Source organism: Mycetocola reblochoni REB411 (genome assembly GCF_900163835.1).
In the GTDB taxonomy this organism is placed as follows: domain Bacteria; phylum Actinomycetota; class Actinomycetes; order Actinomycetales; family Microbacteriaceae; genus Mycetocola_B; species Mycetocola_B reblochoni.
In genome coordinates this window covers 1-57671 of sequence record NZ_FUKR01000066.1, presented here as the reverse complement: position 1 = coordinate 57671, position 57671 = coordinate 1, and the positions used below count along the sequence as shown (strand labels likewise).

Sequence of the window (57671 nt, the reverse complement as noted above, 5' to 3'; positions counted from 1 at the left end):
TGATCGCCGCGCACTCGGCGTTGGAGAGCATGTCCGACACGGAGGACTTCTGCACGTTGAGGATCTTGCCTCTGATCGGCAGCAGGGCCTGGTAGGTGGAGTCCCTGGCCAGCTTCGCGGTGCCCAGGGCGGAGTCGCCCTCGACGATGAACAGCTCGCTCTGGGCGACGTCCGTCGAGCGGCAGTCGACGAGCTTCGCCGGAAGGCTGGAGCTCTCCAGCGCGTTCTTGCGGCGCTGCGTCTCCTTGTGGGTCCTCGCCGAGATGCGCGACTTCATCTCGGACACGACCTTCTCCAGCAACTGCGCTGTCTGTGCCTTGTCGTCGCGCTTGGTCGAGGCGAAGCGCTCCTTGAGGGCCGTCGAGACGACGTTCGCGACGATCGCCCTCACCGGCCCCGTGCCGAGGACCTCCTTCGTCTGCCCCTCGAACTGCGGCTCGGGGATGCGGACGGTCAGCACGGCGGTCAGGCCGGCGAGCACATCGTCCTTGTCGAGCTTGTCGGTTCCCGCCTTGAGCTTGCGCGCATTCTGCTCGACCTGCTGGCGGAGCGTGCGCAGCAGCGCCTGCTCGAAGCCGGCCTGGTGCGTGCCGCCCTTCGGCGTGGCGATGATGTTGACGAAGGAGCGGGTGACGGTCTCATAGCCCGTCCCCCAGCGCAGTGCCACGTCGACCTCGCAGCGACGCGTCAGCTCGGTGGGGACCATCGCGCCCGCGTCGTTGAGGACGGGGACGGTCTCGGTGTACTCGCCGCTGCCCTGCAGCCGCCAGGTGTCGGTGACGGCGCTGTCGGCCGCGAGGAAGTCCACGAACTCGGAGATGCCGCCCTCATAGCTGAACGACGTCGTGACGGGCTCCTCGCCCCGGGCGTCCGCGATCGTGATGGCGAGTCCGGGCACGAGGAAAGCCGTTTGCCGTGCACGCGTGACGAGGTCGTCGGCGCTGAAGCTCGCGCTGGCGGCGAAGATCTGCGTGTCCGCCCAGTAGCGGGTGCGCGTCCCGGTGACGCCGCGTTTCACCTTGCCGACGCGACGGAGGGCCCCCTGCGGGTCCGGGGTGAAGGGCGCGTCGGGTCCGATGCCCGCGCTGTCGTCGAAGACGCCGGGGGTGCCGCGATGGAACGACATCGCCCAGGTCACGCCCTGCCGGTCGACCTCGACGTCGAGTCGGGAGGAGAGCGCGTTCACGACGGAGGCGCCCACGCCGTGGAGGCCGCCAGACGCGGCGTAGGACCCGCCGCCGAACTTCCCTCCCGCGTGGAGCTTGGTGAAGACGACCTCGACGCCGCTGAGTCCCGTCTTCGGCTCGATGTCGACGGGGATGCCGCGGCCGTGGTCGCCGACCTCGACGCTCCCGTCCGCGTGCAGGGTCACGTCGATGCGGTCGCCGTGACCCGCGAGGGCCTCGTCGACGGAGTTGTCGATGATCTCCCAGAGGCAGTGCATGAGCCCGCGGGAGTCCGTGGTCCCGATGTACATGCCCGGCCGTTTGCGGACGGCGTCGAGCCCCTCGAGGACGGAGAGGTGCTGGGCGGAATAGTCAGAGCTCACGATCGACCAGTCTATTCGGGCCCCGGCCGTCGACCGGCTCGACACCCCCGGACCGCGGCGACCGCCCGGGGTGCCTTCGCGCTGAGCGAAACGCGCCGACCCGGGGAAGGATTTCACGGCCCGGCGTGCTTACATGGGTGTACCCGGGACGATTCGGGACCACAGTTAGGAGGGCCGTCACATGTCACAGCTCGTGAGTGAATCCGGCACGCAGACCGCTTCGTACCAGCTGACCGCCGCCGACCGGTGCGACAGCTGCGGCGCACAGGCCTACATCCGCGTGGAGCTGCCCACGGGTGAGCTGCTGTTCTGCGCCCACCACGGCAAGAAGTACGAGGAGAAGCTCGCGACGGTCGCCACCTCGTGGCACGACGAGAGCGAGAAGCTGCACTCGGGCGTGAGCGCTTAGCCGCGACCGACGCCGGAAGCGAGTCGAGGGGCAGGGACGTTTTCGTCCCTGCCCCTCGTCGTGCCGACGTGTCCGTCGGGTGACCGCGTCAGGACCAGGTGTCGGTGATCCCGGACTTGCTCAGCAGGATCGCGCGCGTCTGCCGGGTCACCTCGTCGAGGTCCCTGTGCGCGGCCGTCGTCTCGTAGATCAGACCGGCCCGCTCGGCGACCCGGCGGAGCAGGTCGTCCGTGACGGCGGGGTTCATCGGCAGCAGGGGGCCGTGGCAGTGGGTGCCGATCGCGTTGGCGACGACCGCCCCCTCGGTGCCGTCACCGTTGCCCGTGCCGTACCTGACCGAGCCGAAGGGGTCCTGTCCGGCGTCTCGCGTGACCACCGTGGTGTGGTTCTCGGTCCCGACGACGAGGCCGAGCGCCGTCTCGACGGCGAAGCCCTCCGTGATGATCCGCGGAGCCGAGGCGTCTGTGTCGGCGGCGAACACGCCGACTCCCGTGATGGTGTCATCGGTCGCGTAGCGGACCGACCGCGTCATCAGGGAGAAGCCGGCTCCGGCGGCCACCAGCACGGCGCCGTCCGCGACGCGCTCCCGCAGCCAGGATGCGATCCGGTCGAGGTCGGGCGCGATCTGGTGCACGGCGGAGGAGGTGCCGGAGCCGATCAGGATGATGTCGACGTCGTCGCCGGGAACGTCGTCCGCGACGCGGTAGCTCGACTCGATCACGTCGAGTCCCGCCAGCCGCGCCCGGTGGGCGAGCGCGGTCCGGTTGCCGACATCGCCGTTCAGCGAGAGCGTCTCGGGGTAGAGCTCGATGATGTGGATGCTCATGCGGAACCGGCCTCCAGGTCCTTGTAGCCGAGGTACTTCCTGGTGATCAGCATCTGGTCGTAGTCGAGGAAGAAGGTGTGCCGTCCACTGGCCGGACGGGGCCGGTCGAGCATCGCCTGCACGGCCTCGGTGACGTCGGGGATGATCGTCCCGAAGTCCTTGCCCTCGTAGGCGAGCCGCAGGGCGACGAAGGGACCCTTGGGTCCGGAGATCACGTCGACGTGGCCGATCTTCGAGAAGTCGGCCGCGTACAGCCAGGACGGGTCCTTGCTGGACTCGTCGTAGGCGAACAGCACCGAGTCGGGGGTGCGATCCAGGTAGTCAAGGTTGAGCTGCAGGCTGGCGAGATTCTTCAGCATGAGGATCTCGATCTCGACGTCGCCGACGGTGAGGATCTCCCCCCTGCCGTAGACGGTCTTCGTCGACTGCACGGCCTCGACCGCCGTCTCGATCGAGAACCGGTCGCCGAGTGCGTTGGCCGCGACGGAGAGTGCCGCGGCGATGTCGACCGCGTAGTGGATCCCACGCGACGGCATGACGATCCGGTGCTCGACCCCGCCGAAGGCGATCGTCGCGATGTTCCGGTCGACGCCGACCACCTCTGCCCTGGCCGCACGGCCGGTGACCTGCTCCTTGCCAGAGAAGTCCCGTGCCGACACCTGACCGTGCGGGGCGCTGGCCTGCACCTCGTCGGTGACGCCGAAGTACTCGACGTCCAGCCGGCCTTCCGCCTCGAGCTCGGTGCCGAGGTGGCCGAGGAAGTTGTCGTCGCGGTTGAGTGCGATGTACTCGGAGACCTCGCCGGCGATGTCGCGGAACATCTGCGCCACCTTGTCCGGCTCGCCGAAGCGGTAGATCTGGTCGACGAGGAGGTTGAGGATGACCGCGGACTGCGGACGCAGCTGGCGGCAGATCTCGACGCCGTACGCCTCGTCGACCTCGAGGATCGCGATGTCGGCGTCGAGCTTTCCCGTCAGCGACACGTCGGCCAGGACGGCGGAGGCGATCCCCTGGGGCATGTTCGCCCCCGACGGGTTGCTGAACACCCGCAGGCCGTGGGCGCGAACGATGCCGGTGATGATGTTCGTCGTCGTCGACTTGCCGTTGGAGCCCAGGATGACGATCGAACCGTACGGGAGCTTCTCGGTCACGTCGCCGACGAAGTCGCGGTTCATCTTCTGCGCGACGAGGCCGGGGAACGCGCTCCCTCCGCCGCGGAGGCGGGTCGCGAAGCGGGCTGCCCGCCCGGCGAGGACGGGGAGGACGAAGGCGGCACCCGGCTTAGTCAAGGTAGTCCCTCAGCGACTGCGAGCGCGACGGGTGGCGCAGCTTCGCCATCGTCTTCGACTCGATCTGGCGGATGCGCTCGCGGGTGACCCCGAAGGTGTCGCCGATCTGGTCGAGGGTCTTCGGCATTCCGTCGCCGAGGCCGAATCGCATGCGGATGACGCCCGCCTCGCGCTCCGACAGGGAATCGAGCAGGCTCTCGAGCTGCTTCTGCAGCATCGTGAAGCCGACCGCGTCCGCGGGGACGACGGCCTCAGTGTCCTCGATGAGGTCACCGAACTCGCTGTCGCCGTCCTCGCCGAGGGGCGTGTGCAGCGAGATCGGCTCCCTGCCGTATTTCTGCACCTCCACGACCTTCTCCGGCGTCATGTCGAGCTCGCGGCTGAGCTCTTCCGGCGTGGGCTCGCGGCCGAGGTCCTGCAGCATCTGCCGCTGGACGCGCGCGAGCTTGTTGATCACCTCGACCATGTGGACGGGGATGCGGATGGTGCGGGCCTGGTCGGCCATCGCACGCGTGATCGCCTGCCGGATCCACCAGGTTGCATAGGTGGAGAACTTGAAGCCCTTGGTGTAGTCGAACTTCTCGACCGCACGGATCAGACCGAGGTTGCCCTCCTGGATGAGGTCGAGGAACTGCATGCCTCGGCCGGTGTAGCGCTTGGCGAGGCTGACGACGAGACGCAGGTTGGCACCGAGCAGATGGCTCTTGGCCCGCTGGCCGTCGCGGGCGACCCACTGCAGCTCTCGCTTGAGCTTCTTGTCGATGTCGGGGGTGTTGGCGAGCTTGTCCTCCGCGAACAGGCCGGCCTCGATGCGCATCGCGAGCTCGACCTCTTCGGCCGCGTTCAGCAGGGCGACCTTTCCGATCTGCTTGAGGTAGTCCTTCACCGGGTCGGCGGTCGCGCCCGTGATGGTGGTGGAGTACACCGGCACCTCGTCGTCGTCGGACGATGAGATGACCATCGCGCCCTGCTTGAGCAGTGCGGCGTTCGCCGCGGCAACCGCGGGGGCCTCGCCGTGTTCGACGTCGTCGGCGCCGTCGAGCTCCTCCGTCACCTCTCGCTCGGCGTCCGTGGACGTCGCGCTCGTGGCGGAGGCGCGCTTCGCGGCGGCGGTCTTCGCCTTCGCGGCGGCGGTCTTCGCCTTCGCGGCGGTGGTCTTCGCCGCCGGCTTCTTGGCTGCGGTCCGCTTCGTCGGGGCGGGCTTCTCAGCGTCCTCGCCCTCCGACGACGCCTTTGCCGCGGCCGTCTTCGCCGCGGTCGTCTTCGCAGCGGCCGTCTTCGCCGTGCTCGCCGCCTTTGCCGTGGACGTGCTCGCGGCCTTTCGCGGTGCGGCCCGCTTGGCCGGTGCCTTCTTCGCGGGGGCGGCCTCGGCGCTCTCCGCAGCTGCTCCGGCGGTCACCTCCGGCTCGTCGGCTTTCGCCTTCGTCTTGGCGGCCATGCAAACCCCTCTCGTCACGGACATGTCATCGACGATCGCGCGATCGTTTTTTGACAGTGCTAAGACCCTTGTCAAGTCCGCACGACGATGCGTGGGACAGACCGGGTCTCTAAGAGACAAGTATTGCACGGATGCCGATGGGGGCCGACCACGGCCGAGCGCCCCGGCTCAGCGTCCGCGCCATCTCTCCATCAGTGCAACCCAGAGCGGGCCGACGTCTATTCCTTCCGACTCCCTCAGCGTCGCCCGCGAACGGCGACGGGTGAGCATGACCATCAGCAGGCCCGTCCCGATGACGGGGAACTGGACGAGGAAGGCCACCCGGAAGGCGTCGAGGCCGTAAACGCCGCTGCCACCGGATGCGAGGTCGAGCACGGCGCCCACGAGGAACATCATCACGAAGCTGGCGAGGAACCCGCCCACGTTGACCACGCCGTTCGCCGCGCCGAGGATGTGCGGAGGGTTCGCCGTTCGGGCGAAGTCGAAGCTGATCAGGGAGCCGGGTCCGCCGACGCCGAGGACGAGCAGAAGCACGATGACCAGCCAGTCCGGCGGGGTGCCGGGCCAGGCGAGCACGAGGGCCCAGGTGCCGAGGATGGCGCAGACGACGGCGATCACCAGGTTGGACCTGCGGTAGGGGAAGCGCGCGCTCAGCAGACCGAGGACCGGGCCGGCCACGACGCCGGTCAGCACAACGAAGAGCAGCATGGCCGCGGCACGGGACGGTTCCCAGCCCAGTCCGAAGACCATGAACGGGTATCCCCACAGCAGGCTGAACACCGTACCGCTCGACTGGGTCGAGAAGTGCGACCAGAACCCGAGCTGGGTCCCCGGCCGCGCGAAGCTCCCGCGCACCTCCGTGAGCGTGGCTCCCCAGCTGGGGGCCGCCGGCGGACGCGGGGCCGAACGGGGGCGGTCGTGCACGAGCACGATCGCGAGCACGAGGGCGATCCCCGCGAGCGAGGCGGCGCTCAGAAAGGCGGTGGTCCAGCCGCTCATGTGAAGGAGCCAGGCGAACGGAACGGCGGAGAGGATCTGGCCGATCTGGCCGAGGTTGCCGATCCACTGGGACAGCTGCGGGACGATCGGCCCGCTGAACCACGAGGTGGTCAGGCGCATGACGGAGACGAAGATCGTCGCGTCGCCCGCTCCGACCAGTACACGGCCGGTGACCGCGAGAGAGAAGTGTGGGCTCAACGCCAGGATCGTCTGCCCGACCGTGAGGAAGAGCATCCCGGCGATGATGAGCCGGCGCGGGCCGAAGCGGTCGATCAGCACCCCGACGGGGATCTGCATCCCGGCGTACACCACGAGCTGCATGACGGCGAGCGACGACATGGCCGCGGCGGTGACACCGAAACGGTCGAGGGCGTCGACCCCCGCGACACCGAGCGAGGAGCGCTGCAGCACCGCGACGACGTAGACGACGACGGCGACCCCGTAGACAACCCAGGAACGGCGCGAATTCACCCCCTCAGCCTAGTGGTGATCAGGCGAGGCCCCGCCCTCCCTGCTCGTCGCCGCGTCCGCTGAGGAAGCGTTCGAGCTCGGCGGCGATCTCGTCCGCGCTGGGGAGCTCGCCCGCGCCGTCGGTGAGCGGCGACCGGGCCGTGGCGTCGCCGAGCTCGCTGTCGTACCGCTCCTCGAGCGTCGCGATCAACCGCTGCAGCTCGTCGTTGCCGTCGATCTGCTCCTGGACCTTGGAGACGAACCGGCGTCCCGCGTCGCGCAGGGTGTCCGTCGGGAGGATGAGCCCCTCGGCCGCGCCGAGCCCGTCGATCGCGGTGACCAGTGCCTCGGGATACTCCGTCTCGGCGAGGTAGTGCGGGACGAGGACCGCGAACCCGCTGACCGGCCTGCCGGTGTCGCGGATCGCACCGTGAAGCCGGTGCAGGGGCGTCGCCTGAACGCGCATCGTCGTCCGCCAGGCGCTCAGCCGATCCACCAGCTCGCCACGCGTGCCGGTGACGACCACCCCCAGCGCCCTGGTGTGCGGCACCGGCATCGGCACCCCCTGCACCCAGCTCGCCCCCGAGACGCGGAAGCGCTCGACGAGGTCCATCACCGCGTCGGTGAACGCCTCCCAGGCCAGGTCGGGCTCGTAGCCGATGAGCGCGAGGAACGGCTGTCCCATCTCGTCGTCGGCGAGGGCGAGCTCCAGGCGCGGGGCCGTGTAGTCGCGGAAGTCGTCCTGGTCGAAGAGAACGGAGGGACGACGCGCGCGGTAGTCGAGGAAGGTGTCGTTGTCGAACGCCGCGACCGTTCGGGACTGCCGGTCCCCCCTGATGAACTCGATCAGCTGACCCGAGGTCGTCCCCGCATCCGCGAAGCCCGTCATCGCCATGACCAGCGGCAAGCCGGAGGGGACCTCGTCGGCGAGGGGGGTCAACGAGTAGATGTCAGCGTGAGGCATCCTTCAAGCCTAGGCGCGCACGCGCGCGAGCGCTGCCCCACGCCGCGCGCCGTGAGCGAACAGGCCGGGCCCGCCGCCTAGCATGGAGGCATGGCAACCAGCTCCCTCACCTTCACATCCGACGACGCCCTCCGCACCGACGAGGGCACCATCCTGCTCCTGGTCCGGTCCGGCGACGCCCCCGTCGTCATCGGCAGCGACGCGGTCGACCAGCCGACGCTGTCGGCCCTCGGCTTCACCGGCACGGCCGAGCAGCACGGCGTCATCGTCCTGGACGGCAGGAGGATCGAGCTGGTCGGCGTCGGCTCCGAGCTCACCGAGCGCAGCGTGCGCCGGGCGGTCGGCTCAGCCGTGCTCAAGGCCGAGGGCGAGAACAGCTACCGCATCGTCGTGCCCGCGGGCCTGCTCGCGGCCGCCGCGGAGGGCGCGGCCCTGGGCTCCTACCGCTTCCGCACCTACCGCGGGACGCTCAGCACCGCGACGACCGTGCCGCCGATCGTGCTGCACACCACGGATGACGACGCGGCAACCACAGTCGAGCGGGTCCTGGCGGTCGCCGACTCGGTCGCGCTGGTCAAGGACCTCGCCAACACCCCCGGGCGTGACCTGCCGCCGGCCGAGCTCGCCGCCCGCGCCATCGACGCCGTGGCCGAGCTACCCGTCGAGGTGACGGTCTGGGACGAGAAGGAGCTCGCCGACGGCGGCTTCGGCGGGATCACCGGCGTCGGCCAGGGGTCCTCGCGACCCCCGCGTCTGGTGAAGCTGAGCTACTCCCCCGCGGGCGCCCAGGCCCACCTCGCCCTCGTCGGCAAGGGCATCACCTTCGACACCGGCGGCCTCTCCCTCAAGCCCGCGACCTCGATGACGGGAATGAAGTACGACATGGCCGGCGCGGCGACGGTGCTCGGCACCCTCGTCGCCGCCGCCAGGCTGGGCGTGGCGACCCGCATCACCGCCTGGCTGTGCGTCGCCGAGAACATGCCCTCAGGGACCGCCATCCGGCCAGATGACGTGCTCACGATGAAGAACGGCACGACGGTCGAGGTCACCAATACCGACGCCGAGGGACGCCTCGTGCTCGCCGACGGTCTCGTCATGGCCTCGGAGGAGCACCCCGACGCGATCGTCGACGTGGCCACCCTCACCGGTGCAGCCCTGGTCGCGCTCGGCCGGCGGACCGCGGCCGTCATGGGCGACTCGGCGCTCGGCCAGCGCATTCTCGACCTCGCGGGCACCGCGGACGAGCCCATGTGGGCGATGCCCTTCCCCGAGGAGCTCCGCGAGGTGCTGAAGTCGAACGTCGCCGACCTCATCAACGCGAAGATCGGCGGCTACGGCGGGACCCTGACCGCGGGCCTGTTCCTCCGCGAGTTCGTCGGGACGGTCGACGGCGGCGACGAGCGGATTCCGTGGGCCCACCTGGACATCGCCGGCCCCGGCGACAACCCCGACGCGCCGCACGGCTTCACCGGCAAGGGCGCGACCGCGTTCTCGCTCAGGACCCTGCTCGGGCTCGCCGAGGAACTGGCCACTCCGTAGTAAGGTCGAGCGGGAAACCGTAACCCACTGTCGTGCCGCCCACCAGACGCCACGGCACCACGCACCAACCAGATGCACAAGGGAGATTCCGAGTGTCGGAGCAGAAGTTTGACGTCGTCGTCCTCGGTGGAGGCAGCGGCGGATATGCCGCAGCGTTGCGAGCCACCGAGCTGGGCTTCAGCGTCGCGCTGATCGAGAAGGACAAGCTGGGCGGCACCTGCCTGCATCGGGGCTGCATCCCGACGAAGGCGCTGCTTCACGCCGCCGAGGTCGCGGACGTGACGAAGGAGTCGGCGCAGTACGGCATCGTCGCCGAGTTCGGCGGGATCGACATCGCGGGCGTCACGGCCTACCGCGAGGGCATCGTCGCCAAGAAGTACAAGGGGCTCCAGGGCCTGATCAAGGCGCGCAAAATCACCGTGATCGAGGGCGAGGGGCGGCTGGCGTCCCCGACCAGCGTCCAGGTCGGGGACGACACAATCGTCGGCGACACGATCATCCTCGCCACCGGCTCGTACAGCCGGAGCCTGCCCGGTCTCGAGATCGGCGGACGGGTTATCACCAGCGAGCAGGCGCTCGGCCTGGACTACGTGCCGGAGCGGGTCGCCATCCTCGGCGGCGGCGTCATCGGCGTCGAGTTCGCGAGCGTGTGGCGCTCCTTCGGCGCCGAGGTCACCATCATCGAGGGGCTGCCCCACCTGGCCCCCAATGAAGACGAGGCCATCTCGAAGAACCTCGAGCGGCAGTTCCGCAAGCGCGGCATCGACTTCAGGATCGGCACCCGGTTCCAGAGCGTGGACCAGGACGACGAGGGCGTCGAGGTCACGCTCGAGAACGGCGACGTCATCAGCGCCGACGTTCTGCTCGTCGCGGTGGGGCGTGGCCCCTCGACCGCGGGCCTGGGCTTCGAGGACGCCGGTGTGACCGTGGATCGCGGCTTCGTCATCACGGACGAGCGTCTGCAGACCTCGGTGCCGGGCGTCTACGCGGTCGGCGACATCGTTCCCGGCCTGCAGCTCGCGCACAGGGGATTCCAGCAGGGCATCTTCGTCGCCGAGGAGATCGCGGGTCTCAACCCCGTCGTCATCCCGGACGTCAACATCCCCAAGGTCACCTACTCCCAGCCGGAGATCGCCTCGATCGGGCTCACGGAGGCCGCAGCGGCCGAGCAGTACGGCGCCGACAAGATCAGCGCCTACGAGTACAACCTGGCCGGCAACGGCAAGAGCGAGATCATCGGCACCTCGGGCATCGTCAAGGTGATCCGCGAGGTCGATGGCCCCGTCATCGGCGTGCACATGATCGGCGACCGCGTCGGCGAGCTCATCAACGAGGGTCAGCTCGCCGTCAACTGGGAGGCGTACCCCGAAGACCTCGCCCCCCTCATCCACGCCCACCCGACTCAGAACGAGGCTCTGGGTGAGGCATTCCTCTACCTGGCCGGGAAGCCGCTGCACACACTGTGATGGCCCCCGAACTGAACGAACCCACACAGTTTTCGAAGGAGACAACGTCATGAGCGAGTCCGTCAACCTCCCCGCTCTCGGTGAGAGCGTGACCGAGGGCACGGTGACCCGTTGGTTGAAGAACGTCGGCGACAGGGTCGAGGTGGACGAGCCGCTGCTCGAGGTCTCCACCGACAAGGTCGACACCGAGATCCCCTCCCCCATCGCGGGTGTTCTGGAGGAGATCCTGGTCGAGGAGGACGAGACCGTCGAGGTCGGCGCCCCTCTCGCTCGCGTCGGCGACGGCTCCGGCACCTCCGGGGGCGACGCCGAGCCCGCGCCCGCCACGCAGGACGAGGCGCCGAGTGCCCCGACCGACGAGGAGGAGGCCGCAGCGGAGCAGGTCGCCGAGACCGAGGACGACGCGCCGAAGGCCGAGTCCATGCCCGAGCCCGTTCCTGCAGCGGCACCGGCCCCCGCGGCTCCGGCCGCGGCGCCTGCGGCGCCCGCTGCTCCTGCGAGCCCCGCCGCTCCTGCGGCCCCTGCCGCGCCCGCCTCGTCCGATGACTCCCTCGTCGGCGGCAGCGGCTACGTGACGCCGCTCGTGCGTCGGCTGGCCGCGAAGGAGGGCGTGGACCTCTCGACCGTCACCGGCACCGGTGTCGGCGGACGCATCCGCAAGGAGGACGTCCTCCAGGCCGCGTCCGCGAAGGCTCCCGCCGCGGCTGGCTCCTCGGCTCCGGCGACCGCGTCGGCCGGCTTCGTTCCCGAGCCGGTGTCCGAGCTTCGCGGCACGTCCAAGAAGATGTCGCGGCTCCGCAAGGTCGTCGCCGAGCGCGCGGTCGAGTCGCTGCAGAACACGGCTCAGCTGACCTCCGTCGTCGAGGTCGACGTGACGAAGGTCGCGGCGCTGCGCGCGCAGGTCAAGGACGAGTTCCTCGCCAAGACCGGTAACAAGCTGTCGTTCCTGCCGTTCTTCGCGTTCGCCGCGACGGAGGCGCTGAAGGCGTACCCGATCATCAACGCCACGGTCGAGGACGACACCATCGTCTACCCGGAGTCGGAGAACATCTCCATCGCCGTGGATACGGAACGCGGCCTGCTCACGCCTGTGGTCCGCAACGCCGGTGATCTGGACGTCGCGGGACTGGCCGGTCAGATCGCCGACCTGGCCACGCGTACCAGGGACAACCAGCTGAAGCCCGACGAGCTCGCCGGCGGGACGTTCACCCTGACCAACACCGGCTCGCGGGGCGCCTTGTTCGACACGCCCGTCGTCTTCCTCCCGCAGAGCGCCATCCTCGGCACCGGCATCGTGTCGAAGAAGCCGGCGGTCGTGAAGACGCCGGAGGGCGAGGCGATCGCGATTCGTTCGACCGTGTTCCTCGCCCTGTCGTACGACCACCGGATCATCGATGGCGCGGACGCCGCCCGCTTCCTCGTCGCGGTGAAGAACCGCCTCGAGTCGGGAGACTTCCGCTCGGTTCTGGGCATCTGACGACGGCTGAGCGCTGCAGACGCGCGGTGCGTATCGGGAACGATACGCACCGCGCGTCTTTCTCCGTCCGGGTCGGCGAGGTCGCGTCACAGCACACCGGTGGCGACCGACACGACGACCGCCAGGCCACCGGCCGTCGCCGCGGCTGCGAAGAGCACACGCGGCCCTGACAGGACGCCCGTCCGCGAACGCGTTGTGCCCGCATCGTCTCTCTCCGCGCTGTCGACCCCTGTACCGTCGCTGCCCGCACGCCTCCGTGCTGCGCCAAGTCGCGCTCGGCCGACGCGCCGTTCCCCTGCACCGCCGGAGCGACGCCGTCTCGCCGTGCCTGCCCACGCCCTGGGGGCGTCGTCCGAGGTCATCGGCACACCAGGCCACGGGTGTTCGTCCGCTCGCGGCACCCGGCGAAACGTACCGTCGGGATGCTGCGCCCGTTCCGACGACCGCACAGACATCGCGAGAGGCTCGGCCGGCGGGGTGAGCACTGGCTCCGGCCTGCGCTGCGCCCCGATGTCGGCACGGACCCTCGAACGGTGTCCTCGCCCGCCGCGGGGCGGGACACCCCCTGGCTGCCGACCAACCGCGTGTGCGAGGGAGAGACGATCCCAGTGCGCCGCATCCCGGGCGAGGCGCTCGTCAGGAGGGAGCGCGACGGGAGTGGCCTCCGGGATCAGCCACTCATCGTGCGGCGCTCCCGTCCGTCCCCGGTGCTCCCCACCTGGACTCCGGACGGGGTCAGGTGAGGCGAGACCTTCGCGAAGGCGCTCATAGATCTGGTCCAGGGCGGCGACGTCGTCAGCAGCCGTCGCGGCACGAGGAGCCGGCACGGCGCTGGCCGCCCCGGCCGTTTCATCCCGCCAGCCCGTCAGCGCCCAGCCACCGTCGTGACGGTGCATGTGGCGGGCCCGCAGCCTGCCGTGGGCGAGGCCGGCCCCGTGAAGGGAGAGCAGCGCCCGGCAGAGCGCAGCCATCCCCTCGATGACGGCGCGGCGATCGCCGGTCTGGTACGCATCCTGGAGTGTCTGCCTGCACACCGGCATCACGATGGCGATCGCGCCGTCCGCCGTGCTGCCGAGATCGAGCACAGGGTACGCATCGTCACCGCACGCCGCCATCCGGGAGAGGAGCCGCATGCTCGCCTCCGGTGCGCCGACCCGGATCGCGACGTCGCCGTCCTCGCTGCTGGCGGCATAGACCGCTCCATCCGCGGTAGAGGCGAGCACGCGGAGCAGTCGGTAGTTCATGAGCCGTTCGGTGACGGAAGGACGTGTCATGACGTGGATGGTCGCACCTCGGACGCGCTCAGTCGCCGAGAGTCGCGATCCGGCTGGACATCGCCGTCGTCGCGGGCTGTGCAGGGCGAGGTTCCCGTCCTGCACAGCGGCCGGGACGGGCTCCCGCGCGAGACGCTCGCCCCGTGTCCCGAAGACGCTTCGCGTCACGGTATCCTTTTAGCCATGGCACGCAAGGACACCACGAAGACCCCCAAAGCCCAGAAAGAGCCGGGTCGTATCGCCCAGATGAGGCAGGTCTTCAGCATGACCCGCCGTCATGACCCCGCCGTGGTGTGGTGGATGGTGCTCGGCGCCGCGCTCTCGATCGGTGCCGCTGTCGGACTGTCGCTCTGGTTGTCACGCGGGAACGTCATCGGGACGATCCTGTGGATCGTGAGCGGTGTCCTGCTCGCCGTGCTCGTGTCGATGATCATCCTCGGCCGTCGGGCCGAACGCGCGGCCTACGGACAGATCGAGGGCCAGCCCGGAGCCGTCGGCGCCGTGTTCCGCGGCTCGCTCCCGCGCGGCTGGCGGGGAAGCGAGATGCCCGTCCACGTCAACCCGAAGACGCAGGACGCGCTCTACCGCGCGGTCGGCCGTGGCGGAGTCGTGCTCGTGGCCGAGGGCCCGCGCTCGCGGACGTCGCGGAGCGTGACCGAGGAGAAGCGCAAGCTGGCGCGCATCCTGCCGAACGTCCCCGTCGAGGTGATCAACGTCGGACCGGACGAGGACGCCGTCGAGCTGCACAGGCTCCCCAAGCGAATCAAGTCGATCAAGAAGCAGCTGACCAAGCCGGAGATGCTCGCCGTCGTCAACAGGCTCTCGTCGCTCGGCGGAACGCAGCTGCCGATCCCCAAGGGCGTGGACCCGAACAGGGTCAGGCCACAGCGCGGCCGCTGATCGGCGGATAACAGGTCGCGGCGTTCCCGCGGCGTCACGGTGCCGTGTCCACCCCTCGGGGCGGGCACGGCGCCGTCGTCTGATGCCGGCAGTGCTGCGCCGACACGCGGCGGTTGTTGCGCCGGCACCCACGCACCCGGCTCGGCGGGGTGGCCGGCGATCAACAGCCAGCGGCGGAGGCTACCGCGCACGGCGGTCGGCGGTCGGCGGTCGGCGGCGCACGGTGCCGGGTGAACCGGTCGGCGGCGCACAAGGCCGGAAGGCGCCGTCAGCGGCGCAGAAGGACCGTGCCGGCGATCTTGTCGTGGAAGCCGCGCTGGTCCGAGTCCCAGACGAGTGCCGGCAGCAGCAGGCACAGCAGAGCCGTCCGCACCAGCGGTCGCCAAAGCCCGACGTAGCCGCCGCGGAGCGGGGTGACGAACATGCCCATCAGGCGATGGCCGATCGTGCCGCCGATCGTCGGGATGAACACGAGGTTCATCGCCGCGAACACGAGAAGCGACGCCCACGGGCTCTCGTAGAAGAAGGCGTAGTAGACGATCCACGCCAGCACCGCGTCGATCCCGTAGGCGGCAAAGCGGCGCCCCACCCTCGCGACGCTCCCGGGGCCGTGCTCGGGCAGCCCGAGGCGTTCACCGGGGAAAGTGCTCGGGGGAAGCTGACCGAAGGTCTGCGGGGGCTGGGTCGAATTCGGCACCGCGCCAGTCTACCGACCCGCGGAGCTGTAACACGCGTGAAACAATGGTGTCACGGTCGGGTAATCCCGGCCCCCTACGCTCGAGTTCGGTAGCAACTCAGCGCCCACCCGTACCAACCCCGCATTGGAGCCCGTCACATGTTCAGTGATTCGTCAGAGGTGCTCGCGTTCATCAAGGAGACGGACGTCAAGTTCGTCGACATCCGCTTCACGGACCTCCCCGGTGTTCAGCAGCACTTCAACATCCCCGCCTCCACGGTCGACGAGGAGTTCTTCACCGTCGGCCAGCTCTTCGACGGTTCGTCGATCCGGGGCTTCGCGAACATCCACGAGTCGGACATGCAGCTGATCCCCGACGTCAGCACCGCCTACGTCGACCCCTTCCGCGCCGAGCGCACGCTGGTCATCATCTTCGATATCTACAACCCGCGCAACGGGGAGATCTACTCCAAGGACCCGCGCCAGGTCGCCAAGAAGGCCGAGAAGTACCTCGCCTCCACCGGCATCGCCGACACCGCCTTCTTCGCCCCCGAGGCGGAGTTCTACGTCTTCGACGACGTCCGCTACTCGGTGACCCAGAACCAGTCGTTCCACATCGTCGACTCCGAGGAGGGCGCGTGGAACACCGGCCGCGAGGAGGTCGGCGGCAACCTCGGCAACAAGACCCCCTACAAGGGCGGCTACTTCCCCGTCAGCCCCGTCGACAAGCAGGCGGACCTCCGCGACGACATCAGCCTCAAGCTGATCGACGCGGGCCTCATCCTGGAGCGTGCACACCACGAGGTCGGCTCCGGCGGCCAGGCGGAGATCAACTACCGCTTCGACACGATGGTCCACTCGGCCGACGACATCCTCAAGTTCAAGTACATCGTCAAGAACACCGCGGAGCAGTGGGGCAAGACGGCCACCTTCATGCCGAAGCCGCTGTTCGGTGACAACGGCTCGGGCATGCACACCCACCAGTCGCTCTGGAACGACGGCAAGCCGCTGTTCTACGACGAGAACGGCTACGGCGGCCTCTCCGACGTCGCCCGCTGGTACATCGGTGGCCTGCTCAAGCACGCCCCCGCGGTGCTCGCGTTCACGAACCCGACGATCAACTCCTACCACCGTCTGGTGAAGGGCTTCGAGGCGCCGGTCAACCTGGTGTACTCGGCCGGAAACCGCTCCGCGGCGATCCGCATCCCGATCACCGGCACCAACCCGAAGGCCAAGCGCATCGAGTTCCGCGCGCCCGACGCCTCCGGTAACCCCTACCTCGCCTTCGCCGCGCAGCTGATGGCCGGCCTCGACGGCATCAAGAACCGCATCGAGCCGCACGAGCCGGTCGACAAGGACCTCTACGAGCTGCCGCCCGAGGAGGCCAAGGGCATTCCCCAGGTTCCCGGCACCCTCGAGGAGGCGCTGCAGGCGCTCGAGGCCGACCACGAGTTCCTGCTCGAGGGCAACGTGTTCACCCAGGAGCTCATCGACACCTGGGTCAGCTATAAGCGCGAGAACGAGATCCTGCCGCTGGCGCAGCGCCCGCACCCCTTCGAGTTCGAGCTGTACTACGGCGTCTGATCCGACCGATCACCGCGTCCAGCCGGACGCTGCGGGCCCGCACCAGCTCACGCTGGGCGGGCCCGCAACCGTGTGCCTCCCGCACGTGTGAGGGGCACTGCCAGGGGCGAGCCCCCGACCGGTCGAACCACCGCGGCCGCTAGCCGCCGTACATGCGCCGGGCGCCGCCCCGGTTCTCGCTGACCGGTTCGCCGTAGAACCCGGCCTCGAACACCTGCCTGGCGCGCCGGGTCACCGCGAGGTACTCCTCCTCCAGCACGCTCGCGGAGCGCGGCGGGAAGTCCAGGATGCGGGCGATGCCGTCGAGTGCGACGCGGTCGGAGGGCAGCACGTCGCTCGCCCGGTTCAGCCACAGCATGTTCGCCGAGCGCAGCCGCGACGCCAGCAGCCACGCCTCGCGGAGCAGGACCGCGTCGTCCTCCGCGATCAGGCCGTGCTCCGCCGCCGCATCGAGCGCAGCGAGCGTGCTCGTCGTCCGCAGCTCGGGCACCGCGTGGGCGTGCTGCAGCTGCACGAGCTGGACGAACCACTCCACGTCGCTCAGCGAACCGCGGCCGAGCTTCAGCTGACGACGCGGGTCGGCGCCCTGAGGCATGCGCTCGCTCTCGACGCGCGCCTTGATCCGCTTGACCTCCCTGACGTCCTTCTCGGCGATCGCCTCCGGGTATCGCACCGTGTCGGCCAGCGACTCGAAGTCGGCGATGAGGCTCTCGTCCCCGGCGATGCCGCGCGCCCGCAGCAGCGCCTGGGCCTCCCAGGTGAGCGACCAGCGGCGGTAGTAGCTCGCGTAGCCCTCCAGGGAGCGCGCCAGCGGGCCGTTCTTGCCCTCGGGGCGCAGGTCCGCGTCCAGGTCGAAGGGCAGCCGTGGGTCCTGCACGCTGTTCTGCAGCTCCGTGACGATGCGCCTGGCCAGCGCGCCGGCGTCGACCTCCTCGTCGACGGCACGGTAGACGTACAGGACGTCGGCGTCGGAGCCGAAGCCGGTCTCCGCTCCCCCCAGTCTGCCCATGCCGATGATGGCGAACTCGAGCACGTCCTCGGCGGCTCCGAGCTCGGCCCTGATCCGCTCGAGCAGGACGGAGAGCGTGACCTCGGTGATCTCCGTCAGGCCCCGCGCGACCTCGCGGACGTCGAGGACGGAGCTGACCGAGGCCAGCGCCATGCGCAGCACCTCGCGCCGGCGCAGACGCTGCACCGCCTTCGCCGCGTCGGCGAGGGCGCTGTGCCGGAACGCGAGCGCGGCCGCCTCCGAGCGCAGCGCGGCCGCCGGGCGGACCTCGAGCTGCTTGTTGCTCTCCAGCCAGGCCGCCGACTCGGGGACGACGTCGAGGAGCTCGCCGATGAAGCGCGAGGTCGACAGAGCGTGGGTGAGCCGCTCGGCGGCACCGGACGAGTCGCGCAGCATCCGCAGGTACCAGTGGGTCCCGCCGAGCTTGTCGCTCAGCCGCCGGAACGCGAGCAGGCCGTAGTCCGGGTCCGCTCCCTCCGCGAACCAGCGGAGCATCACCGGCAGCAGGGTCCGCTGGATGGTCGCCCTCCGGGACACCCCTGACGACAGCGCCCTGATGTGGTTGAGCGCCCCCTCGGGGTCGCGGAAGCCGATCGCCGCGAGCCGCCCCTCGGCCTGCGGGGTGGTGAGCCTGACCTCGTCCTCCCTGAGCGCGGCCACGGCGGACAGCAGCGGACGGTAGAACAAGCGCAGGTGCAGCTTCCTGACCTCACCCTTCGTCGACTCCCAGCGCGTCACCAGCGCCTGCGCGGTCGGGGCGAGCCGGGTGGAGCGGGCGAGCACGCGCAGCTCGTCCTCGTCCCTGGGCATGAGGTGGGTGCGTCGCAGCCGCTGCAGCTGAAGCCGGTGCTCGATGACGCGGAGGAAGCGGTAGTGGGCGGCGAAGGCCGTCGCCTCCTCCCGGCCGATGTAGCTGCCGCGCGCAAGCGCGTCGAGGGTCTCGAGCGTTCCGCGCAGCCGCACCGAGGGATCCGTCTGGCCGTGGACCAGCTGCAGGAGCTGGACCGTGAACTCGACGTCCCTGAGTCCCCCCGGTCCGAGCTTGATCTCGTAGTGGAGCTGATCGGCGGGGATGTGCTCGGCGACGCGCTCGCGCATGTGCTGCGCCTGCTCGACGAAGTTCTCCCTGCCCGCGCTCGACCAGACCGAGGGGGCGACGCCGGCGACGTAGTCCTCGCCGAGCGCGCCGTCGCCGGCCAGTGGCCGTGCCTTGATGAGTGCCTGGAACTCCCAGCCCTTGGCCCAGCGCTCGTAGTACGCCAGGTGGGAGCTGAGCGTGCGTACGAGCGCGCCCTGCTTGCCCTCCGGCCGGAGGTTCGGGTCGACCTCCCACAGCGCCGGCTCGACGCCCGTCTCGCTGATCACGCGCATCAGCGTCATCGCGAGCCGGGTGCCGATCTCGACGGCCCTGCCCGAGGACACGAGCTCCTCATCGGCGGACTCGGCGACGTAGATGACGTCCACATCGCTGACGTAGTTCAGCTCGCGGGCACCGGCCTTGCCCATTCCGATGATCGCGAGCCGGGTGGCGGCGACCTGGTCCGCCGAGAACGGTCCGTGTGCGCCCATGATCGCCCTGGCGGCCAGGAGTGCACCCTCCAGCGCTGCACCGGCCAGATCGGACAGCGCGGCGGACACCTCTTCGAAGACCGCCGTCGGCTCTGGCGCCCTCAGGTCGTGCACCGCGATCCGCGCGAGCTGACGCCGGTACGCGACGCGGAGGGCGAGCGCGATCCGGTCCGCGTCCGCGTCGTCGCCGGAGTCGATCGCGAGCGTCACCGCGTCGACCAGTGCCGAGGTCATCGCCGCCGCGGAGGGAAGCACCGCCGGTGTGCGGCGCAGCACGGCGAGCTCGTCGGGGTGTCGGAGGAGGAACTCCCCCAGCCCCTGCGAGGCACCGAGCACGGTGAGCAGGTTCGTTCGCCACTGCTCGTCGCCGAGGACGGGCTCCAGGTGCTCGGGGACGCGCGACGCCAGGTCGGCCAGGCACACGAGAGCCTGGTCCGGGTCGGCGGCCGCGCGGAAGTCGGCGAGCCACTCCGTCACGTCGACGCCGCAGTCCCTCAGCTCCTCGAGCCGGAGCCGGGAGGCGCTCAGCGAGGCGAAGCCCGAGCGGGCGAGGGCCGAGAGGACCCCGGGATCACGGGCCATCGTCTAGAGGATGCCGAGGTTCTGCGTCAGCTCGTAGCGGGTGACCTGGCTGCGGTACTCGCGCCACTCCCTGCGCTTGTTGGCCAGGACGTAGGAGAACACCTGCTCCCCCAGCGTCTCGGCGACGAGCTCGGAGGACTCCATGTACTCCAGCGCGTGGTCGAGGCTCGCGGGAAGCGGCGAGTAGCCCAGCGCCCTGCGCTCGGCGTCGGAGAGCTCCCAGACGTTGTTCTCCGCCTCAGGGGGCAGCTCGTAGCCCTCCTCGATGCCCTTGAGGCCGGCCGCGAGCAGCAATGCGTACGCCAGGTACGGGTTCGCGGCGGAGTCGATGGCACGGTACTCGACGCGGGCGCTGCCGCCCTTGTCCGGCTTGTAGAGGGGGACGCGGACGAGCGCGGAGCGGTTGTTGTGGCCCCAGGTCACGTAGCTGGGCGCCTCGTCGTCGCCCCAGAGGCGCTTGTAGGAGTTGACGAACTGGTTGGTCACCGCGGCGATCTCGTGCGCGTGGCGGAGCAGCCCGGCGATGAACTGCCGGCCGGTCTGCGAGAGCTGGTATTCGGCCCCCGCCTCGTAGAAGGCGTTCGTGTCGCCCTCGAACAGCGACAGGTGCGTGTGCATGCCCGAGCCGGGCTGATCGGTGAGCGGCTTCGGCATGAACGTCGCGTAGACGCCCTGCTCGATCGCGACCTCCTTGATGACGGTGCGGAACGTCATGATGTTGTCGGCCGTGGTGAGCGCGTCGGCATAGCGGAGGTCGATCTCGTTCTGGCCGGGGCCCGCCTCGTGGTGGCTGAACTCGACGGAGATGCCGAGGTCCTCCAGCATCCGCACGGAGCTGCGCCGGAAGTCGTGCGCCGTTCCGCCCGGGACGTTGTCGAAGTAGCCGGCCGAGTCGACGGGGACCGGACCCGCATCGCCGAACTCCGCCGACTTCAACAGGTAGAACTCGATCTCCGGATGGGTGTAGAACGAGTAGCCCTGGGACGCGGCCTTCGCGAGCGTGCGCTTGAGCACGTTCCGCGGGTCGGACATCGCCGGCTCGCCGTCGGGCGTGGTGACGTCGCAGAACATGCGGGCTGTCGGGTGCACGTCGCCCCGCCACGGCAGCAGCTGGAAGGTGCTGGGGTCGGGGACGGCGAGCAGATCGGACTCGTAGCGCCGCGTCATCCCCTCGATGGCCGAGCCGTCGAAGCCGAGGCCCTCGGCGAAGGCGCCCTCCACCTCAGCGGGGGCGATGGCAACGGACTTCAGCGTGCCGACGACGTCGGTGAACCACAGGCGGATGAACTTCACCTCGCGCTCCTCGATGGTGCGGAGCACGAAGTCGCGCTGCTTGTCCATTCAGTTCTCCTCACTTGCCGACGCTACGTCCACCCAGATTAGCGCCCCCGCACGCCGTATCGGCGTGCGGGGGCGTCGAGTCGCGGCTTCAGTCCTCGCCGGACTCCTTCGCGTCCTCCTCCGCCCAGCGCCGCGAGTTCTCGGCGAGGGTCTCCGGCGCCCTGGCCGCCTCCTCGCGCGTCGCGAAGGGCCCGGCACGGTCGACGGCGGGCGAGACGAGGCCGTACTCCACCTCTCCGGACGTGAGGTTGTACCAGTACGAGTATTCTCCGTCTGCGGTCACAGCGGCTCCTCTCGGGTCGATTAGTCTGCTGTCATGCCCAAAGATACCCTCGGCCACCTCACACCCGGTCGTGTCGGTCCGCTGCGCGTCGTCCCGCCGAGCATCGTCCGACCCGAGTACGTCGGAAAGGCGGCCCCGGCTCCGTACACCGGCTCCAACGTCTACTCCGCGGAGCGCATCGAGGCGATCCGCCGGGCAGGTCGGATCGCGGCCGACGCGATCGCCCTCGTCGGCGAGAACGTCCGGCCGGGCGTCACGACCGACGAGCTCGACGCCATCGGCCACGCCTTTGTCGTTGAGCACGGCGCGTACCCCTCGACGCTCGGCTACCGGGGGTACCCGAAGTCGATCTGCTCCTCCGTCAACGAGGTCGTCTGCCACGGCATCCCGGACGACACCGTGCTCGAGGACGGCGACATCGTCAACATCGACATCACCGCCTACCTCGACGGCGTGCACGGCGACTCCAACCGCACCTTCGTCGTCGGCGATGCGCCGCAGGAGACGCTCGACCTGGTGAACCGCACCGAGCAGGCACTGCTTCGCGGCATCAAGGCCGTCGCCCCCGGCCGGGAGGTCAACGTCATCGGCCGGACCATCGAGTCCTACGCGCGTCGCTTCGGCTACGGCGTCGTCCGCGACTTCACCGGTCACGGGGTGGGCGAGGCCTTCCACTCGGGCCTCATCATCCCCCACTACGACTCGGCGCCGGCGTACAGCGACGTGATGGTCCCCGGCATGGTCTTCACGATTGAGCCGATGCTGACGCTCGGCACCCACGAGTGGGACATGTGGGCCGACGACTGGACCGTCACCACCAAGGACCGCTCGCTCACCGCCCAGTTCGAGCACACCCTGGTGGTCACCGACACCGGCGCGGACATCCTCACCCTTCCCACCCCGGTCGGGAGCTGATCGAGGTGGCACAGGCACGCACGCAGGCCCCCGCCATCGGCATCGACATCGGCGGGACGGGCATCAAGGGCGCGCTCGTCGACGTCGTCCACGGCGAACTCCTCAGCGACCGGGTCAAGCTGCCCACCCCGCAGGGCGGGCACCCCGACGACATCGCCGAGGTCGTCGCCTCGATCGTCGACAGCCTGCCCGCGGGCGACCACTCCGTCGGGGTGTGCTTCCCCGCCGTCGTCAGGGCGGGCCGCACGATGTCGGCGGCGAACGTGTCCGACGAGTGGATCGGCCTCGACGCGCAGTCGCTGTTCGAGAGACGCCTCGGCCGGCCGATCGCGATCCTCAACGACGCCGACGCCGCCGGGGTCGCCGAGCTGAGCTACGGCGCCGCCGGAGGGACCGCAGGGGTCACGATCGTCACCACCCTCGGCACCGGGATCGGCTCCGCGCTGCTCATCAACGGCGTGCTGGTGCCCAACACGGAGCTCGGTCACCTGGAGATCGACGGCGGCGACGCCGAACAGGCCGCGGCCTACTCGGCGAAGGAGCGGGAGGGGCTGGACTGGGCGGAGTGGGCGCAGCGGCTGCAGCGCTACTACTCGACGCTGGAGATGCTGTTCTCTCCCGACCTGATCGTCGTCGGCGGCGGCGTGTCCAAGCACCACGAGAGCTTCCTCCCGCTGCTGTCGCTGACCGCTCCGATCGTTCCGGCCACGTTCCGCAACAACGCGGGGATCCTCGGCGCGGCGTCCGTCGGCTCGCACGTCGTGACGAGCCCTCCCCCGCTCGGCTGAGCGGGACGCACGCGGAGACACGACACGGCGGCGGCCGCATCCGGGTGGATGCGGCCGCCGCCGTGTGCGGTGGGCCGGCCGGTACGCCGGGTTCTGTCCGGACCCGAAGGTCCGTGACGGCCATCTCTCTCGGGGACACGTTGCCGTGCCCCTCTAGCGGTCTACCCGGACACGGGACGAGCAGCCCCCTGGTGTCCTGTCTGACCTTGCTCCGGACGAGGTTTACCGAGCCGCCCGGGTCACCCCGGGCGCTGGTGGGCTCTTACCCCACCGTTTCACCCTTACCGGATCGCTCCGGCGGTCTGTTCTCTGTGGCACTGTCTCGCGGGTTACCCCGGGTGGGCGTTACCCACCGTCCTGCTCTGCGGAGCCCGGACGTTCCTCGGCACCGGCCGGAGCCGGTGACGCGACCGTCTGGCCGACCCACGCCTCCCAGTCTAGCCCGCGACCGGGGTCACCAGATGCCCGACTCCTCGGTGCGCACGAGGATGCACGAGCACTCGGGGCACTGGACGACCTCGTCGGCCGGGGCGCGCCTGACCTCCTCGAGGTCCGCCCCCGTCAGCGTGATCGTGCAGCCGCCGCAGGCGCGCTGGCGCAGCAGGGCCGCCCCGATGCCGCCGCGGGCGCGGCGCTGCTCGTACAGCGCGAGGAGGTCGGCGTCGACGAGGTCGGCGAGGGCCTGCCGCTGACCGAGGTTCGAGGCCGTCTCGGCGTTCAGCCTGTCCAGCTCCGCCTCGCGCTCCGCCGCAGCCCTGGTCAGCTCCTCACCGAGGCGCCCGTCGACGTCGCGGGCCTCGGTCACGCGCGCCTCGGCCGCCTCGGCACGTTCCATCACCTCGAGCAGGACCTCGTCGAGCACGCCCCTGCGGGCCACGAGCGACTGGATCTCCGCTTCGAGCGCCTGCGCGTCCTTGGCGGAGCCGCCCGCGGCGAGACGTGTGCGGTCGCGGTCGAGCCGCTGCTCGACCATCGCGCTGTCCGCCTCGAGCTTGGCCTGCTCGCTGGCGATGTCCTCCTGCGCGCCGACATGGCGGGCCAGCTCGATCCGGTGTCCGTCCCGCTCGGCTGTGAGCGTTCGGATGTGGGCGTCCTGAGGGAGCGAGCGCGCGCGATGCCGGAGGGTGTTGAGGGCGTTGTCGATCTGCTGCAGGTCGAGCAGTCGCTTCTGTTCGGTGACGGTGGCTTTCACGCGGTGTCCTTCATACGGGGAGGGCGAGGGGTGACGGGTCAGTGGACGACGAAGTCGAAGGGGTCCGTGCGACGTCGGCTGACGGTGATCTCGGCGTCGGGGACGAGCTCGGCCAGCTGCAGCGCGGCGGTGTCGAGCCAGAGCGACTCGGCCGCCCAATGCGACACGTCCACGAGGGCGGCCCCGTCGCCGAGGAGGGACTGCTCCCTGAACTCGGACGCCGGGTGGTGGCGGAGGTCGCTGGTGACGTACACGTCGGCTCCCGCTGCGCGGGCGTCGCCGAGCAGCGAGTCACCCGCCCCTCCGCAGAGCGCGACGCGAGACACGGTCTGTTCCGGGTCCCCGGCCACGCGCAGCCCCTGCGCGGTGTCAGGGAACAGCGCGGCGCACCGCTCCGCGAACTCGCGCAGTGACGTCGACGCGGGCAGATCGCCGACCCGGCCGATCCCCGTCGCCCCGTCGGGGCGGGCGGACAGGGGGCTGACGTCACGCAGCACGAGGGCATCCGCGATGACGGCAGACACGCCGCCGACGACGACGTCCGCGTTCGTGTGGCAGCTCAGCAGGGCACAGTCGGCGCGGATGAGGCGCGCGATCAGCGCACCCTTGTACCCGTCCTCCGCGACGCTCGTGACGCCGCGGAGCAGGAGGGGGTGATGGGTGATGACGAGGTCGACGTCGAGTTCCTCGGCCTCGGACACCACGGCGGCGACAGGGTCGACGGCGAGCAGGATCCGACGGATGGTCGTCGCTCGGTTGCCGCAGACGAGACCGCTGGCGTCCCAGGACTCCTGGCCGGAGAAGGGCCAGATCCGGTCGATGCCGGTGATGATCTCGTCGAGGGTGGTCACCGCTCCAGCCTACGGCCTCGCGGCGGGGAGGGGCGACGGCGGCGACGGCCTGGACGCCTCGGGCGGCCGCCGCCCCCCGCCGACCGCGTCCCGTCGCTGTCGGCGCCCCTCCGCACTCACCGCCGGCGCGCGGGGACCTCGGGCTCGCCGAGCGAGAGCATCAGGCGGTTCGCCCAGTTGAAGAAGGCGGCACCGTGGATGACGTCGGAGATCTCCTCGTCACCGAGTCCCTGGGCGCGGAGCGAGGCGATGTCGTCCGTGCCGAACGCCGAAGGCACCCGCGTCAGAGCGACGGACGCGTCGACGACGGCACGCCAGCGCGGCTCAAGCGGCGCCTCGACGCCCTCGTCGAGCAGCCGTTGCACCTCCTCGCTGCGACCGGACTGCTCGGAGGCGAAGCGCGAGTGCACCGAGGCGCAGAACACGCAGCCGTTCAGGCGCGATGTCGCGGCCGCCGCGAGCTCCCGCTCCGCCCTCGGCGCACCGCCGTCGGTGTTGTAGAAGATGTCGTTGTCCGTGAGGGTGCGAGCTCTGAGGATCTCGGGGTCCCGCGCGAGCAGCGCGAAGTACGGCATGTCGGCGCGCTGACGGTCGACGACGCCGTCCCAGTGGCGATCGGTGAAGTCCGCTTTCGGCAGCGGCTGGAGCCAGGGCACCCATCCGAGGGACTCCTGGGTGAACCGCTCGGGGGCGACGACGTCGTCCCGCTCGATGGTGGTCTCGCTCATCGCTGCTCCTTCTCGATGTCCCGCTGAAGCGCACGGAGCCCGATGACGACCCGTGCCTGGAAGTTGACGAAGGCGACCAGCTGCGACAGCGTCACCACGTCGGTGGTGCTCCACCCGGCGTCCAGCAGGCTGTGCAGGGCCGCGGCGCTGGCCTCGCGCGGACGAAACACGAGCAGGTGGGCGTGAGCCAGGATCCGCGCCAGACGGACACCGAGGACCGACTCCAGCTCCGGGCCCGGCTGCCAGCGCAGTCCCCCCGTCGACTCCGCGGCGAGGCCGGACTCCCGGTACGCGCCGTAGGGGCCGACGACGGCGGACTCGGCGACGGCCGCGTCGAGCGCGGCGAGCAGGTCCGCGGCGCCGTGGTCCACGGCCGCGGCCCGGTAGAACTCCGCCAGATCGCTCTCCCTCAGCAGGGCGGAGGTGAACGCGGCGACGACGGCGCGGTCCGCGAGGGACACCCCGCCGATCGCGACCGGTTCGAAGAGCGCCTCATAGCTGCGCTGGGCGTTCTCCCTCGCCTGGGGCCGGACGGAGCGGACGGCGTCGAGCCTGTCCCCCGGCGCGATGGCGAGGATCTCGTCGATCACGTCGATGTCACTCATGGCTGTTCCTTTCTCTGCGTCGTCGTTCCCCAGCCCAGCCGCGGGGCCACGACGGTGGCCAGCAGCTCGGTCGAGCGCAGGATGAGCTCGTGCGGGGGGTCGATCGAGTGGACCTGGAAGGACACCTGCGTCGCCCGGGCCAGCGCGGTGTCCGCGGCGAGGGACTCGGTGACCTCGTCGACGCCGCCGACGTGGACGTCGAGGCGGGCGAGCAGCTCGTCGTCGTCCAGCTCGGTCCCGTCGGTGCCGATGGTCGCGGCGACGATCGGCTGCGAGCGGTACGCGGCCACCGCCAGACGCCTGGCGCCTGCGGGGTCGTCGCTGATGAACAGCGTCCTCGCCACGCTGATCCGCGGCGTCGCCCCCGTCGGAAGCGCGTCGAGGTAGGCGTCGATGAGCGGGTTCTGCACGCCCCAGAGCGGTGCCTCCCGCGCGCCGTCCGGCCGCGGCTGCGTCCGTGAGAGCTGCAGACCACGGCTCTGCTGCCCGGCGCGCACGGCGAGCGGCGCGCTGAACGTCGCGAACCAGATCCGCCGGGCGAGCGAGCCGGCTGCGGGGTAGAGCCGGTTGCCGTCGCCGAGGTCGTCCCCGCCGAGGGCGGCGTCGAGGACGGCGAGCTTGCGGTCGAACAGCTCGCGCCGCTCGGCGAAGCTCGCGCCGAACGCCCCGAAGGAGCTCGGCGTCCCCCCGGTGCCGAGGCCGAGCTCAAGGCGGCCCCCGCTGATCAGGTCGGCGACGGCGGCGTCCTCGGCGACGCGCACCGGGTCCTCCATGCCGAGGGTGATGATTCCGGTCCCGAGCCGGATGCGCGAGGTCGCGGCCGCGACGGCGGCGAGGAACACCAGCGGGGAGGGCAGTCCGCCCTCCCGCTCGTGGAAGTGGTGCTGGGCGACCCAGGCGCTGTCGAAGCCGAGGCCCTCGGCGTGCCGGATCTGCTCGGTGGCGAGGCGGTAGCGCTCCGCCGCGGGGACGTCGTCGAGCAGTCGGGTGAAGAAGGCGAGCTGTGGTCGGGTCACGGGGTGGTCCTTTCCGCCGGGGCGGTCGGTGTCGCCCGGCCGTGCGGACGGCGGCCGGGGATGGCGTCGAGCAGGGAGCGGGTGTACGCGTCGGCGGGCGAGTCGAACACGTCCGACACGGGCCCCTGCTCGACGATCCGTCCCCGCCGCATGACGCTGACCTCGTGGGAGATCCGCCTGACCACGGCGAGGTCGTGAGAGATGAACAGGTAGCTGACGCCGCGCTCATCCTGCAACCGCTGCAGCAGCTCGAGGAGCTGCGCCTGCACCGTCACGTCGAGCGCGGAGACGGCCTCGTCGAGGACGACAAGCTCCGGGTCGAGAACCAGGGCCCGCGCGATCGCCACCCGCTGGCGCTGGCCGCCGGACAGCTCGCTCGGACGCCGGCCGAGGACGCTCGACGGCAGTGCCACTTGCTCGACGAGCTCCGCTGCTCGCGCCCGCCGGGCCGGGGCGGCACCCAGCCGGAAGTTGCGCAGCGGCTCCGCGACGATCTGCTCGACCGTCTGCCGCGGGTCGAGGGAGGCGAAGGGGTTCTGGTAGACCATCTGCACCCGGCGACGCTGCACGCGCATCTCCTCGCGGCCGAGGCCGGTGATGTCGGTGCCGGACAGGCGGACGGTGCCGGCGTCGGGCGCGGTGAAGCCGAGCACGATGCGCGCCGTTGTGGTCTTGCCCGATCCGGACTCACCGACGATCGCGTGCGTGGTGCCGGGCGCGATGCGGAGGGAGACGTCATCGACCGCGCGGAACACCTCGCCGCGACCGACGGGGAACTCCTTCACCAGCCCGGCGATCTCCAGAACGGGAGGGGCCGTGCGGGCCGCGTCGGGGACTGTCCTGACCGTGACGTCGCCGAGCGAGGGGGCGTCGGCGAGGAGCCGCCGGGTGTAGTCGTCCGACGGGGCGGCGAGCAGGGCGTCGGTCGCGCCGGCCTCGCGCACCCGGCCGTCCTTGAGGACGAGCAGCCGGTCCGCCCTGTCCGCGGCGACGGCGAGGTCGTGCGTGATCATCAGAACACTCGTCCCGTTCTCGCGGCGCAGGTCGTCGATGAGGTCGAGGATCGTGCGCTGCACGGTCACGTCGAGCGCGCTCGTGGCCTCGTCGGCGATGAGCAGCTCCGGCTCGAGCGCGATCGCCGCGGCGATGAGGACGCGTTGCCTCATGCCGCCGGAGAGCTCGTGCGGGAACTGACGCGCACGCCGCGCCGGCTCCGGGATGCCGACACGCTCCAGCAGGTCGATCACACGCCGCGACCGCGCCGCCGCATCCTTCCAGCGGTGGATGAGCAGCGCCTCGGCGACCGTGTCTCCGATCCGCTTCACCGGGTTCAGCGAGGTCACCGGGTCCTGGGGGATCCACCCGATCCGGGCACCCCTGACCGCGCGCATGCGACGGTCGGACCAGCCGGTGATGTCGGTGTCGCCGAGGTGCACCGTGCCGCCGGTGACGCGGCCGTTGGCGGCGAGCAGACCGGTGACCGCCTGCGCCGTCGTGGTCTTGCCCGAGCCGGACTCGCCCACGACGGCGAGGACCTCCCCCCTGCCGAGCTCGAGGTCCACGCCGCGGAGCACCTCCAGGCTGTTCCGTCCGACCGTGTAGGCGACGGAGAGGTCGCGCACCGTGAGGACGCTGTCGTACGCGGTCATCGTCTGTCCCTGTCGTTGAGTGCCGAGCTGATCCGGTTGGCGCTGATGACGACGGCGACGACCACGAGGCCGGGCAGCGTGGTCAGCCACCACGAGGTGGCTACGTAGTTCCGTCCCTCCGCGATCATCAGGCCCCACTCCGGCGTCGGCGGCGGCGCTCCGTAGCCGAGGAAGCCGAGCGTGGAGATCAGCAGGATCGCCGTCCCGAACTGCAGCGCGGCCAGGGCGACGACGGCGGTCAGCGAGTTGGGCAGCACGTGCCGGACGAGCACCGCGACGCGACGTCCTCCGCTGGCGTAGGCCGCCTCGACGTAGTCGCTGCGCCGCACCCTGACGACCTCCGAGCGCGCGAGCCGGGCGAACGCCGCGATGCTCGTGATCCCGACCGCGACCGCCGCCTGCGCCGTGCCGAACCCGAGGATGATGATGATCGAGAGCATCAGCAGCAGCTGCGGGATCGCCAGCAGGACGTCGACCAGGCGCATGATCGCCTCGGAGACGACGCCGTCGACGGCCCCGGCGACGACGCCGAGCACCGTGCCGACGACGAGCCCGACGCTCACGGCGATCAGCGCACCGGACAGCGAGTGGATCGCACCGTGCACGACGCGGGAGTACATGTCGCGGCCGGTCGCATCGGTGCCGAACCAGTGGGCCGCGCCGGGTGCCTGCAAGGCATCGGCCGCGTTGCCCGCGACCGGGTCCGCCGGGGCGAACACCCCGGGCGCGATCGCCCAGGCGACCGCGACGGCGATGACGATCCAGGACAGCAGCACGGTCGGCCGGACACGGCGTCGGCGCTCCGCACGTGTCCTCGCCCGCGGCGCGAAGCGCGCACCCCCGGAGGGGGACGCCTCCGTCCCGCCGGCGACGATGCTCTGCTCGGTCGGCGCGCTCATGCGCTCACCGCCTTCCGGCCCCGCACGGTGGAGCGCAGTCGGGGGTCGAGGACCGGGTACAGCAGGTCGACGACCAGGTTGATGACCACGAACACGAGCGCCGACAGCAGCACGACGGCCTGCAGCACGGGCGTGTCCTGCTGGCTGACCGCCTGCTCGGTGATGCGGCCGATGCCCGCTCGACCGAACACCGTCTCGGTCACCACCGCGCCGCCGATCAGCTCGCCGAAGAGCAGCCCGGCCATGGTGAGGGTGGGCAGCAGGGCGTTGCGCAGCACATTGCGGCCCAGGACCCACCCCGCGCCGGCGCCCCTCGCCCTGACGACGGCGACAAAGGGCTGCGCACCGATCTCGTCGAAGCTGCGGAGCAGGATCTGCGCGAGCGGTGCCGAGATCGGCACGGCGAGGGTCAGGACGGGAAGGATCAGGCCCTCGATCGGGCCGGGGTTGATCACCGAGACCAGGCCAAGCTGGAACGAGAACAGCTGCACGAGCATGATCCCCAACCAGAACACCGGCACCGAGACGAACAGCGACGGCAGGGCTCGCAGCGCTGTGCCCAGCCAGGCGAAGCGGCTGAGCGTGGCCGTGACCGCGAGCGCGACCGCCACCACGACGGCGAGGACGAAACCGCTCAGCGCGAGCACGAGGGTGTTCGGCAGCGCGTCGGCGATCAGCCGTGACACCGGAGTGCCGCTGACGACGGAGTACCCGAAGTCACCGCCGAGGAAGCCGAGCAGCGTGTGGCCGTACTGCGCGACGAGCGGCACGTCCGCCCCGTAGCTCTCCCTGATGCGGGCGATCTGCTCCGGCGAGAGCCCCAGCTCGGGGTTCTGGAACTTGATCATGATCGCGTCGCCCGGCATCGCCTGCAGCAGCACGAAGGCCGCCGTGAAGGCGATGAGCAGCACGAGCGCGGCCTGGGCGACGCGGCCGAGGACGTATCTCACGGTGTGGTGCCTCTCTGCGAGGCCCCCGCGTGGCGGCACGATGGCCGCCACGCGGAGGACGCTAGCGCTGGACCCAGGTCTGGGCGAAGCTCGGACGGGCGACGGACTCGAAGCCGAGACCGTGGACGGCGTCGCTCGCGCCGTACACCTGGGGCTCCTCGAACAGCGGGATCACGTACGCCTGCTCGATGAGGTAGCGCTGCACGGCCTGCGACGCCTCGACGCGCTTGTCGGGGTCGGCCTCGGTGGACACGGCCTCCAGCAGCTCCTCGAGCTTGGCGTCGCCGATGCTGTCGTCGGAGGAGTCCCAGTTCAGCAGCGTGTTGCGGTTGCTGGAGTAGTACTGGCTCTTGATGACGTCGAGGTCCGCGCGGCCGACCATCGAGTGGTAGAGCTGGACCTGGTCCGCGTCGAGGATCGCCTCGGCGTAGCTGCCGGCGTCCGCCTTGAGGATCTGCAGGTCGACGCCGACCTTCGCCAGCTGCTGGCTGATGAGGGTCAGTGCCTCGAAGGAGCGCGGCTGCGGTGCCGCCTCGTTCACCACGAGGGTGAGGCGCTCGCCGTCCTTCTCCCTGATGCCGTCGGACCCGACCGTCCAGCCCGCCTCGTCGAGCAGCTCCTCGGCCCGCTCGGGATCGAAGCCGAGGGCGTCGGACTCGTCGAGGTAGCCCAGCGCGGTGGAGCTGAGCACCGAGGTCGCCAGCGGGTAGTTGTCCGTGTAGATCGTGTCGACGACCTCCTGGCGGTCGATCCCGGCCAGCAGCGCCTGACGGACGCGGATGTCCTCGAGCAGCGGGTTGCGGAAGCGCAGGCTCAGCGAGTTGTTGACACCGTTCGTCTGCGGTGCGTAGATGCTGAAGCCGTCGACCGCGAGCTGCGGCTCGTCCTGGGCCTCGACGTAGCGGATGACGTCCGCCTGACCCGCCAGAAGCGCGCCCACCCTGACGCTGTCCTCCGGCGTGACCGTGATCTGCACCGCGTCCACGTAGGGGCGCCCCTGGTTGTCCCAGCTCTCGGGAGCCCAGGCGTAGTCCTCACGCGCGTCGAGCGTGAGCGAGGCGCCGATCTCCTCGTCGCCGACGGTGAAGGGGCCGGTGCCGACGACGGCGTCCGAGTTGCCGGGGCCGTAGCCCTCGAGGTCGAGCTCCAGGGTCGACTCGGCCACGATGCCCGAGTTGATGGTCGACGTGGCCTGGAGGAAGCCCGGCGACGGCGCGGAGAAGCGGAACACGACGGTCGAGTCGTCGACGACCTCGCTCGAGTCGTAGTTGTTGATGGCCTCCGACACCGTCAGCGCCCTGTCCTGGTCGCCGAGGCCGTAGAGGTCGAAGTTGTCGGCGACGACCTGGGCGTCCAGCGGCGTCCCGTCGGAGAAGGTGACGTCGTCGCGGAGGTGGAAGGTGTACTCGGTCGCGTCGTCGTTGCTCTCCCAGCTCTCGGCGAGCCACGGCTCGAACTCGAGGGTCTCGGGGTTCTGGTAGACGAGGCGGTCGGTGATGTTGTTGAGGATGCCGCCGTTGGGGTAGAAGCCGCCGGCCGGCGGATACAGGCTCGTGTGCGCCTGGTGCTCCAGGTACTGCAGCGTTCCTCCGACGACGGGCTCCCCCGCGGCCGCACCCTCCCCGCTCGGCTCGGCACTCGAGCACCCCATGAGGACCAGGGATGCCGCGATGACGGCGGCGGTTGCTCCGAGTGGTCGAGTGATCCGGCTCATGGTCTCTCCAGTGGTGGTGCGTCCGTGGGTGGACGGCGGCGGGGCCCGCGCGGCGATCGGCGGGGACTCCCCCAGGAATACCGGCGTGCGCGCCGGGGTGTCGAACCGGGGCTCAACCTGGCGTCACAAACGGCCGCCCTGTCCCGGCACTGTCCCGGCCCCGGCCACAATGGAGACGTCCGACGCGGTCGTCCCGACCGGTCGGGGCGACCCCGAGACCATCCGGATGGAGAACCATGACCGCCGCCTCCGCAGCACGCCCCCTCGCCCTCGTCACGGGTGCCACGAGCGGGATCGGCGCCGCCATCGCCGAGGAACTGGCGTCCACACACGATCTCGTCGTCGTCGGCCGGAACGAGCCGGCGCTCGCCGCCTGGGCGTCGAGGGACGGCGTCACGGCGCTCCGCCTGGACCTGAGCGATCCGGAGGGCTTCGCCGTCGCGATCGCGCCGCTCGGGATCGAGCGTCTCGACGTCCTCGTCCACGCCGCGGCGATCGCGACCGGCCGGGCCGTCGGCTCCGCGAGCGTGCAGGACTGGCGCGAACACCTCGTCGTCGACCTCATCGCCCCGGCGGAGCTGACCCGGCTGCTGCTGCCGGCGGTCACCGCCGCGCAGGGCGACATCGTCTTCATCGGCTCGGGGGCGGGAACGCGGCCGGTCCCCGGCAGCGCCGTCTACGCGGCGGCGAAGCACGGCCTGCGCGGGCTCGCCGACTCCCTGCGCATCGAGGTCGAGCCCGACCGTGTCCGCGTGGTCACCGTCGCCCCCGGCCAGACCGACACCCCCCTGCTGCGTTCCGGGGTGGAGGCGTCGGGTGGAACGCCCGAGCCCGAGCGCTACATCCGGCCTGAGTCGGTCGCGCGCGCCGTCCGGTTCGTCGTCGACCAGGGCCCCGACACGCAGATCACCGACGTCGCCGTGCGGCCGAGGCAGGAGCTCGTCCGGCTCTGAGCGGTCGAGGAGCGGACGGGTGTCAGCGGCCGGTCGGCGGGACGTAGGCCTTGCGCATCTCCGCGGAGGTAGGGATGCGGTCGCGGCTGTAGGTGATCTCCGTGAAGCCGTGCGGCGTCGGGCGCCCGTCGTCGCCGATGTTGACGAACACGATCTTCTCGATCGTGAGGATGGACCGCCGCGTGATCATGTTGCGCACCTCGGCGCGCATCGTCAGGGAGGTGCGGCCGAACGCCGTCGCCCGCAGACCCATCTCGATGAGGTCGCCCTGCTGCGCCGAGCTGACGAAGTTGATCTCCGAGATGTACTTGGTGACCGCCCGCGAGTTCCCCATCTGCAGGATCGCGTAGATCGCCGCCTCCTCGTCGATCCAGCGGAGCAGGCTGCCGCCGAAGAGGGTGCCGTTGGCGTTGAGGTCCTCCGGGCGCACCCAGCGACGCGAACGGAACACCATTCCGTCGTCGCCCCTGCCGGGGTCGTTGTCGCTCGGGATATCGATCTGCTCGTTCACGGGGTGTGTGTCCTCTCCGGCCGACAGGGATGGCGTCGGCTGAGGACAAGTCAAGCAAACATCGCGCGGATTGTCCCGCCGGTCTATCGCCGCGGGAGACGCGGTGGGATGATCCAGTCACGACCCGCGACGACGCGGCCGGGAAGGAGCAGGGCCATGACCGACATCACCCCGAGCATCTGGTTCACCCGAACGGCCGCGGAGGCCGCTGCGTTCTACACCTCGGTCTTCCCCGACTCCGCGGTGACGGCGACCACGTTCTACCCCTCCGAGGGTCTGCCCGATTTCCAGCGCTCGTTCGCCGGTCAGGTGCTCACGGTGGACATGGAGCTGGCCGGGCTGCCGTTCACCGCCATCAACGCGGGCGACGAGTTCGCCCCGACCCCCGCCATCAGCTTCATCGTCAACTGGGATCCCTCGGTCCACGACGATGCGGAGGCGGGCCTCGACCGGATGTGGCAGGCGCTCCTCGACGGCGGCTCCGCGCTCATGCCACTCAGAGAATATCCGTTCAGCCGGCGGTACGGCTGGGTCCAGGACCGGTACGGGGTCAGCTGGCAGCTGATGCTGACCGACCCTGCCGGCGAGCCCCGGCCGATGATCGTCCCCTCGCTCATGTTCGGCAACGACCGGACGGGCAGCGCAGAGGATGCGCTCACCCACTATCTCGGCCTGTTCCCCGACTCGCGCCAGGGAACGCTCGTGCGCTACCCGGAGCGAAGCGGCCGGGCGGCCGCGGGGTCGGTGATGTTCGCCGACGCCCTGCTCGCGGGCCGGTGGTTCGCTGCGATGGACGCGGGGACGCCGCAGCCGTTCGACTTCACCCCCGGTGTCTCCCTCGTCGTCCACTGCAGCGACCAGGACGAGATCGACCGCTACTGGAACGCGCTGTCCCACGTTCCCGAGGACGAGGCCTGCGGCTGGTGCACCGACCGCTTCGGCGTGAGCTGGCAGATCGTCCCCGCGGACATGGCCGAGCTGATGACGCGTCCGGACGCCCACAACACGCTGCTGTCGATGACCAGGATCATCATCGACCGCTTCTGAGCCGCCCCGCCCGCTGGTAGGCTCGTGTCGTGATCATCTGAGTGCCGCCATGCCCTGCGTCCGAGGCCCCGCCCGGCAGGCACAGCTGCGAGCCAGGATCATCCATGTCACCACACCCACTTCCGCCGTCCCGTCCGGGCGCCCAGCTTGTCGTCGACGGGGTCGGTTGCTCCTCCGCCGACCGCCGTGTGCTCACGGACGTGAGTCTCGTCCTGTCCCCCGTCGACCGTGTCGGCCTGATCGGCGAGAACGGCTCCGGCAAGTCCACACTGCTGTCGATCATCGCCGGGCTCCGTCCCCCCGACACGGGACGGGTCACCGCCACCGCGCCGGGAACACCGCGAGCGAGCATCGGGCTCCTGCGCCAGGAGCCGCCCTTCTCCGCGGAGGAGACCGTCGGCGATGCCGTTGAGCGCGCGGTCGAACCGGGCAGGGCGGCGGCCGACCGCGTCGCCCTCCTGGCTGCGGAGCTGGCCGAGCGGCCGGAGGACCCTCGCACCCTCGAGCGCTACTCGGACGCGCTGGCGACGGCGGAGCGTCTGGACGTGTGGGGAATCGACGCCAGGCGAGATCGGACGCTGGCGGGGCTCGGGCTCGCTGCGCTCGAGCGCAGCAGGGCCACGGCGGAGCTCTCGGGCGGGCAGCGGGCACGGCTGTCCCTGGCCTGGCTGCTGCTGAGCGGGCCGGACGTGCTGCTGCTCGACGAGCCGACGAACCACCTCGACGAGGACGCGACCGCCCACCTGGTCGGCGTGCTGCAGTCCTGGCCCGGCCCGGTGCTCATGGCCAGTCACGACCGGGCATTCCTGGAGCAGGCGGCGACCTCCCTGATCGACCTGGACCCCTCCCCCGCCCCCCACGCCGACAGCGAGGGTCTGATCGGCGACGGCGACGGGACGGGGATCGGCGTGACCCGCTTCACCGGCGGCTTCGGCGAGTACCTGGACGCGCGGCACGCGGCACGTCGGCGGTGGGAGCGCCGCTACGAGGAAGAGCAGGACGAGCTCACCCGGCTCCGTGCGGCCGTCGGTGCGAGCAGCCAGGTCGGGCACAGCGACTGGCGGCCGAGGACGGAGACCAGGGCGGCCGCGAAGTTCTACGCCGACCGCAACGCCAGGGTCGTCTCGCGGCGGCTGACGGAGGCGCGCTCCCGGCTCGACGCGCTCGAACGCAGCCGGCTGGGCCGACCGCCCGAGCCACTCCGGTTCCGTGGCCTGACCGCCGCGGGGACCCCGCGGGACGGGCACGACGAGGGTCCCCTCATCGCGGTCACGAACATCACCGTCCCGGAACGGCTCAGCCCGACCAGCCTGGCGCTGCGGCGAGAGGACCGGCTCCTCATCACGGGAGCGAACGGGTCGGGGAAGTCAACCCTCATCGGTGTGCTCGCCGCACGGATCACCCCCGACGGCGGCACCCGGCTCGCTGGCCCCCGTGCACGGATCGCCGAGCTCACCCAGGACACCGCCCTGCCGGACCCTCGACGCCGGGGCCCCGGCCGGACGGTGCGCGAGTGCTATGCCGACCTCGTCGACGTCCACCGTGCCGAGCGGACCCCGATCGAGACATTCGGGCTGATCGCGCACCGCGACCTCAATCGCGCCCTCAGCGCTCTCAGCGTCGGGCAGCGTCGCCGGGTCGCGCTGGCCGTGCTGCTTGCGGACCCGCCGGACGTGCTGCTGCTGGATGAGCCGACCAACCACCTGTCGCTCGCTCTCGTCACCGAGCTGGAGGCGGCGATCGGCGACTACCCGGGAGCGGTCGTCGTCGCCTCCCACGACCGGTGGCTGCGAGACCGGTGGACGGGGACGCGGCTCCACCTCACTGCGCCGCCGCACGGCAAGGTCGCCTGGTCTGAGGGGTGAGCGGTCGGCTCGGCTTCCCCCGACGCCGTCGGCCCGACCGCGCGGCGTGCGGTCAGGACGGCGACGCGCCCCGGGACAGCACCTGTCGCCGCCGTCAGACCGCCGGCAGCTCGAGAAAGGCCCGGGCGGCCGGCGAGGGGTTGAACCCGTCCCACGCGAGGTACTCCACGCGCGTCGGACCGCCGAGCACGGGCAGCGCCACGACGGCCTCGTCGGTCGCGCCCGCCGCGGGGACCCCTCCGGCCCCGGGCGACAGCATCCCCACCGCCAGTCCCCTGGCGATCAGGTCACGCATCAGCTCGACGCTCATCACCTCGAACGGCACCGCGCGGCTCAGCCCCGCGTCGGCGAACGCCCTGTCGGTCTGCTCGCGCCCCGGCGTGCCCTGGGGGAAGTCAACGAAGTCCTCGTCGACAAGCTCGGCGAGGCGCAGGCGTTTGCGCGCCGCCAGCCGATGGTCGGAGGGCAGCACCGCGGACAGCCGGTCCCGCGACAGCTCCCTGTGCGCGACGGGCGGCGCCCCCGCCGACGACGGCAGCCCGAGCAGGGCGACGTCCATCGTCCCCGAGGCGATCGCCGCGACGAACTCGTCGCTCCCGCCCACCCGGACGATCAGACGCACGCCCGGGTGGGCTGCGCGGAAGCGACCGAGCAGTTCGGCCAGGTCGAGCCCCGTCAGGGTCGGGATCACCCCGAGCGTCAGCGTCCCCGTCACCCGTCCGTCCGCCGCCGAGGCGTCGCGAACCGCGCGGTCGGCCGCGGCCAGACTGGCCCTGGCCTGTGCGACGAAGGCGTCGCCGGCCGGCGTCGGCTCGACCCGGCGGCTTGACCGCGCGAACAGCGTCAGGCCGAGCTCCGACTCGAGCGCCTTGACGCGGTGGCTGAGGGCGGACTGGACGACGAAACAGCGCTCGGCCGCCCGGGTGAAGCTGCGCTCCTCAGCGACGGCGACGACGTACCTCAATTGCTGCAAGTCCACCATTTCATGATGCTGCGTCATGCTTGCCATGACAACCATGTCTTGGACGCATCAGTGTTCGGCGCTCGACGATGGGGACATGACGAACACCATCGCCCCCTCGCCCTCGCCGTCGGCCCAGCGCGGGCTCGGTCGCCGGGGCTGGACCGCCCTCACCGCGCTGGCCCCCGCCGTCTGGGGGACCACCTACATCGTGACGACCGAGCTGCTCCCCGCCGGCCATCCGCTCGTCGCCGCCCTGATGCGGTCCCTGCCCGCCGGCCTCATCGCGCTCGCCCTGTCGCGGCGGCTGCCGAGCGGCTCGTGGTGGTGGCGCAGTCTCGTGCTCGGCATCCTCAACATGGGCGCGTTCTTCCCCCTGCTGTTCCTGTCCGCGCAGCACCTGCCCGGCGGCGTCGCCGCGACGCTCGGCGCCGCACAGCCCATCGCCGTGGCGGTGCTCGCCGTCATCGTGCTGCGCGAGCGCCTGTCCGCCTGGCGGGTCAGCTGGGGACTGGTGGGGCTCGTGGGCGTGGCACTCGTCGTCATCGGGCCGGGGGCGGGCTTCGACGCCGTGGGCATCCTCGCCGGGCTCGGCGGGGCGCTGTCCATGGGCGTCGGCGTCGTGCTTGCGAAGAAGTGGGGGCGCCCCGAGGGTGTCGGGCCGATGGCCGTCGCCGGCTGGCAGCTGACCGCGGCGGGGCTGGTCCTGCTCGTTCCGGCGTTGCTGATCGACGGCGTCCCCTCGGGGATCGACGGTGCCGCCGTCGCGGGATACCTGTGGCTCGGCCTCGTCGGCGGACTGCTCAGCTACACCGTCTGGTTCGCGGGGATCGGACGGCTGCCCGTCACCTCGACCGCTCTGCTCGGACTGCTGTCGCCGCTGGTCGCCGCCGCCCTCGGAGCCCTGCTGGCGGGGGAGGCGCTCTCCCCCGTCCAGCTGCTCGGCTTCGCCGCGGCCCTCGCCGCCATGCTCGCCGGTCAGCTCACGCCGCGTCGCCGCAGCACCGAGCGGTAGCGGCGCCGACACCGTCGGGTGCGGGCCCGGCGTCTACGCCTCGGGGATGTCGCGGTGGAAGCCGTCCAGGGTCACCGAAGCAGGGTCCGGGCCGCCACGCACGCCGGTGTCCAGGCCGTCGATCGCCGCCAGCTCGTCGCCGGTGAGCTCGAAGTCGAACACGTCGACGTTCGCGGCGATGCGCTCGGGCTTGACGGACTTGGGGATCGCCGATCGGCCTTCCTGCAGGTGCCAGCGCAGCATGACCTGCGCGGGGCTCTTACCGTGCGCGGTCGCGATCGCACCGATGACGGGGTCGGTGAACGTGGAACGGCTGGAGTCGCCGCGGTAGCTGGTGATACCGCCCATCGGCGACCAGGCCTGGGTGAGGATGCCGTGCTCGGCGTTCACCCGCTGCACCTCGGGCTGAGTGAAGTAGGGGTGGACCTCGACCTGGTTGACGGCGGGGACCACGCTGGTCTGCCTCAGCAGCTCGGACAGCATCTCGGGCATGAAGTTGCTGACGCCGATCGCGCGGACCTTCCCGTCGGCCAGGAGCTTCTCCAGCGCCGTGTAGGCACCGACCGTCCTCTCGAAGGCGGTCGTCAGCGGCTGATGAAGCAGGAGCAGGTCGATCTGCTCGACCCCGAGCTTGCCGGCGGACTTCTCGAAGGCGTGCAGGGCCTCCTCGTAGCCGTAGTCGGAGATCCACAGCTTCGTCTCGATGAAGACCTCGGAGCGGTCCAGACCGGACTGCGTGATGCCGTCGCCGACCTCGCGCTCGTTGAGGTATGACGCGGCGGTGTCGATCAGGCGGTAGCCGACCGTGAGCGCCTCGGTCACGGAGGAGGCGGTCGCCTCGGGCGGAGTCTGGAAGACGCCGAAGCCCAGGGCAGGCATCTCGACGCCGTTGTTCAGAGTGATGTTCATGGTCATGGCTTCACGGTAAGCGCGCGCCCCGTGGCACGGAAGGAACTGCCAGTACACCCCTGGCCGGCTCAGTTGTCCCCGGCCGGCGCGCCGCTGTCCGCGGCGGCGAGACTGCCCAGGAGCCTCATCCGCTCCTCGGTGAGGCTTCCCGCCTCCGCCGTGTAGGCGAACATGAACCACTCAGGGTTCACGGGAAGGCCCATCGCCTGATAAGACAACTCGAGCTTCCCCACAACAGGGTGGTGGATGCGCTTCACACCGGTGCGGTGATGACGCACGTTGTGCTCGGACCAGCGGCGACGGAACGTGTCGCTTCGGGTCAGGAGTTCATCGATCAGCCCGGTCAGGGCCGTGTCGTGCGGGTCGTGGCCGGCATAGCTGCGCAGTGTCGCGACGACGTCGTCAGCGTTGCGCTCCCAGTCGGGGAAGAAAGTCTGCGCCGCGGGGTTCAGAAACATGAACCGTGCGGTGTTGCCCTGGGCGGTCGGATCGTCGAGCAGCGGTGCGTAGAGCGCGCGGCCCAGAGCGTTGGCGACGACGACGTCCAACCGCCGGTCGCGCACCCACACCGGGGCGCCCGTCACCGCGTCCAGAAACCGCTGCAGTTCCGGCTTCGTCAGCGGCATCGCAGCCCGAGAGTTGCGGCGCCGTGGCGGCGGCGGCCCGGCGGCCCGCGCGAGATCGCTGAGGTGATCGTACTCAGCCTCGTCGAGGTGCAGCGCCCGCGCCAGGGAGTCCAGGACCTCGGGCGAGACGCCGCGGAGATCCCCCCGTTCCATGCGGGCGTAGTACTCGACGCTGATGCCGGTGAGCATGGCGACCTCTTCACGCCGCAGCCCGGGCACGCGGCGACGTCCGCCGCCGATGAGGCCCGCGTTCTCCGGCGACATCCGGTCCCTGCGCGAGCGCAGAAACTCCGTCACCTCCGCTCCGTGATCCATGGCATCAACGCTAACCCGAGCGGTTGCGGACAGGGCGGAACTATCAGCACCCGGCTCCGATGGGTCCGTCCGTGCGACGGCAGAGACATGCGTCTCCGGCCGACCGCGCGGAGACCGAGACCGGCTCCTCTCGCATTCGGTTGAGACCTGACAGCCGGGGTCCTCACCCACCAACCGCTGGTTCCTCCCTCACTCCGGCGTCCGGTGGTGTGCTGGTGGTCGAGAGACGGCCCGCCACGGTCCGTCCAGCACTGCTTCAGCCAGGAGCAGACGACGTCAGGAGAATCGTTCATGAGCACACCCCCGATCCCCGGCCGCGTCGCGGTCGTCACCGGAGCATCCTCCGGAATCGGCGCCGCGACCGCGCGTGCCCTCGCCGCCGTCGGGTACACGGTCGCGCTCCTGGCGCGTCGGATCGATCGCATCGAAGCCCTCGCTCGGGAGCTCGGCAACGGGTCGATCGCGATCCGCGCCGACGTGACCGACCGCGACCAGCTCGTCGCCGCGGCCCGACGCGTCCAGGACGAGCTCGGCGGGGCCGACGTGCTGATGAACAACGCCGGGGTCATGCTGCTCGGGCCGTTCTCCTCGAAGCGGCGGGACGACTACCGGACCATGGTCGAGGCGAACCTGCTAGGTGCGATCACGGCCACTGAGGTTTTTCTCGACCAGCTCACGAGCGGGAGTGGCGGGGACCTGATCAACATCTCCTCCGTCGCCGGCCGCACCGCCCGCGCCACCAACGGTGTCTATGCGGCAACGAAGTGGGGCATCAACGGCTGGTCGGAGTCCCTGCGACAGGAGCTGCTGCCCGACGTGCGGGTGACGCTCATCGAGCCGGGCGTCGTCGACACGGAGCTGCCCAGCCACATCACCGATGAGGCGACCAGGGAAGCCGTGCAGAAGGGCTACGACGTGGCGACGGTCACCCCCGAAGACGTCGCCGAGGTCATCGCCTTCGTGCTCGCGCGGCCCCGCCACCTGGCGATCAACGAGGTTCTGCTCCGCCCCGCCGATCAGCTGGGCTGACCGGACGGTGCGACACCAGCGACGGCGCGGGTGTACCGCTTCTCCGCTCCCGGTTCTCCTGGTCGGCCGGCACGGCACCCTCCGAACCGGGCCACCCGTGGACGCCCCAGGTGCGGTCTCTGTCCCGGTCCGCGCTCGGCTCAGGATCCGGACTCCGACGCCTGACCGCTTGCCGCGGTCGCGCCATCCGCGTGGAGGCGTGCGGACAGCCGCGCAGCCTCAGGTGCCTTCCGGCGCATCTGTGGAAGCAATTGAGCACTGCGGGAACAGGCGACCACGGGTTGAGAGGCTGGTTTCCGCCTGGAATCAAGGGAGTTGCGACGATGCGAGGTCCGACGGTGAGGTTGACGACGCTCTGATCGGGGCGTCGGCGAAACCAAAGAAACGACCTCGAACACGACTCACGGACAGCGAAGTGGACGCTATGCGAACGGCCCGCAAGCAAGGCGTAAGTGTGACTGCCCTCGCCCGCCAGTTCGGCGTCCATCGCGGCACCGTGTGGGTAAGGACCCGCAGGTGAGTGCCCAAAGGCTGCGCCGTCGGAGCGTCACCAAGCTCTGAAGCTTCGTCGCCTGTAGATTCGACACGCGAAGCGTCAGCCCCGGCAGGTCGACCATCGGCTCGTCGGGTATGGAAAGTCGCGCCGCCCCGATGCGGGCTTCGCTGAGATCGCGGTGGTTGAGCACAACGACGACAGCACGATAAGGACAGGGATGCACGAGAACGGTGGCGCAGACGACGCTCTGACGAGGATGATCACGTCGGGTGCCGGTGCGCTCGGAATAGCTGCGGGAGCGGCCCTCGGCACGGCCGTAGCTGGCCCTCCCGGAGCAGTTGCTGGAGCTGCGGCAGGTGCACTGCTGCAGGATGGCATGAAGACCGTCGCAGGTGATGTAGCGGCGCGATTCACGGCACAGACTGAGCAGGACCGCATGGGCTCGTTGTATGTGCTCGCTCAGAACCAGATTGTGCAACGACTGAACGGGGGCGAGCAGCTGCGATCGGAGTCCTTCTTCAGGCCGCGCGAGCGAAAGAAAGCGAAGAAGCTTCGCTCCGAGGCAGATGAGCTACTCGAAGGAACTTTTCTCGCGGCGCGGAAGGCCTTTGAGGAGCGCAAGGTGGCGCTTCTCGCGAACTTCTACACCAATGTGGTATTCCGGACTGATCTTGATTCTGGACACGCAAACTACATATTGTCGCTCATGGAGTCGCTGACCTACAGGCAGCTCACTGGCATCTTCATCATTGGCAGTGGTGAGCTGTCAAACACGGTGAGAACAAGAGACTTCCGAGGTCAGGAAACTCTCGATCCGCTCCAGGTTGGCGTTCTCTTTGAGCTCTATCAACTGGTCAAACTCGATCTGGTGGCAGACTCTGGCGCGAGCTACATACTTGGCGTTGCGGACATCAATCCGTCACAGCTTCGGCTCCAGGGAACCGGGGCTGAACTTTTCAATCTCATGAGACCGCTAGCCCTCGACTTCGACGAGTACGGGTACTTCATCAACGCGTTCAAGGCAGACTTCCTGAACCTTCAATAGCCCGCGCAGCGGAAGCAGTAAGTCAACTGCCTTCGTGGTTCCCTTGCTTAGCCTCCTCGATCAAACCCTGTGTTGGCCTAACTAATCAGCGGAGGAGGTTTCCAGCGCGGCGGCGACTGCCTCGAACTCGGCGAGAGCAGCCGTGAGGTCTTCAACGATTTCGCGGGCGATGACGTCGGGTGCGGGCAGCGAGTCGAGGTCGTCGAGGGAGTCATCGCGCAGCCAGGTGATGTCGAGGTTGACCTTGTCGCGGGCGATCAGCTCGTCGTACTCGAACGACTTCCAGCGTTCTGATTCCAGGCGCGCGTCGCGTGATGAGCCTGCCAGGTACGACTCGACGAACTCGTTCAGATGGGCTCTGCGCAGCGGGTTCTGCTTGAGAGTGAAGTGCTGGTTCGTGCGCAGGTCGTACACCCAGAGCTTCCGAGTCCAGGGAGTCTCACTCGCGGGCTTCTTGTCGAAGAACAGCACGTTCGCCTTGACACCTTGGGCGTAGAAGATTCCGGTCGGGAGACGGAGGATGGTGTGCAAGTCGAAGTCATTGAGGAGCTTGCGTCGCAGCACTTCGCCCGCTCCACCTTCGAAGAGCACGTTGTCGGGCAGCACAACGGCCGCACGACCGTTGATGTCGAGGATCGTCATGATGTGCTGCAGGAAGTTGAGCTGCTTGTTCGAGGTAGTGGTGACGAAGTCGGCCCGCTCGATCTCGGTGTCTTCCTTCGACTCGCGGCCATCGGCACCGACCATCGTCATCGACGACTTCCTTCCGAACGGGGGGTTGGAGAGCACGACGCTGTAGCGCTCTCCGGGATCGGCGATGAGCGCATCGCGCACGTCGATCAGCGAGTCGCCGTCGGGAGTGCCGATGCCGTGAAGCAGGAGATTCATCGCGGCTAGCCGTGCGGTACCGTCCACGAGTTCCGTGCCGTGAGCGAAGTGATCGCGCAGCCGGTCGCGTTGGATCGGCGTCAGCCGCTCTGCGTGGCTCGATGCATAATCGTGGGCGACGAGGAGGAACCCACCCGTACCGCACGCGGGGTCGATCACGGAGTCATCGGCCGTCGGCTGGATCACGTCGACGATTGCCTGAATCAGATCGCGCGGGGTGAAGTACTGACCAGCACCCGATCCCTTGTCGGACGCACCCTTTGCGAGTAGCTGCTCGTAGGCGTCACCCTTAATATCGGTTCCGGAGGCCGACCACTGCTCTTTGTCGATCAGGTCAACGATGAGACGCTTGAGTTTCGCCGGGTCCTGGATCCGGTTCTGAGCCTTGCGGAAGATGACTCCGAGAGTGCCGGGCTGCCCGGCCAGCCCCACGAGGATTCGCGCATACTCGGCTTCGAGCGCCGCACCTTCGGCGTCGAGCAGACGCTGCCATGAGTATTCCTGCGGCACAATCTGCTGCGGCTTCAGTTTTCTCGTCGCGCGTTCGTGCGCCATCTTGAGGAATAGCAGATAGGTGAGCTGCTCAATGTAGTCGAGCACCCCCACCCCGTCGTCACGGAGGAGGTTACGGAACGAGTCGAGCTTGTCGACCAAACGCCGAGAATCAGTCATTGCGGCCTCCTCGACCAGAACGGATCATTGCGCCACATCTCGGGGAATCCCATCTCCTCGACCCGGCGAGCATGAATCTCCATGAACGAAGTTTCGACGAGATCGCGGACCTTGCCACGCCAGGTTGTTCCCGGTGAGGCCGCATCGAGCAGAAGACCCATCACACACAGCGCGCCGTAGAGTCGCTCGCTCTGCCCCTCCGGGAGATTGACAAGTTCTGGAATCGTCCTCATAGCAGCAGTGCCGACCGGGGTGAAGGACCTGTTCCACAGTCGCGCATGGTGAGCACTCGTGTTGCGTACGATCGCTAGCTGCTCAAACCATCGCACGAGCGGATGGTTCTTCTTCGCTCGATCCGCCTGACTCTTGCGCAATGCTCCGAGGTCGATCTCCACACCAAGCCGCTCGGCAATCTCCCATTGCACTCTCGCAGGCAATCCCTCATAGAGGCGGGATACGTCCGCGAAGTCGAGCACCTCCGACAGTACCCAGATCGGCAACTGCCCACCGTAGTGCTCATCGTGATGTCGCACAGCATCGTTGCGGCGGCGCGAACGGTCGATGCGCCTCTGTGCGGTGGTCAACCAGGATGCGTGATCGAACGTGGGGCGAAAGTGCGCTCTGTCGAGGTACGCCAAAGCGCCATACGCGCCGACCGTCTCGTTGAGCTGTGCGCGGAGCATCACCTCGACCCGCTCCACGCCGTCATGGACGAGCGTGCGGAGCTTGCGGTCGAACTCATACAGAGCCACCACATCAGTAAAGGACGTGCCGGGCTCGAACGAGTCCCCACGCTGGTTACCCTTCAGGACCCGATACGGATACCAGTAGCCGCTCAGCCGGTAGTAGCCGACGCTCCCAAGCCACTGCGCTGCGAACACAGGGTCGAGCGCCATGCCGCGCTGCTCCAGCTTGGCAAGGTGCTCATCGAGCGAGCCGTATGGCTTGACAGGGCGCGTCACCCGAGCGATCCCTGACAAGAGATCCAGCCCACACCAGAAGACTGGGCGGGCTGAACTGTTGACTCAAGTGTAACCCCACTCCTGGCCGTAGGCCAAGTGCTGCGAGCTTCAGTCATCCTCGACCCCGCGGCTCTCCCACGCACCGAACGAGCCCTCGGGGCCCACCCACTCGACGCGCCCGTTGCACGAGCGGCCGAGTGCGACCGCCCCCGCTGTCGAGGGTGAGCCGAAGACGATGTCACGGGTTGTTCGGGCCGTCCCACTCTCGACCACGATGGAGCCATCGGCAACCAGGCCCTCATGCTGTGCGCGGTAGTTCGCGTAGGCCTTCTGGGTACTGCGCGCGTTACCCACGCCGTGCCAAGTTGGGACAACGACGGAGCCACTAAGCATGATGAACTCACCGTCGATCTGCTGTGCGCGCGCGTCAACGGTTCTGTGCTTGTTCGTCAGTGTGAACACCGGAGACTCTGCGGGTGAGGAGACGACAGTTTGCGACCTCGCCGCGCGCACCCGGATGGCGTTGACTCCGAGCACAGGAAGCACAATCTGCAGCTCGCCGAGGAAGTACTCCATGTCTGACACGTCGGCCTCGGGCAGCCTGGGCCGCGGCGGAGCCGTCCCGTTCTCCAGCGTGACTCGCCCGGCCTGCTGGGCGAGTTCGATCAGGCGCGACTCCAGGTAGCGCACGTGCGATTTCGTGAGGTTCGTGTCCTTCGAGGTGATGAGCACCGCCTGGCTCCAGAACGACTTCTCTTTAGCATGAGCACGGAGCCGTGTTGCCACGACATCGGCCTCGCCGACGTAGCAGCGGGTGTCACCAACAGCGTCTTCGTCCTCACCCAGCAGCAAGTAGGCGCCGGTGCGCTCGGCTTCCTCACGACGCAGTAGCTCCGCAAGGTCAGAACGGCGCGCAGAGAGCACGCTGCCCGTCCAGTTCGTGATCTCCGCCGTTGTCAAACCGCCGGGAGTGCCGTCCACGAGGAAGAGCTTGACCTGCTTACCGTTCATGTCTCAATCCTCCCCTCGACCACTGACATTTCCGACGAGGCTCCCGTGAGGCGGCCCGAGAAGGCTGCCCCGAGGAGGGAGCGGCGGAGGGCACTGGAGCGTTCACGTGCAGCACCCGTAGCCTGTGTGAGCCGTCCGAGAGTCTCGCGTCTCGCTGCGACCTCGGCAAAGATACGGCGCTGATCCGGCAATGACGGAACCGGGACGACGACGCGACCCAGATCTCTCTGGTTGACCTTATAGATTCCGGCAGTTGTCTTGGCCACTTGCTCGATCTGGCGACGGACGCTCGTCGAGTTCCACACAAGCGCGAGAAATCCCGCGTCGAGTAGGTCAGCACGCGGGCGCGCTCGTATCAACGTATCTGGGAAAGCGACAGGATCGGGGTCCTCCGCGACGAGCCCACCTCGACCTACCAGATGCAGACTTCCGTTTCCCCGCGAGATGAGAAAGTCACCTTGATGTACAAGGAATCGCTCCGCTTCGTCCGCTGTCCACGCGCCCGGCTTGCGCTCTCGAAGATCGACCATGCCGTCGTTGAGTGCCGTAAGTCGAAGTACCGGAAATCCGCCTTTGCGTGTCTTCACCGAGCGCCCATTGGCGAGATCGCGGCCGAGCAGACTTGTCAACGGGAGCTCATCGCAGGTTGCATCTGCCAACGCGTGGGCCAGCACATGGGCACTGAGAGCCGATGTCCTCCTTGCCGCGGCGTCAAGTTGCGAATCGGCGGCGTCGAGGCGGGAGAGGTGGTCTTCGAGGGTCGCGACGATCCGGCGCTGCTCCTCCAGCGGAGGCACCGGCATCGAGACCGAGCGCACCTCACGATCGAGAACAGCGGGGTAACTCACACCCTTCTGGTACGGAAGCACCTGGTCGAACATCTCTTGCGAGATCGTGAAGTAGTACAAGAACTTGGGCTCAAGCCGAGGCCCAGGTCGCAGCACTGAGAAACCGGTAGAAGCAAACTCTCCGTCGAGCGGTCCGTCGACGTACGCAATCTTCTCCAAGTAAGGGCGAACCGTCGCAAAAACAGTGTCCCCAGCAGCCACGATTTGGCGGCATCGGCTCGGTGCACCGACGGAGTCAATCTCCGGAACGTCACCGAGGCGATGGAGTGTCCCATCGATGCCTCCGATATCGATGTATCTGATACGCGCTCTACCTGTCGCTACCGGGTCGCGCTTCACCACTTTGAGGCAGACGTCACCGAGCGTCGCCCTCTCCCACGTCACGCGGCGAGCTCCCGGTTGAGTTCTTCGATGAGGTCGCCTGCGTTGTCTCCGAGGTCGCGGAGGGCGCCGTCGATGCCGCCGCGCTCGTCGAAGGGTGCGTTGTCGAGGTCGTCGGCGTCGATGCCCGCTGAGGACGCGATGATCCGCATCATTCGGTCCAGCCACCACCGCTGAGTCTCGGTGAACGTGGCTCCGGCCTGCTCCTGGCGAAGAAGCCAGTTCGCGTAGCGAGCTTCGACTTGATCGGAGTAGGGCACGAGTGCGTTGTCGACTCCGGCCTCAAGCCTCAGCAAGGAGATCAGGTCGGTTGCCGCGTGCCGGTTGCGGGTCTCGGTGTGACCTCGATACTCGATGCCGATGGAAAGGTATGAGTTCCAGATGAGGTCGACGGTCCAGTTGTGCGGTGGCCGTGCGATCCGGTCGGCGAGTTCCTGGATCTGGTCGAAGCGGATGCCTCGCCCCTTTGCCTCGAACATTAGCTCGATCGCGCTGATCTCGCTGCGGTGCTCGGCGAGGTACCCCCGCCACGACTCGATCGTGTGCTTCGCCTTGTCGGGGTCCACGACACCGTACGCTTCGAGCACCTCGTCGCGGCTCACCTCGTCGATCACCTGGTCCTTCGCGCGGCGCAACTCGATGATCCTCGTCCGAAGCCCGGGGTTGGCAGCCAGAGGTTCAACGGCCGTGTCGAGGAGGTCTTGCACTACGTCTGCGGGAGCGCGATCGGTTTCTGCAGCAACGGCGGTGGCTTGGATCTCGGGATCGACCGCATCCACAAGCGCCCGCACGATTGCATGCATCGACGCTGTTGCATCCTGCAGCGCTGCAACTTCGTCGAGTTCGGTGCGTTCGGCGGGAGTGAGCTGTCGATCAAGAGCCGCCAGCCGGCTGGCCAGAGTGGCGACCTCGTCTTCGGTGAGGGTGAGCGCCGCTGCTTTGTCGAGCAGCTTCTTCAGGCTGATCGCTTTCTCGCGGTTCAGGGGCGGTTCGACGAAGTCGTGTTCGGTCACACCGATGGCATCCACGATCACGAATCGTGTCTTCGCATCGGCGTCGTCGGTGACAGCTTTGAGGTCGGCCGGTGCGATGGTTCGAGCACCGCGGCCCTTCATCTGCTCGTAGTACTGACCGCTACGCACGTCGCGCATGAACATGACGCATTCCAGCGGCTTGACGTCGGTGCCGGTGGCGATCATGTCGACGGTCACCGCGATGCGCATTGCAGGATTGGTGCGGAACGCCTTCAGATGCCCCTTCGGGTCTTTCGCGGAGTAGGTGATCTTCGCAGCGAAGTCGTTTCCCTTGCCGAACACTTCGCGTACGGTCTGCACGATCTCCTCGGCATGGTTGTCGTCTTTGGCGAAGATGAGTGTCTTCGGCACGGTGTGGCGTCCGGGGAAGATCTCGGTGAAAAGCCGGTCGCGGAAGGTCTCCAGCACGAGCCGGATCTGATGCTTCGAAGTCACCGCCCGATCGAGCTGGCCGGGTGTGTAGTCGAGATCGGTGTCGAGCCGGATCAGCTTCTGCTCGCGGGTGCTGCGATCCACTGTCGGCACGTAGGTGCCGGCCGCGATGGTGGAACCGTTCGCGGTGATCTCGGTCTTGATACGGAAGATGTCGAAGTCGACGTTCACGCCGTCGGCAACGGATTGCGGATAGGTGTACTCCGAGACGAGATTCTGCTGGAAGAAGCCGAAGGTCTGCTTCCCCGGTGTGGCTGTGAGCCCGACGATGTGAGCGTCGAAGTATTCGAGCACCCCGCGCCAGACGCCGTAGATCGAACGGTGTGCTTCATCGACAATCACGAGGTCGAAGGTCTCTGGCGGCAAGTCGGGGTTGTAACTGACCGTCACGGGTTCGTCGGGACGAAACTCATCGAGGCCCTGGTCGTCACCTTCGGGCACGTCTTCGTTCTTGATAGCCTTGAACACACGCTGGATCGTGGAGATCGCGACCTTCGTGGAAGCCGGCATCCCACCCCTGGCGAGCTTCGTCACGTTGTACAGCTCAGTAAAGCGGCGGCCATCGTCGGGCGTGCGGTAGTTCTGGAACTCGCCCATCGTCTGATCCGCGAGGTTGTTGCGGTCCACGAGGAAGAGGATGCGCTGGAAGCCACCCCACTTGAGTAGTCGATATGCCTCCGTGACGGCGGTGTAAGTCTTGCCCGCGCCAGTAGCCATCTGCACCAGCGAGCGCCCAAAGCACTGCTCGACGAGGCTCTGTTCAATGCCGTTGATTGCATCGACCTGCGCCGGACGCAGCGGCGCGGGGTCGAGCGAAGGCAAACTGAGCACCTTACCCCGCCAGGTCGGAGATTGATCGGGATTCTCTGTTGCGGCACGGATAGTCGTGGCGAGGGTCTCGGGCCTGGGAAACGCGAAGATGCGGCGGGCGCGTGGTGCTGGGTCAAAACCGTTCGTGAAATGGGTCTCGGTGCCTGACGCCTCGAAGACGAAGGGCAGGCGTCCGTCAGGGTCGAGCGTCTTGCGGCGCACATCCTCGGGGAGGCCAGTGGCGTACATTGCGGACTGCCACTCGACGCCAGAGAGCGGTGTTCCTATCGGCTTCGCTTCGATCACACCGACGACGGCCTTGTCGACGTACAGCAGATAGTCGACGCGCCCATGGCCAGGCTTCATGATGACCTCGCGGACGGCGATACCCTGCTGTGGTGCGAAGAGGTTGAGCACGCTGCGATCCTGCACCGCCCAACCCGACGCAACCAGCTGACGGTCGATCAGCACCCGCGCGCGCTGCTCCGCCGCCAGGCGCTCATCACTACTCTCGTTCATCACGCAGATTCTATCCGTGAGTCCCGCCTCGATGTCGGAGAGTCGACATACCGGCTCCACAGCGACTGCCAATCACACCTCACGCGTCTTGCAGATCCAGGTCCGTACTAGTCTGTATGAAATTGCTGACCGGCCCGTTGGGGGGATGAGGCGAGGAGTGAGTGCGATGGCGGAGATGCGGCGTGGGCCGGGGCGTCCGGCGTATGACTCGAAGCAGAAGCTCGTCGCGGCGGCGTGTGCACTGCTGGCGGAACGGGGGTTCGAGGCGACGAGCCCACAGATGTTTCAACAGCGCTCCGGCGTCGGGCACGGAAGCATGTATCACCACTTCCCCGGCAAGGGGAAGGAAGGACTCGCACTCGATGCGATCAGTCACATGCGCGCCAGCACGATCGCATTCCTCGACGGTGCCCCGGCACCCTCAGACTCCGAACCCGAGGAGGTGCGCGCGAGCATCGTGGCGGCGCTGGATCGACTGTTCGCTCGCAAGGAAGGCCAGGCGCTGGTCAGGCTCCTCGCCGACGCGGTCGCTGGAGCCATCCCGTCGCTAGCGACTGCGACCCGGGACTGGTGCGATGACATCCGTGCAGTGATCGTCGTGCGACTGCGCGATGACGAGCCAGGCACGGACCTCGACATTGCGGACGCGGCAGCACGGCTCCTTGCGCCGGAGTTCGACGCTCTCGCGGAGGAACTGTTCACGGCGGCTCTCGGGCGGGGCCTGCTCCACCAGGGCCCCGGAAAGGTCGGCTGATGGGTCTGTGACCTGGGGGAATGTGGCGGTGTGACCGGCGTGGCGTGTGTGACGGGTGTGGTCCGAGGGACTGGGATGGAAGTTCTCACACTGACCATCTCGCCTAAGGACCACACCCGCTCGTGTCATCTTCCCCGATCGCCTCGTCGTCCCATGTCGCCGCCACGCCTCAGACCCTGCCCGAGCATCTGGAGCGGGTGCCCGATCCGCGTGACCCTCGCGGGGTGCGGTACCCGCTGGCCGGGGTGCTCGCGGTCGCCGTATGTGCCGTGCTGGCCGGTGCACGCTCGTTCGCTGCGATCGGGGAGTGGGCCCTCGACCTCGATGCCGTGCACCTAGACCGGCTCGGCCTGGATCGAGCGCCGGTGGAGTCCACGATGCGCAAGCTGTTCGCCCGCATCGACGCGGCCGCTCTCGACGCCGCGCTCGCGGTCTTCACCTGGTGCCGGATCCGCCAGATCCAGGGTCGCCGGGTGATCGCGATCGACGGCAAGACCATCCGCGGCGCCAGGACCACCACCTCCACAGCACCGCATCTGATCGCTGCCTTGGACCACGCCACCGGGGTGGTTGTGGGCCAGCACGCAGTCGCAGCGAAATCGAACGAGATCCCCGCCGTGCGTGACCTCCTCGCCGGCTTCGATGCCGCTGACCTGCACGGATGCGTGATCACGCTCGATGCGATGCACCCCCAGAACGACACCGCCCAGGCCATCATCGATGCCGGCGCGGACTACGTCTTCACCGTCAAGGCCAACCGCCCCACGCTGCTGGCTGCCCTTAGAACATTGCCCTGGAAGTCGGTGCCGCGCGGGTCGCAATCGACCCAGCATGGACACGGACGACGCGCGACCCGCACCATCAAGGTCATCGAAGTTCCGACTCTTCCCAGCTGGCCCGAGTTCACCGGTGCCGCCCAGATCGCCCAACTGCGCCGCACCACCACCAAGCTCGGGAAGAAGACCGTTGAGGTGGTCTACCTGATCACCTCTGCGGCCCACCACGATGCGACGCCCGCCGACCTGGCCGCATGGGTCCAGGGCCACTGGGCCATCGAGAACAAGCTCCACTGGGTCCGCGACGTCACCTACGACGAAGACCGCTCCCAGATCCGCACAGGTACCACGCCCCACGTCATGGCAACCCTGCGCAACACCGCCATCTCAATCCTGCGACTCACCGGCAGGGACAGCATCGCCACCGCCCTACGCCACCACGCCCGCAACCCCGAAGCAGCCATCACATGCGCCCTGACCTGCTGAGATACGACCTTTCCGGGGCCCTGCCTGCTCCACCTGCAGAAGTTCGCTCTGCCCGAGGCCGCCGAAGAGCGGTAGTCTGACCTCATCACAATTCCATACGTACTAGTCCGGTCCTTGATCTGCAAGAGGCGTGTCATCTGGATCAGGGCCCCGGCGGAGGGCAGAAATTGTCTCCGGTGCTCACGTTCTGGGAAGTGCTGCGCACCTACCTAGCATGAGGACTGAAGATCAGCGCTTACGGCTTCGGGTGACGAGGCAAAACACGCCTGACCTGAGCAAGCTGGTCGAGTGGGTGCTGAACATCGCCGAGGCGCGGCACCGTGCCTGGCGGGACGGCAAGCCAGACCCCTATGGGCTCCCCCCGCCCGAAAGCATCCGAGCAGAACAGCCGGGTCATCTCGACGGTGGCGCAAAATTTGCACCACCGTCACACCGCAGCCAAGAGCAACGGCAAAGCGAGCTCCGATGAGGAGGACATCATGAGAACCACCGCCCTCGATGCCACGGCGTCCGAGCACACCGAGGAGGCACCAGTTCTGCTGGCCGTCTCATACCTCCGCGTCTCGACGCGAGAGCAGGCCGAGCGTGGCGGCACCGACGAGGGATTCTCGATCCCCGCGCAGCGTGAAGCCAACCGGCGGAAGGCAGACGAGCTGGGCGCGCGGATTGTGCGGGAGTTCGTGGACGCTGGCGAGTCGGCGCGCTCGGCAGATCGTGATGGGCTACAGGAGATGCTGGCGTTCCTCGCCGCGACCCGTGTGCAGTTCTGCATCGTTCACAAGCTCGACCGGCTCGCCCGCAACCGCGCCGACGACGTAAAGATTCACGAAGCCCTCATCAACGCCGGGGTCACCCTCGTCTCTGCCACCGAGTCCATCGACCAGACGCCCTCGGGGATGCTCGTCCACGGCATCATGTCCTCGATTGCCGAGTTCTACAGCCGCAACCTCGCCACCGAAGTCACCAAAGGCCTCACCCAGAAGGTCGCCCAGGGCGGCACCCCAGGACGCGCTCCCATCGGCTACCTCAACGTCCGCCGCACCGACGACCAAGGCCGCGAGATACGCACGGTCGAGGTCGATCCCGAACGCGCACCGCTCATCGCCTGGGCGTTCGAGCGCTACGCGGAAGGGGAGACCTCCGTGACTGCGCTGCTGCGCGACCTCACCGCGCGTGGCTTGGTGTCCGTGCCGTCGCCGAAGCGCCCATCCAGGCCGCTGGGGAAGAACGCGCTATACCGTGTGCTGACGAACCCGTACTACGCCGGGGTCATCCGCTACAAGGGAGCACATCACCCTGGCGCGCACGAGCCCATCGTGGAGCCCGCCCTGTTCGATCAGGTGCAATCGCTGTTGAAGGTGCGCAACGCGTACGCAACCAGGCACGTCCAGCACGCCCACCACCTGAAAGGCCTGCTGCACTGCGGCAGTTGCGGGTCGCGGATGTTGCTCGACTTCGCGACCAATCCAAGAGGCACGACCTATGCCTACTTCGTCTGCTCAGGCCGGGCAGCGAAGAAGACCACCTGTACTCGACGGGCTGTGCCCGTGCAGGTTGCCGAGCGCCTGGTCGAGGACTCCTACGCCAACATCACGATCAGCGAAGCCGACTACCAGCACCTCGCCGCCGAGGTTGACGCCGCGTTCGACGAGCGCGGCGCAGGGCGCGATCACGAGTTCGCTGACCTCACTACGAACCGGGCGCGCCTGGAGGCGGAGAGTGACAAGCTGCTGGCGGCGCATTTCGCCGACGCCATCGACCTGCCCACACTCAAGCGGCACCAAGACCGAATCCGTGCTGGGCTCGCCGACATCGAGCACCGCCTGCGCGAGCACGACGAGCAACAGATCGGCGGCAGGGCATTCCTCCACGACAGCCTGCGACTACTCACCGACGCGCACCACGCCTACGCCCACTCCGACGACGGCAACCGTCGATTGGCGAACCAGGCGTTCTACACACGGTTGGAGATCACCGAGGACGAGCAACTACGCCCGCGACTCGCGGAACCATTCGCGACGATCGTTCACGAGGTGACCGGAGGCAAGGAAGCCAAACGGGAACACTCCACATCTTCCGATGTCGCGTGTTCCCGTAAGACACTCTGGGTGGGCCCGGAGGGACTCGAACCCCCGACATCCACGGTGTAAACGTGGCGCTCTAACCAACTGAGCTACAGGCCCGCTGCGGTGCGCGCAGTCTTGAGCGTAGCGGATCCGGGACAGTGGCCCCGCCACCCGGCGTGCCCGCCGATCAGCCGCTCGACGGCGCCATGCCCCGACAGCACAGGTCGTGCCTCCCGCTCGCACCGACCGGGCGCGGCCCCCGGCCGAGGGGCACGGCCCGCCGGATCGGGTGAGCTGACGGGTGAAGGGGCGGGTGACGACCCGGGTGGGGTTCTCGCCACCCACGACGGAACGGCTCATGCGCCTGCATAGTCTTGCGGGGCGCACCGTCGACGCCCGCTGTCCGCCCGCCCTCCACCGGCCGGCGCGGTCAGGCGTGCCCGAGTCGCGTACCCGACGCACGTCCCCCCGTGCACGAACCCTGCACAAAAGAATGCGAGTCTTCATGACAGTCCCCGCTCGACCGCCCGTCGCGAAAGCGGCGCGGCGCACGACCACGACGGCCGCCGTGCTGTCGGCCGCGCTGCTGGCCAGCGCAGCACTGACCGCGGTCCCCGCCGCGGGCCAGGCCGCCGAGGCGGATGCCGAAGCGCAGACCTACGGCTGCTCCTACGGCACCGGGGGCCCGAGCGCCGAGGCGCTGTGCTGGATCGACATGTCCGGATTCGGGTCCGTCGAGGCCTCCACGATGCCTGTCGACCAGGAGATGACGATCTCGCTCGGACGGTACGAGGTCACGATGACCGCGACCGTCTCCGCCGGTACCGACGGCGCCAACGGCGTCGCCTCGAGTGCCTTCCAGACCTGGGGCGGGTCCCTGCTCGGCGGGACCTGGAACGACCAGCCGTACTACGTCTCGCCCGCAGGCAAGCCGGCGCTGTACCAGATCAACAACAGCGCTGAGGGCACCAACATGCAGCGCGACACCGTCAGCCTGAGTGACATCACCGTGATGGACACCGCGACGAACACCCGCGTCACCTCCGGCTACTCGCTCGTCGTCACCGACGCGGAGTCGACCGGTAACGGCGAGGGCTTCACCTGGAGCTCAGACAAGCCGCTGACCAAGTACCAGACCGTCACCCCGAGCGGCTGGTCGGAGCCCTGCGTCGGCGGCCTCACCGGCATCGGCACGACCGATGTGGACTGCACCGGCGGTGTCGGCATCGGCGGCCGCAGGGGCATCCTCATGGTCTCGGCGGACTCCCCCACGACGATCAGCTCCACGTTCCGCAACAACGGCGGCAGCTCCCGCCAGGGCGTCGCGTTCGCCCTCGTGTTCAGCGCCGCCACAGCGGGCGTCGACGTCGCACAGAGCGGGGGCTCCGACGCGGAGTTCACCGTGACCGCCCGCAACGGCGACAACGAGCTCACCTCGACCACGAGCAACGACGGTTCCTCCACCTCGACTCCGGCGCAGTTCCTGTCCGAGACGGAGCCGCAGGACATCAGCTACACGGTCGAGCGCAGCGGCGGCAGCACCCCGCTGACCGCCTACGACGTGGTCTGGAGCTGCACCGTCAACGGCAGCCCCGCCGAGCCGGTGCTCTCCGCCGACGGACTCACCGCCACGGTGCAGACCCCGCCGAACGGCGCCTCCGCCTGCACCGCTACGGCGACCGCCTCCGGCCCGAGCACCGGACCGCAGTCCGCCGTGATCAACCCGGACCAGACGGCCACGCTCAGCGGCCTCGCCACCACCCCCGGCAACGGCGCGATCACCTCCGCCACCTTCGACAACGGCGAGACGACGAAGACCGTCCCCGGCGAGGGCGTCTGGTCGATCGAGCTCGTCGACGGCCAGCCCGTCGCGACGTTCACCCCGGAGAAGGGCTACACCGGTCCGGTCACGCAGCAGCCGTACACCGTCACCGACGAGAACGGCCTCACCGCCACCAGCACCCTCAACGTCGACATCAACACGCCGCCGACGACCGGTGACGACACCGCCACCGTCGCCCAGGGCGAGAAGGCGACCCTGTCGCCGACCGCGAAGCCAGGCAACAGCCCCCTCACCGGTGTCGCCTTCGACAACGGCGAGACCAGCACGACCGTCCCCGGCGAGGGCGTCTGGTCGACAGAGCTGGTCGACGGCCAGCCCGTCGCGACGTTCACCCCCGAGGACGGCTTCACCGGCGCGGTCACGCCCCAGCCGTACACCGTCACCGATGAGAACGGTCTGAGCGCCTCCGGCGAGCTGAACGTCATCATCGAGCCGGCGACGGGTGATGACGCGGCGACGATCCTGCCGAACACCACCGCGACGCTG

At 69.1% G+C, this 57671-nt stretch carries 47 protein-coding genes, 1 tRNA gene and 1 other RNA gene (1 of these 49 running past the window's edge); 18 read left to right on the top strand and 31 right to left on the bottom strand.

Annotated features, from left to right (window positions below; translation table 11 throughout):
- Positions 1 to 1552, bottom strand: partial view of a DNA gyrase/topoisomerase IV subunit B gene (locus tag FM119_RS11720; RefSeq protein WP_087138358.1) — the 5' portion only. Its footprint begins 527 nt before the window's first position; only the first 1552 of its 2079 coding nucleotides appear in the window; the start codon lies at positions 1550 to 1552; its stop codon lies off the left edge, out of view.
- Between the two features lie 178 nt (positions 1553 to 1730).
- Between FM119_RS11720 and FM119_RS11715 the strand changes: the two genes are divergently transcribed.
- The gene (locus FM119_RS11715; protein ID WP_087138333.1) at positions 1731 to 1958 is read left to right on the top strand and encodes a DUF7455 domain-containing protein; all 228 of its coding nucleotides are present in this window, start codon (positions 1731 to 1733) and stop codon (positions 1956 to 1958) included.
- A gap of 88 nt (positions 1959 to 2046) precedes the next feature.
- On the opposite strand, the gene FM119_RS11710 is transcribed toward FM119_RS11715, so the two are convergent.
- The 5 genes from FM119_RS11710 to FM119_RS11690 form a co-directional block, all read right to left on the bottom strand.
- Positions 2047 to 2784 (bottom strand): type 1 glutamine amidotransferase, encoded by a 738-nt coding sequence (locus FM119_RS11710; protein WP_087138332.1) that lies wholly within the window; start codon positions 2782 to 2784, stop codon positions 2047 to 2049.
- Positions 2781 to 4073: a Mur ligase family protein gene (locus FM119_RS11705; RefSeq protein WP_087138331.1), complete on the bottom strand. Its 1293-nt coding sequence runs from the start codon at positions 4071 to 4073 to the stop codon at positions 2781 to 2783. Before FM119_RS11705 ends, FM119_RS11710 begins: the two co-directional genes overlap by 4 nt.
- Positions 4066 to 5511 carry an RNA polymerase sigma factor gene (locus tag FM119_RS11700; RefSeq protein WP_087138330.1) on the bottom strand — a complete coding sequence of 482 codons (1446 nt, stop codon included), beginning with the start codon at positions 5509 to 5511 and terminating at the stop codon, positions 4066 to 4068. The genes FM119_RS11705 and FM119_RS11700 overlap by 8 nt, the downstream gene beginning before the upstream one ends.
- A gap of 168 nt (positions 5512 to 5679) precedes the next feature.
- Complete coding sequence (locus tag FM119_RS11695; protein ID WP_087138329.1) at positions 5680 to 6981, bottom strand: MFS transporter; 1302 nt, start codon at positions 6979 to 6981, stop codon at positions 5680 to 5682.
- Between the two features lie 19 nt (positions 6982 to 7000).
- Positions 7001 to 7924 carry a proteasome assembly chaperone family protein gene (locus FM119_RS11690; protein WP_087138328.1) on the bottom strand — a complete coding sequence of 308 codons (924 nt, stop codon included), beginning with the start codon at positions 7922 to 7924 and terminating at the stop codon, positions 7001 to 7003.
- 90 nt (positions 7925 to 8014) lie between these two features.
- On the opposite strand from FM119_RS11690, the gene FM119_RS11685 reads away from it, so the two are divergent.
- From FM119_RS11685 to sucB, 3 genes are all read left to right on the top strand, one after another.
- Positions 8015 to 9463, top strand: coding sequence for a leucyl aminopeptidase (locus tag FM119_RS11685; protein WP_087138327.1), 1449 nt, complete (start codon positions 8015 to 8017; stop codon positions 9461 to 9463).
- 92 nt (positions 9464 to 9555) lie between these two features.
- Positions 9556 to 10929 (top strand): dihydrolipoyl dehydrogenase, encoded by a 1374-nt coding sequence (gene lpdA / locus FM119_RS11680; RefSeq protein WP_087138326.1) that lies wholly within the window; start codon positions 9556 to 9558, stop codon positions 10927 to 10929.
- A gap of 49 nt (positions 10930 to 10978) precedes the next feature.
- Positions 10979 to 12406: a 2-oxoglutarate dehydrogenase, E2 component, dihydrolipoamide succinyltransferase gene (gene sucB, locus FM119_RS11675; protein WP_087138325.1), complete on the top strand. Its 1428-nt coding sequence runs from the start codon at positions 10979 to 10981 to the stop codon at positions 12404 to 12406.
- An 86-nt stretch (positions 12407 to 12492) separates the two neighbouring features.
- Here sucB and FM119_RS11670 read toward each other — a convergent pair whose 3' ends face one another.
- Positions 12493 to 13680 (bottom strand): hypothetical protein, encoded by a 1188-nt coding sequence (locus FM119_RS11670; RefSeq protein WP_143822704.1) that lies wholly within the window; start codon positions 13678 to 13680, stop codon positions 12493 to 12495.
- A 183-nt stretch (positions 13681 to 13863) separates the two neighbouring features.
- Between FM119_RS11670 and FM119_RS11665 the strand changes: the two genes are divergently transcribed.
- Positions 13864 to 14580 (top strand): DUF4191 domain-containing protein, encoded by a 717-nt coding sequence (locus tag FM119_RS11665; protein ID WP_087138323.1) that lies wholly within the window; start codon positions 13864 to 13866, stop codon positions 14578 to 14580.
- Between the two features lie 268 nt (positions 14581 to 14848).
- Here the strand turns inward: FM119_RS11665 and FM119_RS11660 are convergent, their stop codons facing one another.
- A complete protein-coding gene (locus tag FM119_RS11660) occupies positions 14849 to 15277 on the bottom strand; it encodes an RDD family protein (protein ID WP_087138322.1) in 429 nt (142 codons plus the stop codon).
- Positions 15278 to 15415: 138 nt separating this feature from the next.
- Here FM119_RS11660 and glnA (FM119_RS11655) point away from each other — a divergent pair, with 138 nt between their 5' ends.
- The gene (gene glnA / locus FM119_RS11655) at positions 15416 to 16840 is read left to right on the top strand and encodes a type I glutamate--ammonia ligase (RefSeq protein WP_087138321.1); all 1425 of its coding nucleotides are present in this window, start codon (positions 15416 to 15418) and stop codon (positions 16838 to 16840) included.
- Between the two features lie 139 nt (positions 16841 to 16979).
- Here the strand turns inward: glnA (FM119_RS11655) and FM119_RS11650 are convergent, their stop codons facing one another.
- From FM119_RS11650 to FM119_RS11640, 3 genes are all read right to left on the bottom strand, one after another.
- Positions 16980 to 20000, bottom strand: a complete 3021-nt coding sequence (locus tag FM119_RS11650) for a bifunctional [glutamine synthetase] adenylyltransferase/[glutamine synthetase]-adenylyl-L-tyrosine phosphorylase (protein ID WP_087138320.1) — start codon at positions 19998 to 20000, stop codon at positions 16980 to 16982.
- A gap of 3 nt (positions 20001 to 20003) precedes the next feature.
- A complete protein-coding gene (gene glnA / locus FM119_RS11645) occupies positions 20004 to 21341 on the bottom strand; it encodes a type I glutamate--ammonia ligase (RefSeq protein WP_087138319.1) in 1338 nt (445 codons plus the stop codon).
- 88 nt (positions 21342 to 21429) lie between these two features.
- A complete protein-coding gene (locus tag FM119_RS11640; protein WP_087138318.1) occupies positions 21430 to 21624 on the bottom strand; it encodes a hypothetical protein in 195 nt (64 codons plus the stop codon).
- Positions 21625 to 21657: 33 nt separating this feature from the next.
- On the opposite strand from FM119_RS11640, the gene map reads away from it, so the two are divergent.
- Positions 21658 to 22539, top strand: coding sequence for a type I methionyl aminopeptidase (map, locus tag FM119_RS11635; protein WP_087138317.1), 882 nt, complete (start codon positions 21658 to 21660; stop codon positions 22537 to 22539).
- 5 nt (positions 22540 to 22544) lie between these two features.
- Complete coding sequence (gene ppgK, locus FM119_RS11630; RefSeq protein WP_087138316.1) at positions 22545 to 23327, top strand: polyphosphate--glucose phosphotransferase; 783 nt, start codon at positions 22545 to 22547, stop codon at positions 23325 to 23327.
- Positions 23328 to 23393: 66 nt separating this feature from the next.
- Here ppgK and rnpB read toward each other — a convergent pair.
- The 10 genes from rnpB to FM119_RS11580 all read right to left on the bottom strand — a co-directional run bounded on the left by rnpB (position 23394) and on the right by FM119_RS11580 (position 32931).
- Positions 23394 to 23753: RNase P RNA component class A (rnpB, locus tag FM119_RS11625), an RNA gene on the bottom strand.
- Positions 23754 to 23781: 28 nt separating this feature from the next.
- A complete protein-coding gene (locus FM119_RS11620) occupies positions 23782 to 24519 on the bottom strand; it encodes a zinc ribbon domain-containing protein (RefSeq protein WP_087138315.1) in 738 nt (245 codons plus the stop codon).
- Positions 24520 to 24557: 38 nt separating this feature from the next.
- Entirely contained in the window at positions 24558 to 25370 is an 813-nt protein-coding gene (locus FM119_RS11615) for a Nif3-like dinuclear metal center hexameric protein (RefSeq protein ID WP_087138314.1), read from the bottom strand.
- A gap of 116 nt (positions 25371 to 25486) precedes the next feature.
- The gene (locus tag FM119_RS11610; protein ID WP_087138313.1) at positions 25487 to 26098 is read right to left on the bottom strand and encodes an alkylhydroperoxidase domain protein; all 612 of its coding nucleotides are present in this window, start codon (positions 26096 to 26098) and stop codon (positions 25487 to 25489) included.
- The gene (locus FM119_RS11605; RefSeq protein ID WP_087138312.1) at positions 26095 to 26703 is read right to left on the bottom strand and encodes a CMD domain protein; all 609 of its coding nucleotides are present in this window, start codon (positions 26701 to 26703) and stop codon (positions 26095 to 26097) included. The genes FM119_RS11610 and FM119_RS11605 overlap by 4 nt, the downstream gene beginning before the upstream one ends.
- Positions 26700 to 27719 carry a putative FMN-dependent luciferase-like monooxygenase gene (locus FM119_RS11600; RefSeq protein ID WP_087138311.1) on the bottom strand — a complete coding sequence of 340 codons (1020 nt, stop codon included), beginning with the start codon at positions 27717 to 27719 and terminating at the stop codon, positions 26700 to 26702. Before FM119_RS11600 ends, FM119_RS11605 begins: the two co-directional genes overlap by 4 nt.
- A complete protein-coding gene (locus FM119_RS11595) occupies positions 27716 to 29368 on the bottom strand; it encodes a dipeptide ABC transporter ATP-binding protein (protein ID WP_087138309.1) in 1653 nt (550 codons plus the stop codon). Before FM119_RS11595 ends, FM119_RS11600 begins: the two co-directional genes overlap by 4 nt.
- Entirely contained in the window at positions 29365 to 30267 is a 903-nt protein-coding gene (locus FM119_RS11590; protein WP_087138307.1) for an ABC transporter permease, read from the bottom strand. The genes FM119_RS11595 and FM119_RS11590 overlap by 4 nt, the downstream gene beginning before the upstream one ends.
- A complete protein-coding gene (locus FM119_RS11585; RefSeq protein WP_220700324.1) occupies positions 30264 to 31217 on the bottom strand; it encodes an ABC transporter permease in 954 nt (317 codons plus the stop codon). Before FM119_RS11585 ends, FM119_RS11590 begins: the two co-directional genes overlap by 4 nt.
- 61 nt (positions 31218 to 31278) lie before the next feature.
- Positions 31279 to 32931, bottom strand: coding sequence for a TIGR04028 family ABC transporter substrate-binding protein (locus tag FM119_RS11580; RefSeq protein WP_087138305.1), 1653 nt, complete (start codon positions 32929 to 32931; stop codon positions 31279 to 31281).
- Positions 32932 to 33167: 236 nt separating this feature from the next.
- Here FM119_RS11580 and FM119_RS11575 point away from each other — a divergent pair, with 236 nt between their 5' ends.
- Positions 33168 to 33884: an SDR family oxidoreductase gene (locus FM119_RS11575; RefSeq protein WP_087138303.1), complete on the top strand. Its 717-nt coding sequence runs from the start codon at positions 33168 to 33170 to the stop codon at positions 33882 to 33884.
- 22 nt (positions 33885 to 33906) lie between these two features.
- On the opposite strand, the gene FM119_RS11570 is transcribed toward FM119_RS11575, so the two are convergent.
- Complete coding sequence (locus tag FM119_RS11570; protein ID WP_087138356.1) at positions 33907 to 34338, bottom strand: acyl-CoA thioesterase; 432 nt, start codon at positions 34336 to 34338, stop codon at positions 33907 to 33909.
- A gap of 213 nt (positions 34339 to 34551) precedes the next feature.
- On the opposite strand from FM119_RS11570, the gene FM119_RS11565 reads away from it, so the two are divergent.
- Together FM119_RS11565 and FM119_RS11560 are read left to right on the top strand one after the other, a co-directional pair.
- Entirely contained in the window at positions 34552 to 35442 is an 891-nt protein-coding gene (locus FM119_RS11565; RefSeq protein ID WP_087138301.1) for a VOC family protein, read from the top strand.
- A 104-nt stretch (positions 35443 to 35546) separates the two neighbouring features.
- A complete protein-coding gene (locus FM119_RS11560) occupies positions 35547 to 37307 on the top strand; it encodes an ABC-F family ATP-binding cassette domain-containing protein (RefSeq protein WP_087138298.1) in 1761 nt (586 codons plus the stop codon).
- A 94-nt stretch (positions 37308 to 37401) separates the two neighbouring features.
- Here the strand turns inward: FM119_RS11560 and FM119_RS11555 are convergent, their stop codons facing one another.
- Complete coding sequence (locus tag FM119_RS11555; RefSeq protein WP_245827467.1) at positions 37402 to 38316, bottom strand: LysR family transcriptional regulator; 915 nt, start codon at positions 38314 to 38316, stop codon at positions 37402 to 37404.
- Between the two features lie 49 nt (positions 38317 to 38365).
- Between FM119_RS11555 and FM119_RS11550 the strand changes: the two genes are divergently transcribed.
- On the top strand, positions 38366 to 39283 hold the full coding sequence (locus tag FM119_RS11550; RefSeq protein ID WP_087138295.1) for an EamA family transporter: 918 nt from the start codon (positions 38366 to 38368) through the stop codon (positions 39281 to 39283).
- Between the two features lie 33 nt (positions 39284 to 39316).
- On the opposite strand, the gene FM119_RS11545 is transcribed toward FM119_RS11550, so the two are convergent.
- Entirely contained in the window at positions 39317 to 40192 is an 876-nt protein-coding gene (locus FM119_RS11545) for an aldo/keto reductase (RefSeq protein WP_218778779.1), read from the bottom strand.
- Between the two features lie 68 nt (positions 40193 to 40260).
- Positions 40261 to 41133 (bottom strand): helix-turn-helix domain-containing protein, encoded by an 873-nt coding sequence (locus FM119_RS11540; protein WP_087138291.1) that lies wholly within the window; start codon positions 41131 to 41133, stop codon positions 40261 to 40263.
- A gap of 291 nt (positions 41134 to 41424) precedes the next feature.
- On the opposite strand from FM119_RS11540, the gene FM119_RS11535 reads away from it, so the two are divergent.
- A complete protein-coding gene (locus FM119_RS11535; protein ID WP_087138289.1) occupies positions 41425 to 42162 on the top strand; it encodes an SDR family oxidoreductase in 738 nt (245 codons plus the stop codon).
- A gap of 674 nt (positions 42163 to 42836) precedes the next feature.
- Positions 42837 to 43703 (top strand): hypothetical protein, encoded by an 867-nt coding sequence (locus tag FM119_RS11530; protein WP_143822703.1) that lies wholly within the window; start codon positions 42837 to 42839, stop codon positions 43701 to 43703.
- 81 nt (positions 43704 to 43784) lie between these two features.
- Here the strand turns inward: FM119_RS11530 and FM119_RS11525 are convergent, their stop codons facing one another.
- From FM119_RS11525 to FM119_RS11500, 5 genes are all read right to left on the bottom strand, one after another.
- Positions 43785 to 45263: a class I SAM-dependent DNA methyltransferase gene (locus tag FM119_RS11525; protein WP_087138284.1), complete on the bottom strand. Its 1479-nt coding sequence runs from the start codon at positions 45261 to 45263 to the stop codon at positions 43785 to 43787.
- On the bottom strand, positions 45260 to 46225 hold the full coding sequence (locus FM119_RS11520) for an Abi family protein (RefSeq protein ID WP_245827465.1): 966 nt from the start codon (positions 46223 to 46225) through the stop codon (positions 45260 to 45262). The genes FM119_RS11525 and FM119_RS11520 overlap by 4 nt, the downstream gene beginning before the upstream one ends.
- Before the next feature lie 108 nt (positions 46226 to 46333).
- The gene (locus FM119_RS11515; RefSeq protein WP_087138282.1) at positions 46334 to 47236 is read right to left on the bottom strand and encodes a GIY-YIG nuclease family protein; all 903 of its coding nucleotides are present in this window, start codon (positions 47234 to 47236) and stop codon (positions 46334 to 46336) included.
- Complete coding sequence (locus tag FM119_RS11510) at positions 47233 to 48468, bottom strand: restriction endonuclease subunit S (protein ID WP_087138280.1); 1236 nt, start codon at positions 48466 to 48468, stop codon at positions 47233 to 47235. Before FM119_RS11510 ends, FM119_RS11515 begins: the two co-directional genes overlap by 4 nt.
- Entirely contained in the window at positions 48465 to 51260 is a 2796-nt protein-coding gene (locus tag FM119_RS11500) for a type I restriction endonuclease subunit R (RefSeq protein ID WP_179205323.1), read from the bottom strand. Before FM119_RS11500 ends, FM119_RS11510 begins: the two co-directional genes overlap by 4 nt.
- Before the next feature lie 166 nt (positions 51261 to 51426).
- Here FM119_RS11500 and FM119_RS11495 point away from each other — a divergent pair, with 166 nt between their 5' ends.
- From FM119_RS11495 to FM119_RS11485, 3 genes are all read left to right on the top strand, one after another.
- Positions 51427 to 52014: a TetR/AcrR family transcriptional regulator gene (locus tag FM119_RS11495; RefSeq protein WP_179205321.1), complete on the top strand. Its 588-nt coding sequence runs from the start codon at positions 51427 to 51429 to the stop codon at positions 52012 to 52014.
- Positions 52015 to 52136: 122 nt separating this feature from the next.
- Entirely contained in the window at positions 52137 to 53276 is a 1140-nt protein-coding gene (locus FM119_RS11490) for an ISAs1 family transposase (protein ID WP_276327885.1), read from the top strand.
- Positions 53277 to 53626: 350 nt separating this feature from the next.
- Positions 53627 to 55426, top strand: a complete 1800-nt coding sequence (locus FM119_RS11485) for a recombinase family protein (protein ID WP_338065679.1) — start codon at positions 53627 to 53629, stop codon at positions 55424 to 55426.
- Here FM119_RS11485 and FM119_RS11480 read toward each other — a convergent pair.
- Positions 55386 to 55459, bottom strand: a tRNA-Val gene (locus FM119_RS11480). The two genes, FM119_RS11485 and FM119_RS11480, sit on opposite strands and share 41 nt — an antisense overlap.
- A 388-nt stretch (positions 55460 to 55847) precedes the next feature.
- Here FM119_RS11480 and FM119_RS11475 point away from each other — a divergent pair.
- The coding region (locus FM119_RS11475; RefSeq protein ID WP_087138274.1) for an Ig-like domain-containing protein at positions 55848 to 57671 on the top strand (1824 nt) is incomplete at its 3' end.

Coding starts and splice junctions, on each gene's coding strand:
- FM119_RS11685 (WP_087138327.1), top strand. CDS start 8,015: ATGGCAACCAGCTCCCTCACCTTCACATCCGACGACGCCCTCCGCACC.
- FM119_RS11570 (WP_087138356.1), bottom strand. CDS start 34,338: ATGGTGTTCCGTTCGCGTCGCTGGGTGCGCCCGGAGGACCTCAACGCC.
- sucB (WP_087138325.1), top strand. CDS start 10,979: ATGAGCGAGTCCGTCAACCTCCCCGCTCTCGGTGAGAGCGTGACCGAG.
- FM119_RS11565 (WP_087138301.1), top strand. CDS start 34,552: ATGACCGACATCACCCCGAGCATCTGGTTCACCCGAACGGCCGCGGAG.
- map (WP_087138317.1), top strand. CDS start 21,658: ATGCCCAAAGATACCCTCGGCCACCTCACACCCGGTCGTGTCGGTCCG.
- FM119_RS11500 (WP_179205323.1), bottom strand. CDS start 51,260: ATGAACGAGAGTAGTGATGAGCGCCTGGCGGCGGAGCAGCGCGCGCGG.
- FM119_RS11595 (WP_087138309.1), bottom strand. CDS start 29,368: ATGACCGCGTACGACAGCGTCCTCACGGTGCGCGACCTCTCCGTCGCC.
- FM119_RS11550 (WP_087138295.1), top strand. CDS start 38,366: ATGACGAACACCATCGCCCCCTCGCCCTCGCCGTCGGCCCAGCGCGGG.
- FM119_RS11485 (WP_338065679.1), top strand. CDS start 53,627: ATGGGCTCCCCCCGCCCGAAAGCATCCGAGCAGAACAGCCGGGTCATC.
- FM119_RS11575 (WP_087138303.1), top strand. CDS start 33,168: ATGACCGCCGCCTCCGCAGCACGCCCCCTCGCCCTCGTCACGGGTGCC.
- FM119_RS11690 (WP_087138328.1), bottom strand. CDS start 7,924: ATGCCTCACGCTGACATCTACTCGTTGACCCCCCTCGCCGACGAGGTC.
- FM119_RS11590 (WP_087138307.1), bottom strand. CDS start 30,267: ATGAGCGCGCCGACCGAGCAGAGCATCGTCGCCGGCGGGACGGAGGCG.
- FM119_RS11540 (WP_087138291.1), bottom strand. CDS start 41,133: ATGGATCACGGAGCGGAGGTGACGGAGTTTCTGCGCTCGCGCAGGGAC.
- FM119_RS11495 (WP_179205321.1), top strand. CDS start 51,427: ATGGCGGAGATGCGGCGTGGGCCGGGGCGTCCGGCGTATGACTCGAAG.
- FM119_RS11555 (WP_245827467.1), bottom strand. CDS start 38,316: ATGGCAAGCATGACGCAGCATCATGAAATGGTGGACTTGCAGCAATTG.
- FM119_RS11715 (WP_087138333.1), top strand. CDS start 1,731: ATGTCACAGCTCGTGAGTGAATCCGGCACGCAGACCGCTTCGTACCAG.
- FM119_RS11665 (WP_087138323.1), top strand. CDS start 13,864: ATGGCACGCAAGGACACCACGAAGACCCCCAAAGCCCAGAAAGAGCCG.
- FM119_RS11545 (WP_218778779.1), bottom strand. CDS start 40,192: ATGAACATCACTCTGAACAACGGCGTCGAGATGCCTGCCCTGGGCTTC.
- FM119_RS11700 (WP_087138330.1), bottom strand. CDS start 5,511: ATGGCCGCCAAGACGAAGGCGAAAGCCGACGAGCCGGAGGTGACCGCC.
- FM119_RS11515 (WP_087138282.1), bottom strand. CDS start 47,236: ATGAACGGTAAGCAGGTCAAGCTCTTCCTCGTGGACGGCACTCCCGGC.
- FM119_RS11560 (WP_087138298.1), top strand. CDS start 35,547: ATGTCACCACACCCACTTCCGCCGTCCCGTCCGGGCGCCCAGCTTGTC.
- FM119_RS11670 (WP_143822704.1), bottom strand. CDS start 13,680: ATGACACGTCCTTCCGTCACCGAACGGCTCATGAACTACCGACTGCTC.
- glnA (WP_087138321.1), top strand. CDS start 15,416: ATGTTCAGTGATTCGTCAGAGGTGCTCGCGTTCATCAAGGAGACGGAC.
- FM119_RS11650 (WP_087138320.1), bottom strand. CDS start 20,000: ATGGCCCGTGATCCCGGGGTCCTCTCGGCCCTCGCCCGCTCGGGCTTC.
- FM119_RS11610 (WP_087138313.1), bottom strand. CDS start 26,098: ATGAGCGAGACCACCATCGAGCGGGACGACGTCGTCGCCCCCGAGCGG.
- FM119_RS11605 (WP_087138312.1), bottom strand. CDS start 26,703: ATGAGTGACATCGACGTGATCGACGAGATCCTCGCCATCGCGCCGGGG.
- FM119_RS11580 (WP_087138305.1), bottom strand. CDS start 32,931: ATGAGCCGGATCACTCGACCACTCGGAGCAACCGCCGCCGTCATCGCG.
- FM119_RS11525 (WP_087138284.1), bottom strand. CDS start 45,263: ATGACTGATTCTCGGCGTTTGGTCGACAAGCTCGACTCGTTCCGTAAC.
- FM119_RS11535 (WP_087138289.1), top strand. CDS start 41,425: ATGAGCACACCCCCGATCCCCGGCCGCGTCGCGGTCGTCACCGGAGCA.
- glnA (WP_087138319.1), bottom strand. CDS start 21,341: ATGGACAAGCAGCGCGACTTCGTGCTCCGCACCATCGAGGAGCGCGAG.
- FM119_RS11710 (WP_087138332.1), bottom strand. CDS start 2,784: ATGAGCATCCACATCATCGAGCTCTACCCCGAGACGCTCTCGCTGAAC.